The 55,880-nt window shown below is 53.7% G+C and carries 52 protein-coding genes, 1 tRNA gene and 2 pseudogenes; 16 read left to right on the top strand and 39 right to left on the bottom strand.

Going from position 1 to position 55,880, the window contains the following annotated elements; genetic code table 11:
- On the bottom strand, positions 1-184 hold a 184-nt coding region (locus ACLTX1_RS10745; protein ID WP_412330917.1), incomplete at its 3' end, for a hypothetical protein.
- Between the two features lie 245 nt (positions 185-429).
- Here ACLTX1_RS10745 and metA point away from each other — a divergent pair.
- The 3 genes from metA to ACLTX1_RS10730 are packed head-to-tail and all read left to right on the top strand — an operon-like array spanning position 430 to position 2,705.
- Entirely contained in the window at positions 430-1,350 is a 921-nt protein-coding gene (gene metA / locus ACLTX1_RS10740) for a homoserine O-acetyltransferase MetA (protein ID WP_176820968.1), read from the top strand.
- Between the two features lie 46 nt (positions 1,351-1,396).
- Positions 1,397-2,017 (top strand): HAD family hydrolase, encoded by a 621-nt coding sequence (locus tag ACLTX1_RS10735; protein ID WP_176820967.1) that lies wholly within the window; start codon positions 1,397-1,399, stop codon positions 2,015-2,017.
- Positions 2,018-2,063: 46 nt separating this feature from the next.
- Positions 2,064-2,705 carry a GNAT family N-acetyltransferase gene (locus tag ACLTX1_RS10730; RefSeq protein ID WP_412330916.1) on the top strand — a complete coding sequence of 214 codons (642 nt, stop codon included), beginning with the start codon at positions 2,064-2,066 and terminating at the stop codon, positions 2,703-2,705.
- Here ACLTX1_RS10730 and ACLTX1_RS10725 read toward each other — a convergent pair.
- From ACLTX1_RS10725 to ACLTX1_RS10705, 5 genes are all read right to left on the bottom strand, one after another.
- Entirely contained in the window at positions 2,673-3,317 is a 645-nt protein-coding gene (locus ACLTX1_RS10725; protein ID WP_308449305.1) for a sigma-70 family RNA polymerase sigma factor, read from the bottom strand. The two genes, ACLTX1_RS10730 and ACLTX1_RS10725, sit on opposite strands and share 33 nt — an antisense overlap.
- A complete protein-coding gene (gene spoIIAB / locus ACLTX1_RS10720; RefSeq protein ID WP_308449306.1) occupies positions 3,307-3,750 on the bottom strand; it encodes an anti-sigma F factor in 444 nt (147 codons plus the stop codon). Before spoIIAB ends, ACLTX1_RS10725 begins: the two co-directional genes overlap by 11 nt.
- Positions 3,747-4,076: an anti-sigma factor antagonist gene (locus ACLTX1_RS10715; RefSeq protein ID WP_412330915.1), complete on the bottom strand. Its 330-nt coding sequence runs from the start codon at positions 4,074-4,076 to the stop codon at positions 3,747-3,749. The genes spoIIAB and ACLTX1_RS10715 overlap by 4 nt, the downstream gene beginning before the upstream one ends.
- Positions 4,077-4,209: 133 nt before the next feature.
- Positions 4,210-5,490, bottom strand: a complete 1,281-nt coding sequence (locus ACLTX1_RS10710) for a folylpolyglutamate synthase/dihydrofolate synthase family protein (RefSeq protein ID WP_343285350.1) — start codon at positions 5,488-5,490, stop codon at positions 4,210-4,212.
- Positions 5,490-8,111 carry a valine--tRNA ligase gene (locus ACLTX1_RS10705; RefSeq protein ID WP_412330914.1) on the bottom strand — a complete coding sequence of 874 codons (2,622 nt, stop codon included), beginning with the start codon at positions 8,109-8,111 and terminating at the stop codon, positions 5,490-5,492. The genes ACLTX1_RS10710 and ACLTX1_RS10705 overlap by 1 nt, the downstream gene beginning before the upstream one ends.
- A 424-nt stretch (positions 8,112-8,535) precedes the next feature.
- Here ACLTX1_RS10705 and ACLTX1_RS10700 point away from each other — a divergent pair, with 424 nt between their 5' ends.
- The 5 genes and pseudogenes from ACLTX1_RS10700 to ACLTX1_RS10680 all read left to right on the top strand — a co-directional run bounded on the left by ACLTX1_RS10700 (position 8,536) and on the right by ACLTX1_RS10680 (position 14,733).
- Positions 8,536-10,128: an SH3 domain-containing protein gene (locus ACLTX1_RS10700; protein ID WP_412330913.1), complete on the top strand. Its 1,593-nt coding sequence runs from the start codon at positions 8,536-8,538 to the stop codon at positions 10,126-10,128.
- A 263-nt stretch (positions 10,129-10,391) separates the two neighbouring features.
- Positions 10,392-11,477, top strand: a complete 1,086-nt coding sequence (locus ACLTX1_RS10695; protein WP_176820960.1) for a PucR family transcriptional regulator — start codon at positions 10,392-10,394, stop codon at positions 11,475-11,477.
- Positions 11,478-11,772: 295 nt separating this feature from the next.
- Positions 11,773-12,426, top strand: a pseudogene (gene ftsE / locus ACLTX1_RS10690) (cell division ATP-binding protein FtsE); the annotation flags it as partial.
- 215 nt (positions 12,427-12,641) lie between these two features.
- Positions 12,642-13,553, top strand: coding sequence for a permease-like cell division protein FtsX (gene ftsX, locus ACLTX1_RS10685; RefSeq protein ID WP_176820958.1), 912 nt, complete (start codon positions 12,642-12,644; stop codon positions 13,551-13,553).
- Positions 13,546-14,733 carry a murein hydrolase activator EnvC family protein gene (locus ACLTX1_RS10680; protein ID WP_308449311.1) on the top strand — a complete coding sequence of 396 codons (1,188 nt, stop codon included), beginning with the start codon at positions 13,546-13,548 and terminating at the stop codon, positions 14,731-14,733. Before ftsX ends, ACLTX1_RS10680 begins: the two co-directional genes overlap by 8 nt.
- Positions 14,734-14,831: 98 nt before the next feature.
- Here the strand turns inward: ACLTX1_RS10680 and ACLTX1_RS10675 are convergent, their stop codons facing one another.
- The 4 genes from ACLTX1_RS10675 to ACLTX1_RS10660 form a co-directional block, all read right to left on the bottom strand.
- Positions 14,832-15,794, bottom strand: coding sequence for an RluA family pseudouridine synthase (locus ACLTX1_RS10675; RefSeq protein WP_176820956.1), 963 nt, complete (start codon positions 15,792-15,794; stop codon positions 14,832-14,834).
- A complete protein-coding gene (locus ACLTX1_RS10670; protein WP_308449313.1) occupies positions 15,791-16,255 on the bottom strand; it encodes a threonine/serine exporter family protein in 465 nt (154 codons plus the stop codon). Before ACLTX1_RS10670 ends, ACLTX1_RS10675 begins: the two co-directional genes overlap by 4 nt.
- The gene (locus ACLTX1_RS10665; RefSeq protein WP_308449314.1) at positions 16,252-17,037 is read right to left on the bottom strand and encodes a threonine/serine exporter family protein; all 786 of its coding nucleotides are present in this window, start codon (positions 17,035-17,037) and stop codon (positions 16,252-16,254) included. Before ACLTX1_RS10665 ends, ACLTX1_RS10670 begins: the two co-directional genes overlap by 4 nt.
- A gap of 115 nt (positions 17,038-17,152) precedes the next feature.
- Positions 17,153-19,315, bottom strand: coding sequence for a Tex family protein (locus tag ACLTX1_RS10660; protein WP_308449315.1), 2,163 nt, complete (start codon positions 19,313-19,315; stop codon positions 17,153-17,155).
- 236 nt (positions 19,316-19,551) lie between these two features.
- On the opposite strand from ACLTX1_RS10660, the gene ACLTX1_RS10655 reads away from it, so the two are divergent.
- Positions 19,552-20,154, top strand: a complete 603-nt coding sequence (locus ACLTX1_RS10655; protein WP_308449316.1) for an HAD family phosphatase — start codon at positions 19,552-19,554, stop codon at positions 20,152-20,154.
- Positions 20,155-20,213: 59 nt separating this feature from the next.
- Positions 20,214-21,116, top strand: a complete 903-nt coding sequence (locus ACLTX1_RS10650; protein ID WP_176820951.1) for a sugar phosphate isomerase/epimerase family protein — start codon at positions 20,214-20,216, stop codon at positions 21,114-21,116.
- A gap of 107 nt (positions 21,117-21,223) precedes the next feature.
- On the opposite strand, the gene ACLTX1_RS10645 is transcribed toward ACLTX1_RS10650, so the two are convergent.
- The 15 genes from ACLTX1_RS10645 to ACLTX1_RS10575 all read right to left on the bottom strand — a co-directional run bounded on the left by ACLTX1_RS10645 (position 21,224) and on the right by ACLTX1_RS10575 (position 35,563).
- Positions 21,224-21,541: a hypothetical protein gene (locus tag ACLTX1_RS10645; RefSeq protein WP_308449317.1), complete on the bottom strand. Its 318-nt coding sequence runs from the start codon at positions 21,539-21,541 to the stop codon at positions 21,224-21,226.
- Positions 21,542-21,675: 134 nt separating this feature from the next.
- Positions 21,676-22,257 carry a Fe-S-containing hydro-lyase gene (locus tag ACLTX1_RS10640; protein ID WP_176820950.1) on the bottom strand — a complete coding sequence of 194 codons (582 nt, stop codon included), beginning with the start codon at positions 22,255-22,257 and terminating at the stop codon, positions 21,676-21,678.
- Position 22,258: 1 nt separating this feature from the next.
- The gene (locus ACLTX1_RS10635; protein ID WP_176820949.1) at positions 22,259-23,101 is read right to left on the bottom strand and encodes a fumarate hydratase; all 843 of its coding nucleotides are present in this window, start codon (positions 23,099-23,101) and stop codon (positions 22,259-22,261) included.
- Between the two features lie 28 nt (positions 23,102-23,129).
- Positions 23,130-24,731, bottom strand: coding sequence for an FAD-dependent oxidoreductase (locus ACLTX1_RS10630; RefSeq protein WP_343285357.1), 1,602 nt, complete (start codon positions 24,729-24,731; stop codon positions 23,130-23,132).
- A 13-nt stretch (positions 24,732-24,744) separates the two neighbouring features.
- Positions 24,745-25,419, bottom strand: a complete 675-nt coding sequence (locus ACLTX1_RS10625; RefSeq protein WP_176820947.1) for a 4Fe-4S dicluster domain-containing protein — start codon at positions 25,417-25,419, stop codon at positions 24,745-24,747.
- A gap of 18 nt (positions 25,420-25,437) precedes the next feature.
- Positions 25,438-26,295, bottom strand: coding sequence for an FAD/NAD(P)-binding protein (locus ACLTX1_RS10620; RefSeq protein WP_176820946.1), 858 nt, complete (start codon positions 26,293-26,295; stop codon positions 25,438-25,440).
- Complete coding sequence (locus ACLTX1_RS10615; RefSeq protein WP_308449319.1) at positions 26,288-27,331, bottom strand: 4Fe-4S dicluster domain-containing protein; 1,044 nt, start codon at positions 27,329-27,331, stop codon at positions 26,288-26,290. Before ACLTX1_RS10615 ends, ACLTX1_RS10620 begins: the two co-directional genes overlap by 8 nt.
- 3 nt (positions 27,332-27,334) lie before the next feature.
- The gene (locus tag ACLTX1_RS10610; RefSeq protein ID WP_176820944.1) at positions 27,335-28,303 is read right to left on the bottom strand and encodes a 4Fe-4S dicluster domain-containing protein; all 969 of its coding nucleotides are present in this window, start codon (positions 28,301-28,303) and stop codon (positions 27,335-27,337) included.
- Positions 28,291-28,734, bottom strand: coding sequence for a hydrogenase iron-sulfur subunit (locus ACLTX1_RS10605; protein WP_308449320.1), 444 nt, complete (start codon positions 28,732-28,734; stop codon positions 28,291-28,293). The genes ACLTX1_RS10610 and ACLTX1_RS10605 overlap by 13 nt, the downstream gene beginning before the upstream one ends.
- Positions 28,725-30,713 (bottom strand): CoB--CoM heterodisulfide reductase iron-sulfur subunit A family protein, encoded by a 1,989-nt coding sequence (locus ACLTX1_RS10600; protein ID WP_308449321.1) that lies wholly within the window; start codon positions 30,711-30,713, stop codon positions 28,725-28,727. Before ACLTX1_RS10600 ends, ACLTX1_RS10605 begins: the two co-directional genes overlap by 10 nt.
- Before the next feature lie 4 nt (positions 30,714-30,717).
- Positions 30,718-31,104, bottom strand: coding sequence for a 4Fe-4S dicluster domain-containing protein (locus ACLTX1_RS10595; RefSeq protein WP_308449322.1), 387 nt, complete (start codon positions 31,102-31,104; stop codon positions 30,718-30,720).
- Positions 31,101-31,895, bottom strand: coding sequence for a CoB--CoM heterodisulfide reductase iron-sulfur subunit B family protein (locus tag ACLTX1_RS10590; RefSeq protein ID WP_412330918.1), 795 nt, complete (start codon positions 31,893-31,895; stop codon positions 31,101-31,103). The genes ACLTX1_RS10595 and ACLTX1_RS10590 overlap by 4 nt, the downstream gene beginning before the upstream one ends.
- A 38-nt stretch (positions 31,896-31,933) precedes the next feature.
- Positions 31,934-32,872: an L-lactate dehydrogenase gene (locus ACLTX1_RS10585; RefSeq protein ID WP_343285358.1), complete on the bottom strand. Its 939-nt coding sequence runs from the start codon at positions 32,870-32,872 to the stop codon at positions 31,934-31,936.
- A gap of 485 nt (positions 32,873-33,357) precedes the next feature.
- Positions 33,358-34,863, bottom strand: a complete 1,506-nt coding sequence (locus ACLTX1_RS10580; protein WP_412330912.1) for a sensor histidine kinase — start codon at positions 34,861-34,863, stop codon at positions 33,358-33,360.
- A 13-nt stretch (positions 34,864-34,876) separates the two neighbouring features.
- Positions 34,877-35,563 carry a response regulator transcription factor gene (locus ACLTX1_RS10575; protein WP_308449325.1) on the bottom strand — a complete coding sequence of 229 codons (687 nt, stop codon included), beginning with the start codon at positions 35,561-35,563 and terminating at the stop codon, positions 34,877-34,879.
- Between the two features lie 381 nt (positions 35,564-35,944).
- Between ACLTX1_RS10575 and ACLTX1_RS10570 the strand changes: the two genes are divergently transcribed.
- Positions 35,945-36,574, top strand: coding sequence for an AAA family ATPase (locus tag ACLTX1_RS10570; RefSeq protein WP_176820939.1), 630 nt, complete (start codon positions 35,945-35,947; stop codon positions 36,572-36,574).
- A gap of 113 nt (positions 36,575-36,687) precedes the next feature.
- On the opposite strand, the gene ACLTX1_RS10565 is transcribed toward ACLTX1_RS10570, so the two are convergent.
- A complete protein-coding gene (locus tag ACLTX1_RS10565) occupies positions 36,688-37,056 on the bottom strand; it encodes a NusG domain II-containing protein (RefSeq protein WP_308449326.1) in 369 nt (122 codons plus the stop codon).
- A 13-nt stretch (positions 37,057-37,069) separates the two neighbouring features.
- On the bottom strand, positions 37,070-38,158 hold the full coding sequence (locus ACLTX1_RS10560) for an FAD:protein FMN transferase (protein ID WP_412330911.1): 1,089 nt from the start codon (positions 38,156-38,158) through the stop codon (positions 37,070-37,072).
- A 132-nt stretch (positions 38,159-38,290) separates the two neighbouring features.
- Here ACLTX1_RS10560 and ACLTX1_RS10555 point away from each other — a divergent pair, with 132 nt between their 5' ends.
- The gene (locus ACLTX1_RS10555; protein WP_412330910.1) at positions 38,291-38,797 is read left to right on the top strand and encodes an SLOG family protein; all 507 of its coding nucleotides are present in this window, start codon (positions 38,291-38,293) and stop codon (positions 38,795-38,797) included.
- A 244-nt stretch (positions 38,798-39,041) separates the two neighbouring features.
- Complete coding sequence (locus ACLTX1_RS10550; RefSeq protein ID WP_412330909.1) at positions 39,042-39,548, top strand: Gx transporter family protein; 507 nt, start codon at positions 39,042-39,044, stop codon at positions 39,546-39,548.
- Positions 39,549-39,812: 264 nt separating this feature from the next.
- Here the strand turns inward: ACLTX1_RS10550 and ACLTX1_RS10545 are convergent, their stop codons facing one another.
- Positions 39,813-41,114 carry a 2-hydroxyglutaryl-CoA dehydratase gene (locus ACLTX1_RS10545; RefSeq protein WP_349201650.1) on the bottom strand — a complete coding sequence of 434 codons (1,302 nt, stop codon included), beginning with the start codon at positions 41,112-41,114 and terminating at the stop codon, positions 39,813-39,815.
- A gap of 15 nt (positions 41,115-41,129) precedes the next feature.
- Positions 41,130-44,075, bottom strand: coding sequence for an acyl-CoA dehydratase activase (locus tag ACLTX1_RS10540; protein WP_343285373.1), 2,946 nt, complete (start codon positions 44,073-44,075; stop codon positions 41,130-41,132).
- A 311-nt stretch (positions 44,076-44,386) separates the two neighbouring features.
- On the opposite strand from ACLTX1_RS10540, the gene ACLTX1_RS10535 reads away from it, so the two are divergent.
- Both ACLTX1_RS10535 and ACLTX1_RS10530 read left to right on the top strand, forming a co-directional pair.
- Positions 44,387-45,382: a hypothetical protein gene (locus ACLTX1_RS10535; RefSeq protein ID WP_176820933.1), complete on the top strand. Its 996-nt coding sequence runs from the start codon at positions 44,387-44,389 to the stop codon at positions 45,380-45,382.
- Positions 45,383-45,737: 355 nt separating this feature from the next.
- Positions 45,738-46,454: an MBL fold metallo-hydrolase gene (locus ACLTX1_RS10530; RefSeq protein WP_395507172.1), complete on the top strand. Its 717-nt coding sequence runs from the start codon at positions 45,738-45,740 to the stop codon at positions 46,452-46,454.
- Positions 46,455-46,504: 50 nt separating this feature from the next.
- Here the strand turns inward: ACLTX1_RS10530 and ACLTX1_RS10525 are convergent, their stop codons facing one another.
- From ACLTX1_RS10525 to ACLTX1_RS10500, 6 genes are all read right to left on the bottom strand, one after another.
- Positions 46,505-47,386: a PHP domain-containing protein gene (locus ACLTX1_RS10525; RefSeq protein ID WP_395507173.1), complete on the bottom strand. Its 882-nt coding sequence runs from the start codon at positions 47,384-47,386 to the stop codon at positions 46,505-46,507.
- A gap of 122 nt (positions 47,387-47,508) precedes the next feature.
- Positions 47,509-48,078 (bottom strand): ECF transporter S component, encoded by a 570-nt coding sequence (locus ACLTX1_RS10520; protein ID WP_308449332.1) that lies wholly within the window; start codon positions 48,076-48,078, stop codon positions 47,509-47,511.
- A 222-nt stretch (positions 48,079-48,300) separates the two neighbouring features.
- Positions 48,301-49,011 (bottom strand): glucosamine-6-phosphate deaminase, encoded by a 711-nt coding sequence (gene nagB / locus ACLTX1_RS10515; RefSeq protein ID WP_412330908.1) that lies wholly within the window; start codon positions 49,009-49,011, stop codon positions 48,301-48,303.
- A 159-nt stretch (positions 49,012-49,170) separates the two neighbouring features.
- Positions 49,171-50,091, bottom strand: a complete 921-nt coding sequence (locus tag ACLTX1_RS10510) for an EamA family transporter (protein ID WP_176820928.1) — start codon at positions 50,089-50,091, stop codon at positions 49,171-49,173.
- A gap of 24 nt (positions 50,092-50,115) precedes the next feature.
- On the bottom strand, positions 50,116-51,477 hold the full coding sequence (locus ACLTX1_RS10505) for an MATE family efflux transporter (protein WP_308449335.1): 1,362 nt from the start codon (positions 51,475-51,477) through the stop codon (positions 50,116-50,118).
- Positions 51,478-51,616: 139 nt separating this feature from the next.
- Positions 51,617-52,897, bottom strand: coding sequence for a peptidoglycan-binding protein (locus ACLTX1_RS10500; protein ID WP_308449336.1), 1,281 nt, complete (start codon positions 52,895-52,897; stop codon positions 51,617-51,619).
- Between the two features lie 612 nt (positions 52,898-53,509).
- On the opposite strand from ACLTX1_RS10500, the gene ACLTX1_RS10495 reads away from it, so the two are divergent.
- Positions 53,510-53,597: transfer RNA gene (locus ACLTX1_RS10495), tRNA-Ser, on the top strand.
- A 146-nt stretch (positions 53,598-53,743) separates the two neighbouring features.
- On the opposite strand, the gene ACLTX1_RS10490 is transcribed toward ACLTX1_RS10495, so the two are convergent.
- From ACLTX1_RS10490 to ACLTX1_RS10475, 4 genes and pseudogenes are all read right to left on the bottom strand, one after another.
- Positions 53,744-54,910 carry a tyrosine-type recombinase/integrase gene (locus ACLTX1_RS10490; RefSeq protein ID WP_412330907.1) on the bottom strand — a complete coding sequence of 389 codons (1,167 nt, stop codon included), beginning with the start codon at positions 54,908-54,910 and terminating at the stop codon, positions 53,744-53,746.
- Between the two features lie 91 nt (positions 54,911-55,001).
- Positions 55,002-55,220 (bottom strand): helix-turn-helix domain-containing protein, encoded by a 219-nt coding sequence (locus tag ACLTX1_RS10485; RefSeq protein ID WP_087375964.1) that lies wholly within the window; start codon positions 55,218-55,220, stop codon positions 55,002-55,004.
- The gene (locus ACLTX1_RS10480; protein ID WP_412330906.1) at positions 55,217-55,582 is read right to left on the bottom strand and encodes a type II toxin-antitoxin system PemK/MazF family toxin; all 366 of its coding nucleotides are present in this window, start codon (positions 55,580-55,582) and stop codon (positions 55,217-55,219) included. Before ACLTX1_RS10480 ends, ACLTX1_RS10485 begins: the two co-directional genes overlap by 4 nt.
- Before the next feature lie 49 nt (positions 55,583-55,631).
- A pseudogene (locus tag ACLTX1_RS10475) lies at positions 55,632-55,880 on the bottom strand (hypothetical protein); the annotation flags it as partial.

Here is a 55,880-nt window from a genome sequence, read left to right as displayed (position 1 = left end):
TCTCTCGTTGTTTAATTTTCAAGGTCCTGTGCTCTCTTTCAAGCGGCTTTCCTTTTAAGCTTTTCGCTTTCAGTTTTTTGCCGTCTCTCTCGAGCGCTTGTATATAATACCACGGGGAACCCTTTTTGTCAACACTTTTTTTCGTTTTTTTTAAGTTTTTTTCGATTTTCTTTTTTGTGTGCATATATTGTGTTTTGATTTCGCAAAATCAACAACATACAGTGTAAGCAAAACCGCCGCTTTCGCTTTTTCTTTTGCGTTTTTCGGTTTTTTCTGAAAAAAGTCCGAAAAACTTTTGAAAAAACTTTGAAAAAAATCGCTTCAAACCGCTTTTACTCTCTTTTACAGAGGGACAAAGTATGCTATACTGAAACGTATCGGGCCCCTGTGCCCTATATAATAGTATATATGACGGAGGTAAAAAAAGCAATGCCTATTCGTATACAGGCGGATTTGCCCGCCATTGAGGTTTTGGAGTCCGAAAACATCTTTGTGATGACGCACGAGCGCGCCGCTTTGCAGGACATTCGCCCTTTAAAGATTGCGATACTTAATTTGATGCCGACAAAGATCGAGACCGAGACGCAGCTTTTGCGTTTGCTGGGCAACACGCCGCTGCAGGTGGACGTTGAGTTGCTGCACATGGCATCGCATGTCAGCCGCAACACAAGCTCTTATCATCTGAATACATTTTATAAGACCTTTAACGACGTGAAGGACCAGCGCTTTGACGGCCTCATCATCACGGGCGCGCCGGTGGAAAAGATGCCGTTTGAGGAAGTGGACTACTGGGACGAAATGTGTGCCATTATGGAATGGAGCAAAACGCATGTGTATTCCGTTCTCTATATCTGCTGGGGCGCGCAGGCCGGTCTTTACTACCATTATGGCATTCAGAAGCATTTGATGAAAGAAAAGCTCTCCGGTATTTACAATCACCATGTGTTGAACCCGTATCATCCCTTGATGCGCGGCTTTGACGATAATTACTTTGCGCCGCACTCGCGCTACACGGAGGTTTACCTTGACGACATCAAAAAGCACGACGAGCTCATTGTACTTTCGCTCTCCGACCTCGCGGGCGTGCATATCGTCGCCGAAAAGAGCGGGCGCAAGTTCTTTGTGACGGGCCACGCGGAATATGACCGCGACACGCTGGCGAAGGAATACTTCCGCGACATCAATAAGGGTTTGAACCCCAAAGTGCCGTACAATTATTTCCCGGATGACGACGACCAGAAGACACCCCCGTTTACGTGGCGCAGCAACGCACATCTGCTTGTTGCGAACTGGCTGAACTACTACGTTTATCAGCAAACGCCGTATGATCTGAACCATTTGGAGGGCTGAGCGCCCTCTCCCCTATACTATTATATATAAAGGAGAAAGATTTCCGATGAAATACGATGGCATTATTTTTGACCTGGACGGCACCCTGTGGGACGCCGTGGAGGAAGGACATCTGGTGCTGCTCGAATATTTAAAGACACAGCCGGACGTGACGCACCTGCCCACAAAAGAGGAATACGCAGGCGTGATGGGCCTTGGTATGGACGATCTGGCGGAGAAGCTGTTCCCGTACCTTTCTTACGAGCGCCGAATGCAAGTCTTTAACGAGGATTTCAAGCTGGAATGTGAATATCTTGCGGAGCACGGCGCAAAGCTATACCCGCATATGCACGAGACACTGAAAAAGCTTTCCGAAACGCACACGCTGTGCATTGTGAGCAACTGCGACAACGGGTATATTCAGGCGTTTTTGAAGGCGCACAACATGGCGCAGTATTTTACGGACTATGAGTGCATGGGCAGCACAGGTAAGCCGAAGGCCGACAACATCGCGCTGGTCGTGGAGCACAATCACTTGAAAGCCCCGGTATACGTGGGCGACACGGTGTGGGATTATAACTCCGCGACACAGGCGGGCGTGCCGTTTATTTTCGCCGCTTACGGCTTTGGCAATGTGGAAAACGTGCCGAAGATTTACGATATTGCGGAGCTGCCGGCGCTGGTTTAAGACGCCGCTTCCGCTTACGATACTATGAGAGATGGGAGAAACCGAAATGAGAACCGAATTGCTTTTTGAGAGCTGCCCGTTTCTCACCAGTGCAAACATGACGCTGAGCCGCCTTGGTTTTGCGGACGGCGACGCACTGTGGGAGATTATGCAGGACGAAGAACTGTACCGCTACGAATATGAAGCGCCCGCCAAGGAGCGCGTGCAGGCGGAATATAAGATTCAGGATGCAAACGCGCAGTTTGCCGCAAAGCGCACCGTAACGCTCGGCGTATATGCAAACACCGACCTCGCACACCTCATCGGGTGGATCGAGATCGGCGGTGCGGACGAGGGCATGAACATGGTGCAGCTGCGCTTTTTGTTCGGCCGCCGCTGTGTGGGCACGGAATATCCGGCAGAAGCTATGGGCGCGCTGTGCCGCTACCTGTTTGAGATGGCACGCGTGAACCGCGTGCAGTCCGTTTGCTTAGATGCGGACATTGACAAGCAGCGCATTTTGGAGAAATCCGGCTTTCAGCGCGAGGGCGTTTTGCGCGAATGCCACCGTTGGGAGCGTCAGGGCGTTGTGAATTTGGCGTATTACGCCATGCTGCTGAGCGACTACAACTTCTTAAAGAACACGCGCACCGTTTTGGCGGGCGCGGAAACAACCTCACAGCAGCAGACCACGCAGACGGAGGAGTAATTTTTTCTCGCGACGGCTGATTTGCACCTGTGTGGTGCCGAGCCTTTTGGCCGTTTCCGTTTGGGTCTGATTTTTAAAATAGCGATAGTAGATAAGGCGCTGGTCCTCCTCGGGCAGCGCCTTTAGTATTTGCTGCAAGGCGAGGTGATCGGTGATTTTTTCTTCCGGTGCGTCGACGGGAATGTCCGTCTCGTTGTTTTCGTCGTCGCCGGTGAGAGAAACGGGCTGTGCCGCGGCATTCAGGGCTTCCGCGCACTTTTCTTCGGGAACACCGAGCTTTTCCGCAAGAACGGACACACTCGGCGCTTTTCCGGTCTCCGTTTCGATCTGTTCGGATAGGCGCACCGCTTTTATGGAAAGCTCTTTCAATCCGCGCGAAACCTTTACCGTGCCGCCCTCGCGGAACAGGCGGCGCATTTCGCCTAAAATGACAGGCACGGCGTATGTGGAAAACTTATAGCCGCGGTCGGGGTCAAAGTGTGCGGCGGCTTTGATGAGCCCCTCGCAGCCCGCCTGAAAGAGGTCGTCGTATTCGATGCCGCGCCCGAGAAAACGCGGCACAAGCGCGCGCACAAGCCCCACGTTGCGCTCGGCAAAGTCTTTATTCTCCATTCGGCTTGCGCTCAAACCGTTTTGTGAGCGTCACGGTGGTGCCTTTTTGAGGCTTTGAAATGACACGCACGCTGTCGCAGAAGCTTTGCATCACGGCAAAGCCGAGCCCCGCGCGCTCCTCTCCCCCGGTGGTAAACAGCGGCTCCATGGCTTTTTCGATATCCGGGATGCCGCAGCCGCGGTCGCGCACCTTGACCTGCACGGTGCCGTCCGCGTAGATTACAGCCGTTATGTACACGGTGCCGATGGTATCGCGGTAGCCGTGGACAATGGCGTTCGTCACGGCTTCGCTGACGGCGGTCTTTAAATCGTTTAAGTCTGTGACGAGGGGGTCAAGGCACAGGACGAACGCGGAGACCGCGCCACGCGCAAAGCTTTCGTTGACGGAGCCGGACGGGAAGCGCAGCTCCATGCGGTTGATGATCTGTTTCATCTTTTCGCTCCTTTCCCGGTGTCTTCCAGCACCGCGAGCGCGGAGACGCCGGAAAGCTCCGCCATTTTCTTTAACTGCGGTGACAATCCGCGTACGGTGACGTGCCCGCCCCACAGCGCCGCCGTGCGGACACGGCCGAGAATCAGCCCGATGCCGGAGGAATCCATAAACGGTACCTCTTTAAAATCTAAAATCAGCTTTTGCGGGCGCACTTTTTTCGCTGTACTATCGATCTGCTCCCGCATTTCACCGGCAGTGTGGTGGTCGAGCTCGCCGCGCATGGAGGCCGTCATCGCACCGCCTTTTAATTCAATTCGCAAATTCATCGTGTTCGCTCCTTTAAGGCCCGAAATGTCCGTTTGAAATTTAAATAATAACAAAAAGGACAGGCTCCTTAGAAAATTCTAAAGGAACCTGTCCGTATTTTTTGCCGCAGTGTGTCGGCCGATTAAATTTGTGTTACGCCTTGTATTTTTCGATGGCGAGGTCGCGAATTTCAGATGCTAAGAAGAATGAACCGCAGATGACGAGCACTTCGTCGCCTGAAACGGTTGCTTTCTCTATCGCGTCTTTCATGCTCTGCGCAGGCTGCACGTCTTTGCAGAAGTGCTTTGCTTCGTCCGCGAGGGCTTCCGCCGATAAAGAGCGCGGGTTTTGCGGCTGCACCGTGATAATTCTCTCAAAGTGCGGCGCGGTCAGCTCCAGATAACGCATGCTGTCCTTATCCGCCATCATGCCCATAATGGCTGTGATATGACGGCCGGAAAGATGTGTTTTGAGCACTTCATGCAACGCAGAGGCACAGCCGGGGTTGTGGCCGCCATCTAAAAGCACGAGCGGCTTTTGGGACAAAATCTCCATACGCGCCGGGATATACGCCGAGGCAAATCCCTTTTGCAGCGCCTCATCGGTGATGTTTGCGTGCTTTTCGCGCAGAACGTCGAGCACGGTAAGCGCCGTGGCGGCGTTGTGCACCTGATGCACGCCCGTAAACGGCAGCGTAAGCGGCAGGCCGCGCCACGTAAGCGCGGTGCCCGTAAGTGCAGTACCGTTTACCTGCATGTTCTTTTCATCCGGGATATGCAGGTGTGCGCCGCGCTCGTTGCACGCCGATTCGATAGTCTCGAACACGGACGGATCCTGCACGGGGTACAGCACGACGTCGCCGCCTTTTTTGATGATGCCCGCTTTCTCGAACGCGATCTTCGCGTAGGTATCGCCTAAAATCGCCGTGTGGTCGAGCGAAATGGACGCAATGGCCGCAGCTTCCGGCGTATCGATGACATTCGTCGCGTCAAATCGACCGCCGAGACCGACCTCGAGCACGACAAAATCGCAGTTGCGCTGCGCGAACCAATCGAACGCGAGCGCGGTGATGAACTCGAACTCCGTAACGGTATCGCCTGCGGCTTCAAGCTCGTCCGCAACGGGCGACACGCGCTTTACTTCTTCGATGAGCTCCGCCTCGGGGATCATTTCGCCGTCGATGCGGAAGCGCTCACGGAAATCGAGCACATACGGGGACGTGTAGAGGCCCGTGCGGTAGCCTGCCGCCGTAAGCACGCTCGCGATAAGCGTGCAGGTGGTGCCCTTGCCATTCGTGCCGGCTACGTGGACAAAACGCGGCTTCTTCTGCGGATCGCCGAGCTTTTTGCAGAGCGCTTCAATGCGCTCCAGCCCCGGCTTGATGCCGAAGCGCAGCCGGGAATTGATCTTTTGCAGTGCTTCTTCGTAGGTCATTATTGATAGCTCTCCAATGTTTCGAGGATCAGTTTGATCTTTGCTTCCAGCTTTTCGCCGTTTGCCTTTACGCCGTCGATGACATTCTGCGGCGCTTTGGAGGTGAATTTTTCATTTGCAAGCTTCGCCTTGACGGTATCGAGCTGCTTCTGTGCGTTTGCAAGCTCCTTGTTGAGACGTGCGGTCTCCGCTGCCTTATCGACAAGATCGTCCATCGGCAACAACGCCTTTGCGTCGTCGGTCACAGCCGTTACGGCCCCCTGTACGTCAAAGCCCGTGCCGATCTCAACCTTGGAGCCGTAAGCGAGGCGTGCGATGAATTCGCTCGCTTCCTCATACGGTGCCGGATGCGCGGTATCGATGTAGATGTGCGCTTTCTTCGACGGCGGCACATTCATCTCATTGCGGCGGGTGCGGATGGCACGGATGAGCGCCATAACGTTTTCGAGGTTCTTCGCTTCCTGCGGGAAGGAGAGGGCTTCGTCGTACTCCGGCCACTTTGCGACGATGAGGGCTTCACCGTCATGCGGCAGCGTCTGCCAGATTTCTTCCGTGATGTACGGCATAAACGGGTGCAGGAGCTTTAAGGTGTTGCTCATCGTCCAGACGAGGACACGGCGGGCGCTGTCTGCGCTCTCTTCGTCCGCGCCGTTCATGCGGATCTTTGCAAGCTCAATATACCAATCGCAGAAATCGTCCCAGATAAAGTCATAGAGCTTGCTGACCGCCATGCCGAGCTCGAACTTCTCGAGGTTTTCGGTGACGGCTGCCGTGACGTTATTGAAGCGGTTTAAAATCCACTTATCGCTTGTATAGAGCTTCTTCGGCAGGGCGCAGTCGATGTCCTTGCCTTCGATATTCATAAGGATAAAGCGTGCGGCGTTCCAGATCTTATTGGCAAAGTTTCTGGAAGCGCTGACCTTTTCCTCGGAGAAACGCAGGTCGTTTCCGGGGCTGTTGCCCGTAACGAGCGTAAAGCGCAGGGCATCTGCGCCGTAAACGCTGATGACATCGAGCGGATCGACACCGTTGCCGAGAGACTTACTCATCTTTCTGCCCTGTGCGTCGCGGATGAGGCCGTGGAAGAACACTGTGTTGAACGGCACTTCGCCCATGTGCTCAAGACCCGAGAAGATCATGCGTGCCACCCAGAAGAAGATGATGTCATAACCCGTGACGAGTGTGTTCGTCGGGTAGAAATATTTGAGTTCTTCGGTGTTATCCGGCCAGCCGAGCGTGGAGAACGGCCACAGCGCGGAGGAGAACCACGTATCAAGCGTATCGGGGTCGCGGGTCAGGTGTGTGCCGCCGCATTCCGGGCAGACGGTAGGCACGGTCTCGGAGACGATGGTCTCGCCGCACTCGCAGTACCACGCCGGAATCTGGTGACCCCACCACAGCTGACGGGAGATACACCAGTCCTTGATGTTCTCCATCCAATTATAATAGACCTTATCCATGCGCTCCGGAATGAAGCGAATGTCGCCGTCCTTGACGGCATCGATGGCCGGCTTTGCGAGGGGCTCCATTTTGACAAACCACTGCGTGGAAACGCGCGGCTCTACAACGGTGCCGCAGCGATAGCAGGTGCCGACGTTGTGCTTGATCGGCTCAATTTTAATGAGGAAGCCTGCTTCGTCGAGATCCTTGACAATCTGCTTTCTGGCCTCGAGCGCCGGCATACCGGCGTATTTGCCACCATTTTCGTTGATGACACCGCCGTCGTCCATGACGTTGATGACGGGCAGATTATGGCGCAGACCAACCTCGAAGTCGTTCGGGTCATGTGCCGGGGTGATCTTCACAACGCCGGTACCGAAGTCCTGCTCCACGTAGCTATCGGCAATGATCGGGATTTCTTTATTGACGAGCGGCAGAATGACCGTTTTGCCGACGAGTGCCTTGTAGCGCTCGTCATCCGGGTGCACCGCCACGGCGGTATCGCCCAGCATGGTTTCCGGACGGGTGGTCGCAAGCTCAATGTAGCCGGAGCCGTCGCTCAACGGGTAACGCAGATGCCAGAAGGAGCCTTCCTTTTCCTCGAACACGACCTCGGCGTCGGAAATGGAGGTCTTACAGTGCGGGCACCAGTTGATGATGCGCTCACCGCGGTAGATGAGCCCCTTATCGTACAGCTTCTTGAAAACGTGGTTGACGGCCTTGTTGCAGCCCTCGTCCATCGTGAAGCGCAGGCGATCCCAGTCACAGGAGGAGCCGAGCTTTTTGAGCTGCTCGACAATCCTGCCGCCGTACTGATCCTTCCACGCCCAGGCGCGCTCCAGGAACTTTTCGCGGCCGATTTCTTCCTTTGTGATGCCCTCTTTGCGCATGGCCTCTACAATCTTCGCCTCCGTTGCGATGGAAGCGTGGTCGGTGCCCGGCAGCCACAGAGCAGAATAGCCCTGCATTCTGCGCCAACGAATGAGCGTATCCTGCAGCGTTTCATCCATGGCATGGCCAAGGTGCAGCTGACCCGTGATGTTCGGGGGCGGAATGACGATGGTGTACGGCTTCTTTTTGGGATCTACCTCGGCATGAAAGTATTTGCCCTTCATCCAGAAGTCATAGATCCGGTCTTCAACTTCTTTCGGCTCGTAAGCCTTAGCAAGCTCTTTAGACACGTTTTCTCCCTCCAGTTTATTAAAACACAAGTGTGTTTATAAATAGTGTGTTTGATGACATTCTATTGACTTAATATTATTGCATTTTCACGGGATTTTGTCAAGGTTTCCGGGCGTTTCGGCGGGAGATTCCGCGGTTTTTACGGATACACTCAACTTTCCCCCACAGGGTGAGTGATTTGTGGAAAACCCGGCGGTCTTATAACATTTCACAGCGTGAAACATTCTGTGTTTTCGGTGTTGTATACAGATAGTATAAGTTCCTTTGCACGTGAAAACGAATAGGGGTTGCATTTTTGTAATCTTTGTGGTACAATGTTACCGATTTGTAATAACTATTGCCCACATCTTTGCGGCGGACCGTCCGCCGTGAACACACGCTTATACGTTTATATAATGTAATGACGAACGGAGGAACACAACAATGCAGAACGTGAAAAAGCTTTCCCGAACGGCTGCGGCCTTTTTGCTTGCCGCGCTTATTTTGATATGCAGCACTGTACTGCCGAACACCGGCACGACCGTCAGCGCGGCTTCCGCGGAGCTGACGTCCATCGGCCTTGCGGAGCACGCTTTAAAGGCCTATCGCGACGGTTGGCAGTATTCTTACGGCGCTTACGGCAACTTCAACTCGAACGGTGTGCGTGCCTCGGATTGCAGCGGCCTTATTTATTCTTACTTCTGCTGGGTGGATGATAACAGCAACATTCAGCCGAACTGGAACTATCCCCGCACCGTTACGGCGCAGGCGAACGACGCGGTGGAATCCGGCCCTATCGATACGATTCCGCGCACGCACGGCCTGATTGTGACCATTGCGAACTATGACCACGTGGGCGTGTACGTCGGCAACGGCATGGTGGTGGACAACAGCACATGGGGCGTTAATATGCGCTACGAATCCATTCCGGGCCATGGTTGGCTGCAATGGCACAAGCTCGGCAGCATTACATACCCCACGACAGGCTGGTATAAGTTTGACGGCGACTATTTCTATTATGAAAACGGCGAATATGTCATCAACACCACCCGCACCATCAACGGTGTGACGTATACCTTCGGCAGCGACGGTGTTTCCGACAAAACGCCGTCTTCCGCAAACGGCAGCTTCTCCGAAGCAGACTCCGCATTCAACGCGAAGACGACTGCCGGTGTGCGCCTGCGCAAGGGCCCTGGCCTTAGCTATGACACCATTACGGTGCTGGCAGAGGGTACAAAAGTGAACGTGACAAGCACGAAGAACAGCGAATGGTATGCCGTGACAACGGCTTCCGGTCAGAAGGGCTACGTTTTCTCCGAATATCTAAACGTGACCGGCACGGTGAACGAGGATGATTCTTCCGACTCCGGCAGCTCCGATAATTCCAACACGGGCACGAACGGCGAGGCCGCAAAGACGACCACCGGTGTGCACCTGCGCAGCGGCAAGGGCACGAATTACAGTTCACTCGGCGTGATTCCGGGCGGCACGGCCATTACCGTAACGGATAAAAGCGACGTGTGGTATGCAGTGACCGTAAACGGCAAAAGCGGCTACATGTACAGCGAATACATCAAGCTGACCAGCACGGGTAGCTCCGATAACAACACGTCTTCCGGCAGCACAGACGGCTCCGCTTCCGCACAGACGAACGAAGACGTACACCTGCGCGAAGGCCGCGGCACAAACTACCGCTCCCTCGGCGTTATCGCAAACGGTACAACCATCACCGTGACGGACACAAGCGTGAGCGACTGGTACGGCGTGACCGTGAACGGCAAGAGCGGCTATATGTTCAGCGAATATATCACAATGAACGGTAGCAATTCCGGCAGCACGGACAGCTCCGCTTCTTCCGATACGATGCGCACCACGGCGTATCTTAATTTGCGTTCCGGCACCGGCACGGACACAAATGTGCTGACGGTCATCCCGGAGGGTGCAAGCGTGACGGTTTTGGAAAAGACCACAAGCGAGTGGTACAAGGTGAGCTACGGCAGCCGCACAGGCTATGTTTTCACCGAATACTTAAAGTAAAGAGCATCGAAATTTCGGGCGGCACGGGCGTTTTCCTGTGCCGCTCCTGTTTTTAGCCGCTATATGGGGTCTAAATTGCTTACAGAGCAAACGGAGTCTTTCAGTTTGTGCAGATTTACGAACTCTCAAAAAAAATACTCAAAAAGACTTGAAAAATCGGTTTTAATTCTGTAATATAGATAACATAGAGAATGGATAACTGTGCGGGAGCCGTCGAAAACCGCGCAGGACTGAATTTGAAGCGACGGAGAAAAGAGGAAATCATGTCCAATAGACTGTTTCAGGGCGTCATTCATCAGATGCGTGATTCCATTGACCGCACGATCGGCGTCATCGACGAGTCCTCCGTGATTATCGCGTGCAGCGAGCTCGGCAAGATCGGCGAAGTAACGGAATCCGTAACGGCGGAAGACATTGCATCTCAGGCTGCATTTGTTTCCGGCAACTACACATATAAATCCTTTGGCAGCCGCCCACGCCCGGAATACGCAGTGTTCGTCTCCGGCAACGACCCGGAAGCCGCAAAATATGTCGGCCTGCTGGCTGTTTCTCTGAACAGCATCAAGCAGTATTACGATGAAAAGTATGACCGCAGCAACTTCATCAAGAACGTTATCCTCGATAACATCCTGCCCGGCGACATTTATCTGAAGAGCCGCGAGCTGCGCTTCAACTCTGATGTCAGCCGCGTCTGCATGCTCATCAAAGTGACGAACCAGACCGATGTTTCCGCGTACGACGTGGTGCAGAATCTGTTCCCGGATAAGAACAAGGATTTCGTCATCAACATCAATGAGACGGACATCGCGCTCGTGAAGGAGATTCGCTCCAACATCGACCCGCGCGACATCGATAAGCTTGCCGGCTCCATTGTAGACACGCTTTCGAGCGAATTCTACACCCACTGCGTTGTGGGCATCGGCACCGTTGTAGACAGCATCAAGGATCTTGCGCGCTCCTTTAAGGAAGCCCAGATTGCGCTTGAGGTCGGCAAGGTATTCGACACCGAAAAGACCATTGTCAGCTATAACAACCTCGGCATTGCCCGTCTGATTTATCAGCTGCCGACCACGCTTTGCGAAATGTTCCTGAAGGAAGTTTTCAAGCGCGGCTCCATTGAGTCCCTCGACCACGAGACGCTGTTCACCATTCAGCGTTTCTTTGAAAATAACCTGAACGTTTCCGAGACCTCCAGAAAGCTGTTCGTCCACAGAAACACGCTTGTTTACCGCCTTGAGAAGATCAAGAAGATTACCGGCCTTGACCTGCGTGAGTTTGAGGACGCCATCGTCTTTAAGGTAGCGCTGATGGTCAAAAAGTACCTTTCCAGCAGCCCCTCTAAATTCTGATTGATTTCTCGTTTTATTTATTCCTAATGCAGCGCCGCACAGAGCCTTTACACGGTTTTGTGCGGCGCTGCTGCTTTCTGCGCAAATTTTTCATTACAAGAAGTTACAAAAGTTACAAAAGTATAACGAATAATTCTTTTTTAGAATTAAAAATGCAAACCATGTTGGTATAATAGCAAGGTGGTATCGTAGGCTTTCTGCGGTATTTCACCCAAATGAGATTTTCATTTGCAAATGACCGGGCGGGCATTCTGCCGCGCCGAGTTTATTTATATCTCCAAAGGAGGAGTACACTTTGATCGAATTCCGCAATGTTTCTAAAGTTTACAATAACGGTACGGAAGCGCTGCACAACATCAACCTGAAGGTCGAAAAAGGCGAGTTCGTCTTTATCGTCGGTTCCAGCGGCGCGGGCAAAAGTACCTTTTTGAAGCTCATTACCTGTGAGGAGCGCCCGAACGAAGGTCAGGTGCTCATTGACGGCCAGGACATCAGCCACATCCGCAAGGGCAAGATCCCGTATGTGCGCAGAAAAATGGGCCTTGTGTTCCAGGATTTCCGCCTCATCGACCACATGACCGTGTACGACAACGTGGCGTTTGCCATGCGCGTTGTGGGCGCCTCCCCGAAAGCCATTAAAAAGCGCGTGCCGTATATTCTGGGCCTTGTGGGCTTACAGCACAAAGCAAAGCATTACCCCACCGAAATGTCCGGCGGCGAACGCCAGCGTGTGGGCCTTGCGCGCGCCCTTGTCAATAACCCCTCCATGATCATCGCGGACGAGCCGACCGGCAACATCGACCCGGCACTTTCCTACGAGATCGTAGATCTGCTCAGCGCCATCAACGAGCGCGGCACCACCGTGCTGATGGTCACGCACGAGCACTCCCTTGTCAAGCACTTCCACAAGCGCATCATTCAGATTCACAGCGGCGAGATTGTGGCCGATACCGCTGCCATCTCCAAGGAGCAGCAGGCTGCGGCACAGGCCGTTGCCACACAGGAGACCGTAGCCGTAGACCGCGAGGCCATTCGCCGTGCAAAGGAAGCACGCGCCAAGGCGGATGCCGACGCACAGCCGTATGCAACGAAAGAATTCACGGCTCCGCAAAACAACGACCAGGCAAACGGCTGACCTGTGTGAAAGGATGGTAACAGATTCCCATGAAGTTTCATAATTTCGGATATTTGCTCAAAGAAGGCGTAAAAAACCTTTGGAAAAACAGAACGATGAGTATCGCCTCCATCGGCGTGCTGATCTCTTGCCTGCTTTTGACCGGCTGCGCAAGCCTTGTTTCCATCAACCTTACCTCCATGATGTCCTCCATTGAAGACAACAACAGCATCACGGTGTATCTGACGAACGGTTTGCCGTCTCTTTCCGCCGTGCAGGTTGGCGACCAGATTCGCAGCATCGAAAACGTGAGCGAATGCACCTTTGTGCCGAAAGACGACGGTCTTGCCGACATGATGGACTTGCTCGGCGAAAACGCCGTTGTGCTGGAGGGTTTGGACGGCGACGAAAACCCGCTGCCGGACGCTTATCAAATTTCCATGCATGATCTCTCCAAATATGACGAAACTATACAGCAGATACAGGCCATTGAGGGCGTGGATCACTACACCGATTACAGCGACATTGCCACAAAGCTTTCGAACATCGATATGATCGTGCGCGTGGCAAGCCTCGCAATCATCGTCATCCTCGCCATCGTTTCCCTGTTCATCATTTCCAACACCGTTAAGGTCACGATGTTCTCCCGCCGCACGGAAATCAGCATTATGAAGTCCGTCGGTGCAACGAACGGCTTCGTGCGCATCCCGTTCATCGTAGAGGGCATGCTCATCGGCCTCATTTCCGGCGGCATTTCCGTTGCGATTCTGCTCGTTGCCTATAAGTACGCGGTACAGGCGCTTTATAACATCGTGCCGTTCCTTAACGCTGTGGATATCGACCCGTATGTGATGTACATCATTGCGGGCTACGCCATTGTCGGTGCGCTGTTCGGCCTTTTCGGCGGCAGCATTTCCATCGGCAAATATCTCAATAACGAAGGAGAGAACGCAGTTGCGTAAGCACAGCTTTCTGCGCGGTCTGACCGCGTTTACGCTTGCAGGTCTTTTAGCCTTTTATTCCGGCGTGGTGCAGCTGCCGAACGTTTCGGCAGAATCCATCACGGACTTAAAATCTCAGCTTGCCGAACTCGAAAAGCAAGAGGAAGAAAACAACAAACGCCTTGAAGAACTGCGTGATGACGTAAGCCAAAAGCGCGCCTACCGCGACGAGCTGCAGGGCAAGATCGATATTATCCAGCAGCAGCTTGACATTCTGGTGCAGCGCATCAACGAGCTGGATGCGCAGATCGAACAGGGCGAGCAGGATATTGCTGACACACGCATCAGCATCAACGCAAATTATACGAAACTGAAAAAGCGCCTGCGCGCCTTATACATGGCGGGCGAAGCTTCTAACCTTTCCATTTTGCTGAGCAGCACAAGCCTTGTGGATTACACGCAGAAAAGTGAAGTCATACAGTCCGTTACAAAGCACGATACCGAGCTTTTGGACACGCTTGAAGAGCAACTGACCTCCATTCAGGAGCAGGTGGAAAAAATCAACGCGGACAAAGAAGAACTGAGCACCGACAAAAAGGATCTCGATTCCAAAAGCGATGAGCTCTCCGCACTGTACCTCGAAAACCAGAAGCTCTTAGACGAGGCCGAGCAGAACGAAGCCGAAGCACAGGCGGAAGCCGAGCGCCTCGAAAAGGAAAAAGAAGAGGCCGATGCGGCCATTGATAAATGGTACGAAGATTACTACGCCGCTTTGAAAGCCGCAAGCACGAACTCCGGCGGCTCTTACGACAGCGGTGTCGGATATATCGGCACGGGCAGCTTTGTGTGGCCGATGCCGGGTTACACCTACATCACCTGCTATTACGGCGACGGCGGCCACCGCGGCATCGACATTGCGGGCGGCGGCATCTACGGTAAGCCCATCGTTGCGGCAGACGGCGGCAAAGTCATTTACAGCGATTGGATGGACAGCTACGGCTACTGCGTGTTCATTGACCACGGCAACGGCTATTCCACGCGCTACGCGCATGCCAGCGCCCTTGCGTGCTCTGTGGGTGATACCGTCTCCCCCGGCCAAACGATCGCCTACGTGGGCTCTACGGGCAATTCTACGGGCCCGCACCTTCACTTTGAAGTTATTTACTACGGCAGCACCACGAACCCGTTCAATTACTTTTAATATCACACTCCTCTGATCCTTATAACACACAAGAAACGCTCCCGTTCCTCTGCACTGCGCAGGGAAACGGGAGCGTTTCTGTTCTATTGGGATTTGAATTACTTTGGAAACGCGCGGAATTCATCGAGGAACCAGACGTCCTGTGCCGTGAACTCGCGGCCGTCGAGGTAGCTTAACATGCCGGCCTCGGTCGTAAAGCGGAAGATAAGCTTATAGGAATAAAGCGCCTGATACGGGAAGCCCGTCTTTTTGTTCTGCACGTTTTTGCCGTATTTGCCGTCGCCCGCAAGCGGGTGGCCGATGGACGCCATGTGCGCGCGGATCTGGTGCGTGCGGCCGGTGAGCAGCTCCACCTCGAGCAAGCTGAAATCGCGGCGGGTCTCAAGCACCGTGTATTTTGTCCTGATGCTGCGGCTTTCGGGCGTTTTTTTATTCGAGATATACACGCGGTTCTGGCTCTCGTTTTTCTCAAGATAGCCCGTTAAAATATCCGTTTTCTTCTTCGGCACGCCGCACACAACGCAGAGATAGAGCTTATCCATCTCACGGTCCTTAACCTTTTGGTTCATGATACGCAGTGTCTCAGCATTTTTGGCCGCCATAACGATGCCGCCTGTGTTGCGGTCTATGCGGTTGATGAGCGCCGGGGCGAAAGAATTTTCCGCTTCCGGGTCATACTCCCCGTTTTCGTAAAGATAGTGCTGCACGCGCGCGATGAGCGAATCAAAATGATAGTGCTCGTCCGGGTGCACGATGAGCCCCGGCTTTTTATCGAGGATCATGATGTTCTCGTCTTCATAGATGATGTTGAGCTTCAGCGGGGCTTTCAGAAAATCGTATTCCTTCGGCGCCTGCGCGAAGAACTCGTCTTTCAAGTACATCGTCAGCACGTCGCCCTCCTGCAATCGCGTGGAAATCTCGCAGCGCTTGCCGTTTACCTTGATGTCCTTTTTGCGGATAGCCTTATACAGCATAGACTGCGGCAGGTTAGGGTATGTTTTTGTGAGGAATTTATCGACGCGCTGGTTGGCGTCGTTTTGAGCGATGGTGACCTGTTTCAAGTGGTGCTTCCTTTCCGGCGCAGTGTGAAGAAAAAGCGCGGCAGTGAGACGACGATGCCGATGCCGAGCGCAATGGCAATGGCGATTTTAATGGTCTCTACGCCCTTGGACATCGCCTCTACGTTGTTGTTCATGAAAATGTGATAGCCCGTATAATAAATACCGGCGCCGGGCACAACGGGAAAAATTCCGGCGATGAGGAACACGGGCAGCGGCGCTTTGCGCGCAAACGAGAATACACGCGCCAAATAGGTGAGGCCGAGCGCCGCAAAAAACGACGCGAACACAACATCGCCCGTAAAATATACATAGACGATATAAATAAGCCAGCTAAATGCGCCGACAAGCCCGGCGCAGACGTATTGCTCGCGCGGGGTATGGAAAATGATGGAGAACGCGATGGTTGCCACAAACGCCACCGCGGTCTGGATTGCCCAATCGAAAACAGCTTCCGGTGTCATAAGAGCGGCGCACCTCCTGTCAGGCTGATGTAGGTCATCACCACGGCACCGACGCCGATGGCGATGCACCCGCCGACCAGAAATGCGTCGATTATGCGGATGGTTCCACTCAGATAATCGCCGTTTAAAAAGTCGCGGATGGAGGTCGTCAGCGCCACGCCGGGCACAAGACGAATGATGGAGCCGATGATAATCTTATCTAAGCTGTCGCCGAGCCCCACGGTAAACAGCAGCACGGCGCAAACCGCCACAACAGCGCTTGACGCCAGATTGATGATGAATTTAGAGGCCGTGCGGCTATCGATGGCGTTTAGGAACACCTGCAAAACAAAGCCGCAGATGAACGCCGCAGCGGCGTCGAACACGGTGCCGCCAAACAGGTAGCTGAAGCACGCGCTGCCTACGGCACACGCAAGGTCGAGCCGAATGGGGTGCGTATACGGAATGGAAACGATCTCGTGCAAGCGCGCATAGGCTTCCTCTACCGAGACTTTGCCCGCGACAATCTCGCGTGAAAGCTGGTTGATGCCCACAATGCGCCCGAAATGAATGGTGGATCCGGGCACGAATTTCAGTTTTGTGTCGATCTTCTCTCCGTTTTCCACCGCGTTTGCAAAGATTGCGTTGGAAAGCACGTACACGTCGTATTCTTCTATGTCGTAGGCGCGCGCCACGCGCTCCATGGTCTCCTGCACGCGAAAAATCTCCGCGCCGTTTCTGAGCAGCGCCTCCCCCATTTTAAAGGAAAGCCCCGCTGCACTTTCACTGCGTTCTTCTGTCATCTTATTTCCTCTTTCGCCCCCATGTTTTCTGTGTTTTGCCGAAAACAAGTTTACCGCGTCCGGGCCTTCGTGTCAACCGTTCACGGACAAAAAGCGCAAAGCTGTCCGCGATTTTTTAATTTTGCTGCTCTTTCGGCTTTTTCATCGTGAGGGAAATACGACCGCGCGCAACGTCTACGGCAAGCACCCACACGGTCACAATGTCGCCAACCTTCAAAACATCGGACGGGTGACGCACGAATTTATCAGAGATCTGCGTGATGTGCACAAGGCCGTCCTGATGCACACCGATATCGACGAATGCACCGAAATCGATGACGTTGCGCACCGTGCCGCGCATTTCCATGCCGGGCTTCAAGTCCTTCATGTCCTTGATGTCGCTGCGCAGGATGGGACTGGGCAACTCGTCACGCGGGTCGCGGCCGGGCTTTTCCAGCTCCGCGATGATGTCTTTTAACGTCGGCTCGCCTACACCGCACTGCACGGCGAGCTTTGCGATGCCCAGCTTTTCCGCTTCCTCCTTGAGTCCCTTAAAACCGCCCTCCGGCGCTTTTTTGAGGTCATAGCCGCAGGCGGTGAGTAAAGTGCCTGCCGCATCATACGATTCCGGATGCACACCGGTGTGGTCTAAGATATTCTTGCTTTCCGGCACACGCAGAAAACCTGCGCACTGCTCGAACGCTTTCGGCCCGAGCTTCGGCACTTTTTTGATCTGCGTGCGCGTTGTGAACGCGCCGTTTTCCTGCCGATACGCGACGATGTTCTTCGCCACGGCGGAGGAAATGCCCGCGATGTTTTCGAGCAGCGACGGTGATGCCGTGTTGAGGTCAACACCGACCGCATTCACGCAGGCTTCGACTACGCCGCCGAGCGCTTCATCCAGACGCTTTGCGGGCATATCGTGCTGATACTGCCCCACACCGATGGCCTTCGGGTCAATCTTCACGAGCTCTGCAAGCGGATCCTGCAAGCGGTGCGCGATGGAAACGGCGCTGCGCAGCGTCAGGTCGTACTCCGGGTACTCTGCCGCCGCAAGCTTCGACGCGGAATAGACCGACGCGCCCGCCTCGCTGACAACCATGTAATCGATATCAAGATGATTTTCGCGCAGCGTTTCGTCGGTGAAGATCTCCGTTTCCTTCGACGCCGTGCCGTTGCCGATAGCGATGAGTGTGACGCCATACTTTTTGATAAGCCTTACGAGCGTCTGTTTGGCTTCGCGCACGCGTGCCTCACTGTGCGTGGGATAAATGACGCCGGTGTCGAGTACCTTGCCCGTGGCATCGACAACGGCGACCTTGCAGCCCGTGCGGTAGCCGGGGTCAAGGCCGATGGTCACGCGGCCTTTGACGGGCGGCTGCATCAAAAGCTGACGGAGGTTTACGGAGAACACCTTAATGGCGTTGTCGCACGCTTTTTCGGTCAGCTCCGCACGAATTTCCCGCTCGATAGACGGGAAAATGAGACGGCCGTATGCGTCAACTGCGGCTTCGCGTACGACTTCGCTGCACGCGGAATTGCCCTTTACGTAAGCGGAGGTCAAGATTGCCTGCCCGCGCACGTCATCCATTTCAAGCGAAACTTTTAAAAGGCCCTCGCGCTCGCCGCGGTCCAGCGCCAGAACGCGGTGGCCTGCGATTTTTGCCGCCGGCTGAGAGAATTCATAATACATGCGATACACGGAATCCTCGTCCTTTGCGGCGCGGCTCGTGATGACGCCCTGCGCCATGGCAGCCATGCGCAGGCGGCGGCGCATAACGGCGTCGTCGGAAATTGTCTCCGCGATGATGTCCTTCGCGCCGTTCAGTGCGTCTTCCGACGTATTAACACCATTTTCTGCGTTGACGTAACCCTCGGCGAGCTTCATCGGGTCAACACCCTTTTCCTGCGCCAGAATTTTCTTTGCAAGCGGCTCTAAGCCGCGCTCCTTTGCCATGCCGGCACGCGTTTTGCGCTTTGGGCGGAACGGGCGGTAAATATCGTCGATCTCTGCCAGCGTTGCCGCATTTATAAGGCTTTTTTCAATTTCGGGTGTCAAATTTCCCGTGCCCTCGATAAGCTCGCGCACTTCCGCCTTGCGCGTATCAAGATTGCGCAGGTACTGCAGGCGCTCGTACACCGTGCGGATGGTCTGGTCATCGAGCGATCCGTGCTCCTCTTTTCTGTACCGCGCGATAAACGGGATGGTGTTGCCTGCGTCGATGAGCTCAATGAGCTTTGCCGTTTGCTGTTCTTTTAAGTGAAACTGCGCCGCCAGCGCGGCTGCGTAATTTGTCATGCTGTTTTCCCCGGCTTTCAAATTTGTGAAAGCTATCCTTTCCGTATAGACGCCCGACTTTACACACGGCAACTTTCCTTAAATGCGTATGTGTATTCCGTCAAAAAGGCATTGCAATTTTGAGTTTTTCATGGTATAATAAACAAAAGAATGTGAATTTTACCTGAAATTCCGTCTCTATTATAACACAAATCATCACAAAGGAAAAGCCGTGTTTGAGGCGAAGAAGATTTTTTATGATTGATACCGTTATTTTTGATATTGGAAATGTGCTGACCGAATGGCACTGGCACAACAGCTTTGTGGAGTGGTTCGGCGAAGATCTTGTCGATACACTTGCAAACGCAACCGTGATGAGTCCCGAATGGGCAGAGATCGACCGCGGCGTGCTGACAGAGGAAGAAGTTGTCGCGCTGTTGACGAAAAACGCGCCGGACTACCCGGAGCAAATCAGGCGCATTGTTCACGACAGCCACGAGCTTGTCACCGTGTACCCTTACGCGGCGGACTGGGTGCGCAATTTGAAAAAGAAAGGCTACAAGGTCTACATACTTTCAAACTTCAGCGAATTCGGCTTTAACCGTGTGAAAGACACGTTTGATTTCCTGCCGTATGCGGACGGCGCACTCATTTCGTATGAGGTAAAGCTTGTAAAGCCGGACAGGAAAATTTACGAAACACTGTGCGAGCGCTTCGACATCACGCCGGAAAACGCCGTTTTCCTCGATGATAACGCGAAAAACACCGAAGCTGCGCGGGAATTTGGTCTGCACGCCATCACGGTAGAAAACAAGGAACAGACTGACCGCGACTTGCACGTGCTCGGCGTAACATGGTAAAAATCGGCAGTGTTTGCCGATCAAGTTATTTTTTAATTCTTATTGGAGGATGAATCACTATGAAACTCGGTATTATCGGTGCACCGGAAGCCAAAACACTGGTACACGCAAAAGAACTCGGACTCGACTTCGTTGAGTTTGACCTGAACCCGACTGAATTTTTCGGTCGTCCGCTGGACGAGGTCGTCAAGAACCAGGACGAGATCAAAAAGGCCATTGAAGAGACCGGCGTTGAAGTCGGCGCGGTAGGCCGCTGGGCAAGCCATATTCTGGACGAGAACGGCGACGTGATCGAAGCGGAGTGGAGCGAAGTGAAGAAAGCCATCGATTTCGGCGCAGCACTCGGCGCAAAGCACTATCTGTGCAGCGTTGCGTATGTTCCGCAGCTTTCCTACTACAAGAACATCACCGCGGCTATTAAGGTTCTGAACCAGATCGTTTCCTACGCAAAGGAAAACGGCATGAAGTGCGGCATTGTCAACTGCATGATGGGCGGCAACTACATTCGCACGCCGGAGCAGTGGAAGCTTGTTCTGGACGAAGTTCCTGGCCTTGGCATCAAGTATGATCCGTCCCACAGCTTCGTACATGGCGGCGACAAGGGCGCATACCTCAAGGAAGGCATGGAATGGGGCGACAAGTTCGTATATTGCCACGTAAAGGGCGTTATCCAGTACGGCGACTCTCACGAGCCGTCAGAGTGGAAAAACCGCGAGTTGATGGTTCGTCACCCGGAGCTCAAGGACGAGCTGATGGGCGACTTTGCGGCAGACAGACGTTACTACGACAACCCGCCGGCAGGCATCGATTCCATCAACTGGCGCGCATTCTTCGCGGTACTGTATCAGCACGATTATGACGGCTACCTCGCGATCGAACCGCACTCCATGACTTGGCAGGGCGAAAAAGGCGAGAAGGGCGTTAAGTACACCATTAAGTACATTCGCGACCTTATGCTGTAATTTTAGCTTAATAAACGCAGACGGACACCGGGCATTCGGTGTCCGTCTTTTTTTGATGCAACGCAAAAACGGCAGCCCGCAGGCTGCCGTTTCGGACACATGTGAAATTACTTACCCTCGTTCTCTTTATCGAGCTTCACGTTGCGGAAGTAGAGAAGCATATCGATGGTGATCTCGATGAAGTTCAGGCAATAGAAGACCCAGCTCAAAACGAAGATCGGACCGCTCTTGCCGATGACAAAGAACTGGATGCACTTCATCACAATTCCGGCGATGTAGCCGAGCCAGATGAAGATCTCAAACTGCAGGCTCTTGCCCTTAGCGGTTCTGGACTTTACAGATTTGTAAATGGAAAGCGGCCAGGAAAGACCGAATGCAAGGATCATTACGGTTTCCAGTATTTCAGCAATCATTTCAGGTGTCATGCGTTTATTCCCCTTAAACTAAATTTTCGGAATGCACTGTGCAAAAAATTCTGAAAGCTGTGCGCGGCACATCCTGTTTAATATAAGCAAGAGCGGAACCTAACCCATAGTTCCGCTCCTGTTATTTTTACAACTTAAGCGTTCTTTTCCGCTTCGTGTGCCTTGTGCTCTGCAAGGTACTCTGCGCGGCCTTCTTCGTAAAGGTTGTTGCCTTCGCTGTCGATGATGACGACGAGCGGCATATCCTCTACATACAGCTTGCGCAGTGCCTCGGCGCCGAGATCCTCATACGCGATGAGCTCTGCCTTCTTGATGCACTTTGCGAGCAGCGCGCCTGCGCCGCCGATGGCACCGAAGTAAACGCCGTTATACTTCTTCATGGCTTCTACGACTTCCGGCAGACGAGCGCCCTTGCCGATCATGCCGCGTGCGCCCACGGACATCATGGTCGGGGCATACGCGTCCATACGGCCGCTGGTGGTAGGACCTGCGGAACCGATGACATGACCCGGCTTTGCCGGGGTCGGGCCTACGTAGTAGATCGTAGCGTCCGTAGGATCGAACGGGATCTTCTCGCCGCGTGCAAGTGCCTCGCACATTCTCTTGTGGCCGGCATCGCGGGAAGTATAGATGGTACCGGTCAGCAGAACTCTGTCACCGGCATGGAGCGTCTTTGCGAGCTCCGCAGTCAAAGGCAGTGTAATACGCTTTTCCATTTTACAGCACCTCCGTCTTATGACGCGTTACATGGCAGTTGATGTTGACAGCGCACGGCATGCCGGCAATATGAGTCGGCATGGTCTCGATGTTGAGGCCGATGGCCGTCGTCTTGCCGCCGAAGCCCTGCGGGCCGATGCCGAGCTGGTTGACCTTTTCGAGCATCTCTTTTTCAAGGTCTGCATAGAACGGGTCCGGGTTCTCGGAATCAAGCGGGCGCATGAGCGCCTTCTTTGCAAGCAACGCTGCTTTATCAAACGTACCGCCGATGCCTACGCCGACGACCATCGGCGGGCACGGGTTCGGGCCTGCGGTCTCTACGACCTCAAGGATAAAGTCCTTGATGCCCTGCAAGCCGGCGGACGGCTTGAACATACGGATCTGGCTCATGTTTTCGCTGCCGAAGCCCTTCGGGCCGACGGTGATCTTCACCTTGTCGCCCGGGACGATCTCGGTGTACAGCATAGCCGGGGTGTTGTCGCCGGTGTTGCCACGGCGAACCGGGTCCTTAACAACGGACTTTCTCAGGTAGCCCTTGTCGTAACCGCGGCGCACGCCCTCGTTTACGGCTTCCGTAAGGTCGCCGCCGACGAAGTGCACGTCCTGGCCGATCTCAAGGAATACGCAGGCCATGCCGGTATCCTGGCAGATCGGAACGCACTCGTTATCTGCAATTTCAAAATTTTCGATGATGTTGTCCAGAATGCCCTGTGCAATCTGGCCGTCTTCGCAGGCGCGGCAGGAGCGGATGGCGCACTTTACGTCCTCCGGCAGGTGCTCGTTTGCCGCGATGCACAGCTTCTCAACAATGTCTGTGATCTGGCTGACTTCAATTTCACGCATGGATTTATCCATTCCTTTCCGGAAAAAATTATCTCTCGTGACGAGCGTAATGCGGCAGCAGCAGCGGGGAAACATCCTCGGATTCGATGCCTGCGCTCTTCAGCTCTTCTGCATAGTCCTCAATATGCTTGAGGGTAAGGGTGCCGAGCTCGGTCTCCTTCGCCTTTGCGGCAGCAGCCTTACCGGCATTGCGGCCAAATACGATGATGTCGAGCAGGGAGTTGCCCATCAGACGGTTGCGGCCGTGAATGCCGCCGACAGCCTCGCCTGCAACGAGCAGGTTACTGATAGCCTTTGTGAATCCGTCGCCGCCGATCTCGAGGCCGCCGTTCTGGTAGTGGAGCGTCGGGTAAACGAGAATCGGGCTCTTGCGCATATCGATGTCATAGTTCAGGTACATGCGCAGCATAGCCGGGATACGCTTCTCAATGGTGCCCTCGCCGCCGATCTGCTCGATCATCGGGGTATCGAGCCAAACGCCGGAGCCCAGCGGGGTGGTAACGCCCTTGTGGCGGTCTGTGCACTCACGGATGATGGAAGCCGCAGCAACGTCGCGGGTCTCCAGCGGATGCATGAACGCTTCGCCGTCTACGTTGACGAGCATTGCGCCGAGGGAGCGAACCTTCTCCGTTACGAGTGCGCCGTAGATCTGTGCCGGGAACGCAACGCCGGTCGGGTGATACTGAATGGTATCCTGATACAGCAGCGGAGCGCCTGCACGGTAGCCGAGCACAAGGCCGTCGGCCGTTGCGCCGTAATGGTTGGAGGTCGGGAAGTTCTGGTAGTGCAGACGTCCCGCACCGCCGGTGGCGATGATGACGGTCTTTGCACGTGCGACCATGTAGTCGCCGGTCTCCATGTTGAGGAGAACAGCGCCCGCTACCTGACCCTTTTCGTCCTTGATGAGCTCAACAGCAGAGGTAAACTCAACGACCGGGATGCCGCGGTTAATAACTTCGTCGCGCAGGGTACGCATGATCTCCGCACCAGAGTAGTCCTTGCAGGCGTGCATTCTCTTTCTGGAGGTGCCGCCGCCGTGGGTGGTGACCATAGTGCCGTCTTCGGTCTTATCGAACATAACGCCGAGCTCATTCAGCCACTTGATGGCGTCCGGAGCTTCCATAACAAGGCGGCGCAACAGTTCCGGGCGGGCAGCGAAGTGGCCGCCGCCGAATGCGTCGAGGTAATGCTGAACCGGGGAATCGTTCTCTTTATCGGCAGCCTGAATGCCGCCTTCTGCCATCATCGTGTTCGCATCACCGATGCGCAGCTTTGTCACGATCATGACCTTCGCACCTGCGTTGTCCGCCTCAATAGCTGCGGAAGCACCTGCGCCGCCGCCGCCGATGATGAGCACGTCGGTGTCGTAATCGATCTTCGTCAGATCGATCGGGTGGTGGAGCAAACGGCTGTTGGAGTGCAGCAGATGACCAAGCTCCTTCGGTACCTTCTCACCCTTGTTCGGGCCGATCTTAATGGTATCGAAGCCGTCTTCTCTGTAATCAGGATGGTACGCCTTCAGAAGGGCATCCTTTTCTTCTGCGGTCATACGTCTGGGTTCCATGCCCAGGCGTTCCTGTCTGGTTGCCTCTACTTTTTTGACAGAGGCAAGCATTTCCGGTGTAAACATGGCTATACCCTCCTTATTTCTCGATCTCTCTGTTGTTATAGAGCTCCTGCATCTCGGTGATCGGCTTCTGCATGATCTGCTCAATCAGCTCGTCGTATGCACCCTCGTGGATCTCTTCAACACGCTTTGTCAGGTGCTTGCTCTCCGGCTCGATGTACTTGCCGGTGAGACGTCTTGCCAGCAGGCCGACCATCGGGTGAGAGATGCCCGCGGGACATCTGACGGTGCAGCAGCCGCAGCTTACGCAGTCGAAGGACTCTTCTGCGCACTTTTCAAGCTCGCCGCGCTGTGCGTATGCAATGTACTGCATAACGTTCAGGTTCTGCGTGCAGGCCTTTGTGCAGGCGTTGCAGCCGATGCAGCTGTAAATTTCCGGATAAAGCTCCATCATGATCTGCTGGTTCGGCTTGATCTCGTTGATGTCATAAGTACGCTTGTCTGTGGGGAAGAACGGAATGCTTGCAACATACATGCCCTCCTGCACCTGTGTCTGGCAGGCAAGGCAGGTCTTCAGCTCGTTCACACCCTTAATGCGGTAGATAGTTGCGCAGGCGCCGCAGAAACCGTGACGGCAGCCGCAGCCTCTTTTCAGCGTATAACCGGCATACTCCATAGCGGTCATAATCGTGAGGTCTGCGGGGACGCTGTACTTCTTACCGAAAAAATATACATTTACCATATTTTCCATGTTACGCCAACCCCTTTCTTAATACTCGTTCGGCAGCTCGTCGATCTCGTCGCAGCGGAACACCGGGCCGTCCTTGCAGACATACTTGGAACCGATGTTGCAGCGGCCGCACTTGCCGATGCCGCACTTCATGCGCAGCTCCAGCGTGGTGTAGACCTGTTCTTTCGAGAAGCCCATTTCAATCAGCGATGCTAAGCAGAATTTGATCATGATCGGAGGTCCGCAAAGCAGCGCCGTTTTGTTTGTATCGAAGCCGAGCTCCTTGAGGTATGCCGGAACAAAGCCGACGTGGCCGTCCCAGCCCTCCTGCTCGCGGTCGATCGTGAGATATACGTTCACGCCTTCCGTCTTCATCCATACGTCCTGAATTTCCTTCAGCTGTACAAGGTCGTCCTTGGAACGGGAACCGTACAGAATATCTACGGTGCCGTAATCACTGCGGTTGTCGAGCACGTAGTTGATGACAGAACGCAACGGTGCAAGACCGATGCCGCCGGCGATAAAGAGCAGGTTCTTGCCCTTTAATTTGTCTTCTACCGGGAAATGGTTGCCGTACGGGCCGCGCACGGTAATCTCATCGCCCACCTCAAGGCTGTGCAGGTAGTCTGTAAGCTGACCGCACTTCTTGATGCTGAATTCCTGGTATTCTTTGTTCGTCGGCGAAGAGGTGATGGAGAACATACCCTCGCTGACGCCCGGTGCGCACAGCATAGCGCACTGGCCGGGCATATGCTCGAAGAGCTTGCCGCCCTCCGGCGCATTGACGCGGAACGTCTTGACGTCCGGGGTCTCCTCACGGATGTCCGTGATGACGCCGACCTGCGGGATCAGAACGTCTTTTACATAGTTATCATGGCAATGACAGGTATCACTCATGGTTTGCAGCCTCCTTTTCAAACGCCTTGATGACCTTCACGATATTGAGCGAGGACGGGCACTTTTCCACGCAGCGGCCGCAGCCTACGCAGGAATACATGCCGTCGTTATTCGCCGGGAAGTACACGAGCTTATGCATGAAACGCTGACGGAAGCGCTGCATCTGGCTCGTTCTGTTGTTGCCGTGCGCCATCATCGTAAAGTCGGAGTACATGCAGGAGTCCCAGCAGCGATAACGCTGAATGCCGTGGCCCGTGTCGTAGTCCTTGATATCATAGCACTGGCAGGTGGGGCACACAAAGGTGCAGGTGCCGCACGCAAGGCACGGCTTATAAAGCTTCTCCCAAACGGGGGAGTTGAATTTTTCTTCGGTGACGTTGCCGTTCCAACCCTCGAGAGAGAGGTTCGTGTACGGCAGCTTCTCTACGATTGCGCGGATGTTCTCCTGTTCGGTCTCCACGGCCTTTTCGTCTGCTGCGTCGGCATTTTCGAGCACGCCGGAGAGCGCTTCGGTGAGGGCAGTGCCCTTGTCCGTTACAGCTTTCCAGTAGAGCGTGTCGTTTGCGTTCCACATGACGACATCGGCGTCCGGCTCAGCGCAGTCAACGCCGAAAACCTTACAGAAGCAGGACTCCTCCGGCTCGTGGCAGGCAAGCGCCACGATGGTGCCGTGCTCGCGTCTTGCGCGGTAGAACGTATCGACCGGCTCAGCGAGGAAGACCTTATCGAGGACCTTAATGCCCTGAATGTCGCAGGCCTTCATGCCGAACGCGACGAAGTTCTGATCTGCAAGCGTCTGCGGCTCAACAGAGAGCTTGTGCTGTTCTTTTTTGACCGTGTAAAGTGTCTCGCTCTGCGGGAAAAACATATCTTTCGGAGATTTCACCGTCTTAAGTGTTTCAATGTCTGCATTGCAGCCTTCAAACCACGCGGCGAAGTTGACCTGACCGTTGTTGTTCACCGGCAGGAACAGCTCCTGCTGTGCCGCGATCGCTTTCAGCAGCTCGGGCAGCTTACTTTTTGCAATCTTGAACATGGCTTATCTCCTTCCCCCGGTAACGCCCGGCTCTACGTCGTTGAAGGTAAAGCTCGTCAGCGGGCTCTTTGCCTCCGGATCGACACCGGCCTGGAACTCACCGTAAAATTCGTCGATATCCTTGATGAACTTGCGGTTGAAGAGATGCAGCGGAATGCCCTGCGGACATACGCGGCTGCACTCGCCGCAGTCTGTGCAGCGGCCGGCAACGTGGAATGCACGGATGATGTGGAACATTCTCTCCTCAAAGGAGTCCACGTTCGCCTTCTGTGCGCTGTCAAACTTCGTGCTGTCGAAGACGCACTTGCGGCAGCTGCACGCCGGACACACATTGCGGCAGGCGTTGCAGCGGATGCAGCGGCTGAGCTCATTCTGGAAGAAAGCGAACTTTTCTTCCGGGCTCATGGCTTCGATCTTCTCGACCTCTGCAAAGCGGTCTGCGTCCTTTGTGTCGCGGCTCTCGCCGATGGTCTCGTCGAAAATCTGGTGCTCCTTGCCCTTGCAGACATGGCAGCGCTCCAGCATGCAATCCTTATAGGCGAGCGTCTTTTCGCCGTAGAGCGTCTCCACGGTGATGTTCTCGTTTGCATCATCGATCGTGATGTTCGTGATGCCCTTAACGCCCTGCTCCTTGATCTTCTCGAAGCTGAGCTTGCCCATGCAGCCGACACCGATAATGTAAGCCTTATCACGGTCTACGCGGTGCTCTGCTATGAGCTGGTTGAAGCTGTAAGAATCGCAGGGCTTCAGGAAGACAAGCGTCTTGCCCTCAAGCTTCGAGCCCTCGATCATATATTTACTGAGGTTCGCGCCGCAGAAGCCGTTGTAGACGAAGTTTGCGTCCAGATCCTCCGCCGTCTCAAAGTAAGACGGCTCCGGGTTATAGGACATATCGCCACGACGCCAGCCGAGCACACGGTTTACGGTGCCATCGCTGAGCAGCTCTTTTGCGCGGTTGATCATTTCCTGCATCTCAAATCCTCCAGTCTGACGTTCTTGCCGAGCGAAGTAATCTTCGCCACGAACTCATTCATGGTCTGGGAGAACTTTACGCCCTCTGCTGCGGAGACCCATTCCACACGGGTGCGTCCGTGCTCCACGCCGATGTAATCGAGCATAGAGAACAGAAGCGCCATTCTTCTTCTGGCATAGTAGTTGCCGGTGCTGTAATGGCAGTCGCCCGGGTGGCAGCCGCACAGGATAACGCCGTCTGCGCCCTTTTCAAAAGCATGCAGGATGAACATGGGGTTCACACGGCAGGAGCACGGCACGCGGATGATCTTAACGTCTGCCGGATAAACCAAGCGGCTGCTGCCTGCAAGGTCTGCGCCGGCGTAGCTGCACCAGTTGCAGCAGAACGCAACGATCTTCGGCTTGAACTCTTCGTTTGCTGTTATCGACATATTGCATCCACCTCCGCAAGAATCTGTCTGTTTGCAAAGCCCTGCAGATCCATTGCGCCGGACGGGCAGGTAACGGTGCAGGCACCGCAGCCCTGGCACAGCGCACTGTTGACAACGGCTACGCGGCGATCTTCACGGATGCCGTGGTCGTTGATGAGCTTTGTCTCATAGCTGATTGCGCCGTAGGGGCAGACGTTTGCGCACTGCGAGCAGCCGTTGCAGAGCAGCTCGTCGCTCTTAGCGGTGCACGGGTTCGTCATCAGCTTATCCTTCGCGAGCAGACCGATGGCCTTAACAGCCGCCGCGCCTGCCTGCGCGACCGTTTCCGGAATATCCTTCGGGCCCTGGCATACGCCGGAGAGGAATACGCCCGCCGTCGGGGACTCGACCGGGCGCAGCTTTGCGTGAGCCTCGGTGAGGAAGTTATTGGTATCGATGCTGGCGGTCAGCATGGTCGCAATGCGGCGCACGTCCGCGTTCGGCTCAATCGCCGTTGCGAGGACGACCATATCCGCTTCCATCAGGATCTGCTTGTTGTCGAGCAGATCAACGCCCTGCACAAGCAGCTGGCCGTTCGGCTGCGGCATGACCTTGCCGACCTGACCCTTGATGTAGTTTACGCCGTAATCTTCCACGGCGCGGCGGTAGAACTCATCGAAGTTCTTACCGGGGGTACGCACGTCGATGTAGAACACCGTTACGTTGACGTCCGGGTATTTATCACGGATCAGCATGGCGTGCTTTGCCGTGTACATGCAGCAAATCTTGGAGCAGTAGCTCTTACCGCGCTTATCGGAGCAACGGCTGCCTACACACTGGATGAACACCATATTCTTCGGGTGCTTGCCGTCGGAAAGGCGCTCCAGATGACCCTTCGTGGGACCTGCCGCGTTCATGATGCGCTCGAGCTCGAGGGACGTGATGACATCCTTGCTCTGGTTGTATGCGTACTCGTCGTACTTATCGAGCTTGATGGTATCGAAGCCGGTAGCGACAACGATAGCGCCGTACTTCTCGGTAACGATTTCATCCTTCTGCTCGTAATCGATGGCGCCCGCCTGACAAACCTTCTGGCACAGACCGCACTTGCCGGTCTTGAACTTGATGCAAGCTTCACGGTCGATGACCGGGACGTTCGGGATTGCCTGTGCGAACGGGGTATAAATAGCGCTTCTCGTGTTCAAGCCGCGGTTGAATTCGCTCGGGGTCTTTCTGGAAGGGCATTTCTCCTGGCAGACGCCGCAGCCGGTGCACTTAGACATATCGACGCTGCGCGCCTTCTTGCGGATGTCCACGGTGAAATCACCCACGAAGCCGGAGACCTTCTCCACTTCGCTGTATGTATACAGATGAATCTTCTCGTTTGCGGAAGCCTCCACCATTTTCGGGGTCAAAATACATGCGGAGCAGTCGAGCGTCGGGAACGTCTTATCGAGCTGGCTCATACGACCGCCGATGCTGGGGGTCTTCTCAACGATATCGACTTCATAGCCTGCGTCTGCAATGTCGAGCGCAGTCTGAATGCCTGCGATACCGCCGCCGATGACGAGCGCGCGCTTTGTTACGCGGCTTTCGCCCGGGAACAGCGGCGCGTCAAGATTGACCTTTGCGATAGCCGCTCTGGCAAGGATGACGGCCTTTTCGGTCGCTTCTTCCATGTTCTTGTGGATCCAGGAGCAGTGCTCACGGATGTTTGCAATCTCGACCATGTACGGGTTGAGGCCGGCTCTTTCCGCCGTTTTGCGGAAAGTCGTCTCGTGCATACGCGGGGAGCAGGAACAAACCACAAGACCGGTCAGGTGTTTTTCGCGGATGGCTTCGATGATCTTCGCTTGGCCGACCTCGGAGCACATGTACTGATAATCTTCCGCGTGCACGACACCCGGTTCATGACTGACCATTTCTACGACTTTCTTTACATCTACCGTAGCTGCGATGTTGCTGCCGCAATGGCACACAAATACACCAATTCTCTGCACGCTATCACCTCCTGTATCTTCTGAACGCGCTCACAAGGAGCTGCTGGGGCAGATCCGGATCCAAAAGCTCCGGGATCTCGTCCGGCGTAAGATATGCTTCACCGCGCTGGCGCACGACAAGCTGTCTTGCCGCATCGATGAGCTTGCCGGGCTTAACGTCTCTCGGGCAGCGCTCAATGCAGGCAAAGCAGGAAAGGCACTTCCAAAGGGACTTGGAATTCACAAGGGACTCAATGTCGTCATTCAGCACATAGGAAACGAACTGGTGAGGCTTAATGTCCATTTCGTTGAACGACGGGCAGGATGCGGAACATTTGCCGCACTTCATGCACTTGTAGGGGTTGACGCCGCTGATCTCGCGGATCTGCTCCGCCTGTTTGCTGATGCTCACTTTAACGCCTCCTCTTTCACGCCAAGGGCCTCTGCGAGAAGCTCGGTGAAGTAATACACCGGGATCTTGCCGCTGCCGCTCTTGTTGAGATTATACATGCAGAGTGGACATGCCGTGATGAGCATTTCCGCGCCTGCACCGGCTGCGCTGTCTACGATATTGCAGCTCATACGGCCGCTCATTTCTTTTTCTTTAAGGGAGATATAGCCGCCGCAGCACTCGTTGCGGTACGGATATACGACCGGCTCTGCGCCGATGGCACGAATGAAGTCTTCAATGATCTTCGGGTTCTCCGGATCGTCAAAGGCCAGCACGGTGCTCGGTCTGAGCAGCAGGCAGCCGTAATATGCGCCGATCTTTCTGCCCTTTAACGGGTTGACGACCTTTTTCTTCAGTTCGTCAAAGCCCACGCGGTCGCGCAGAACTTCAAGGTAATGCAGCACATTCGTCTCGCCGGCATAGGGCTCGTCAAGCTGCATGTAGTTGTTGGCTCTCGTGCGGATGTCCTCCACGTTTCTCATGTCGTCGTTGACTCTTTTGATGACATGATGACATGCGGAGCAAAGCGTCACGAGGTCCTGGCCCTTTTCCTTCGCTTCGTTCAAAGCGCGGACGGAGGAAAGTTTTGTTGCGATCTCGTCGGACCCGAGCGGGTAGACACCGCCGCAGCACTGCCAGTTTTCGATTTCTTCCAATTCAAATCCGAGCGCCTTTGCGGAAGCTCTGGCATAGGCGTCAAGATCCTTTGCCTTCGTTCTCAAGGTACATCCCGGATAATAGCTGTACTTCATAGCTACTCCTGTCATCCTTTCTATAAATTGATTTTGGGTTATGCTTCAAAATAAATTTGACCGATGGTTTCTTTCAGCTTGTCTGCGGAAGCGTGGAGTTTTTGCATTTCGTCCTCCGTCAGCCTCACAGGCAGCTTGCCCTGCACGCCGTTCGGGCCCACAATGGCGAGTGTGCTGATGCACACGTCCTCTAACCCGTATTCGCCGTGCATCATGGTGGAAACGGTCACGATGGAATTGTATGCGGAAAGCAGCATGCTGCACAGTCTGCACACGGAAACCGTGACCGCGTAGAACGTGGCGCCCTTGTTCTTGATGATCTCGCCGCCGGATTTATGTACATACTCCGCCATGGCGTCCTTGTCCACGGGCAGGGCATGCATCAGCTCCACATAGTCGTCCAGTTTCGCACCGGAAACCTCTGCGCACGACCACGGGATAAAGGAAGAATCACCGTGCTCACCGAAAACATAGGCATGAATGTTCTTCTGCGCAATGTTAAAGTGGCTGGCAAGTCCGAAACGCAAACGCGCGGTATCCAGCGCGGTACCGGAGCCGATGATCTGGTTTTCCGGGATGCCGGAGATTTTCATGAACACGTAGGTGATGATGTCCACCGGATTGCTGACGATGATGTACAGCGCGTTCGGTGCGGCCTTTGCGATGTTCGGTGCAATGCTTTTGATGATGTCGACATTCGTCTGCGTCAATTCAAGGCGCGACTGACCGGGTTTTCTGGCCACGCCGGACGTAATGATGACGATGTTGGAGTCCTTTGCATCCTCGTAATCTCCCGATTTAATGGAAATCGGGTCGCGGAAGCAGGTGCCCTGAATGATATCCATCACTTCGCCCTCTGCCTTTTGCTTGTTGATGTCGATCAGGACAATCTCCGTTGCGATGTCTTCGTTGGAAAGCGTATATGCAATGGTTGCGCCTACGCTACCGGCACCAATTACGGTGATTTTGCTTTTCATTGTCCCGGATCACTTCCCTTCCTGTGCTGTGCCCGATGGGAAGCACAATGTTCCTCCACGGGCGGGATCTTCTGAGTTACATGAAAACAAAGGGGGTAAAACACAGTTTTCCCCTTTCCCCACTCACGGGGTACATACTCAGCCTAATAAATTCTATCATATCGATATCTTTTTATCAAGCATTTTCGCGATTTTTCTATATGAAAATATCGGAATTTACGGCTTTTTCAGAAAGTAAAACAAAAGCCGCGCGGGCCTCTTTTGAGTTTGATACATCTTTCACAAATACGAATTCCGTGTTTCGTTCTCTGTGCGAAAAAAGCGCGCCCAAATCACCTTCGGGTACGCTTTTAGTTCGTTTACGCTTGCTGTTTTCAGTTTAATTCAGCCGACTGTGAACATCTTTCTGACAATGTTTCGTAACGCCGTTTGGGAAACCCATTGACCGGGTTTCCGCAGCCTTTTGAAAAAGGCTGGCGAAAACTTTATTCGCCCCGTTCCACGTCAGCTTTTTGTTCCGGTAACGTCGGCGGTTCCGGCAGAATCAAAGACTCCGTACGTAGCACCGGCAGTTCAAACCAGAATGTGCTGCCTTTACCCTCCACGCTCGCGACGCCGTACCGCCCGCCGTGCAGGTCCAGAATTTTCTTCACGATGGAAAGCCCCAATCCCGTGCCGACCTGTGCGCGTTTGTGCTCCTTATCGACCTTATAGTAGCGATCCCAGATGTACTGCAATTTATCCGCCGGTATACCCTCGCCCGTATCGCGAATAGATACGCGCACGGTGCTTTCCGTCACGGTCTGGTCGATATACACGGTCTTGTTCCCGCCCGAATAGTTGATGGCGTTGTTCACAAGGTTATACAGCACCTGTGAAATTTTCAGCTGATCGGCGCAGACATACACCGTGCGGTCATACGTGAACGGGAAGCTGAAATCCGCCAACTTGTCGTAGCGGTGCAGCGTATTGCGGATATCCTCCGTCAAATTGAATTCGGAAACCGTCAGCGTCAATGCGCCCGCCTGTAATTTAGAGAGATCTAAAAGGTCGTTGACGATGCCTGTCAGGCGGTTTGCTTCGTCGATGACGATCTGCACGTTTTCCGGCGTGTTTTCGCCCGGAATGTCGCGCATCACCTCGGCATAGCCGGAGATCATCGTCAGCGGCGTGCGCAGATCGTGCGAAACATTGGCGATCAGCTCGCGGCGCAGATCTTCAACCTTGCTCAGCTCCGCCGCGGCATAGTTCAGTGTCGCGGCAAGCTCCGCCACCTCTCTTGCGCCCTGTTCCGGGAAACGGATGTCATATTTTCCCTCGCCCAGCTGCTTTGCAGATTCGTTCATCTGTTCCAAGGGCTTTGAAAGACGCGAAGAGATAAACAGTGCCAGCCCGAACGAAAGCAGGATCATTACGCCCGTCAGACACCACAATTGTATTTTCAGCGTTTCCACCGTGGAATCAACCGGGATCACGTCGCAGGACAGCAGCACAAGATACTCGTTCCCGCTCGAAAGCGTGACGGTCTGCGCGTAAATGATCGTGCGATCCTGCCGTTCTATAGTGCTCGTCGGGTCTGTGATGTTGTCGTCCATCACGCTGCCGCCCGCCGCTTTCACCTCGGTGAAAAGCTGCTTGCAATCGAGGTAATCAAAGCGCTCCAGCACGCCGCCGCGCGCCGCCGGGGAAAACGACACATTTGAGCCGTCGCTGTTGGAAATGAGGATAGAAATATTCGTCGAACGCGTCACTTCAAAATAATCGTTCGCAGAAGCACTTTCGTCCAGCATCGCCACCACACGGTTCGCCACGCTGCGCACCTCATTGACCTTGATGGCTTTATAAAATGTGTTGAGCAGTGTGATTTGAAATGTCCACAACAGCGTCACAATAATCGCCGTAAACAGCACGAACCCCAGCATGACCTGCATGCGTATGCCCGGCTTGCGCCATTTTTTGAATTTATGCTTCTTTACTGTCTGTTCGCCCATAGTCCCGCCGTCCTTATGCGCCGTGCGTTTCAAAGCGATAACCCACACCGCGCAGCGTCACAATGAATTTACTGTACGGGCCGAGGCTGCGGCGCAGCAGCTTGATGTGCGTATCCAGCGTGCGGTCGTCACCGTAGAAATCATACCCCCAAACATTTGTGATAAGCATTTCGCGTGTGAGGGCGATGTTGCGGTTGTTGACCATGTAAAACAGCAGGTCATATTCCTTCGGGGACAAATCGGCACGCACGCCGTCCACCGTGACGATCCGTCCGGTAAAATCGATTGTCAGGCCCTCCGCCCGGAACAACTCGTGCTTCGGTATTGCGGTGCGCTGCACACGGCTCATCACAGCGGCAACGCGCATCATCAGCTCTTTCGGAGAGAACGGCTTCACGACATAATCGTCCACGCCGAGTTCAAAGCCATGGATTTTATCATACTCCTCGCCGCGTGCGGAAAGCATGATGACGGCCGGCGATGCAATCTTCTTAATCTCCGCCACGGCCGAAAAACCGTCAAGCTCCGGCATCATCACATCCATGATGACAATATCGAACGCATCGGGCGTTCTGCGGAACAGGCGCACCGCCTCCATGCCGTTTTCCGCTTCCGTCACCTCGTGCCCCTCAAACTCCGCGTATTTGCGGATGAGCAGGCGAATTTTCGCTTCATCGTCCACGACTAAAATTCTGTACATGACAAGGCCTCCTTTTAACTGTTCCGCTCCGTTTACCTGTATCATAACGCACTTTTGTGAAAAAGCGGTGAATGCCGAATGAAAACTGCCATGCCGTATGCGCCTTCCCGCTTTTATTCCATGTGGAAATTATATAAATATCCGGCCCTGTTTTCAAGTATTTCCACGATTTATTTCTTTCACGAAGAAATTTTTCTATTGCCTGTTGACATTTCGGGAAAAGTGGAGTAAGATATTTTATAGAAAATACATACAAATCATTCAAGTATTTTCCATCATTTTAGAGTGTTTTTACAATCCCCTTTCCGGTTTTATCGCATAGAGATGGGCGGAACGGGTGTTTTGTACACTTTATGTTGAGAAACCCGAGGAGGCGAGTCTATGTTACCGATTATTACCATTGCGCGTCAGTACGGAAGCGGCGGCCACGAGGTCGGCGAGCGCCTGGCGGAAAAATTGAATGTCCCCCTTCTCGACAAGCAGCTGATCGCCATGGCGGCAAAAAAGAGCGGGCTGAGCGAGGAAGTCTTTGAAAAGGCGGACGAAAAAGCGGGCAACAGCCTTTTGTATTCCATGGTGATGGGAAACTACACCTTCGGAAGCCGTATCACCGGCATCAACGATATGCCCATCAACGATAAGCTGTTCATTCTTCAAAGCGACATCATCAAGTCGGCTGCGGATAAAGGCCCGTGCGTCATCATCGGACGCTGCGGCGACTACATCCTGCGCGAGTACGACAACGTGTTCCGCGTCTTCATCCACGCCAACAAGGAAGCGCGCATCAAGCGCATTTTGAGCAAAGGTCTGTGCGATGAGAAGAAGGTCTCCGATTTTATCACAAAACGCGATAAGCAAAGAGCAAATTACTACAACTTCTACTCGAATAAGCGCTGGGACGATCTCTCGAATTATCACCTCACCATCGATTCTTCCGAATTCGATATTGACGAGGTTGCGGAGATCATCATTACGGCCATCGGCAAGATCAAGCCGCCCGCAAAGAAGTAAGCCTTTGCACATTCAATTTGAGTTTACCTTACCTTTTATATTTTTCATTTTTTATCCCTTCAGAAAAAGAGGCGTACCTTTTGGTGCGTCTCTTTTTCTATGGTCATATTCTTTTATCCCGTTACGGAGTCTATCTCGCTGTCGCCGCCCTCTATGCGCACACTCACGCGCTGCGGCAGGCACACGGCAGATTCTCCCGCACGCTTGATAATCCCCTTGTTCACACAAATTTTGTCCGGGCACGGGCTCGAAACGAAATGTGCGCCGTCTTTGTCAAGCTCAATCACCGCGCCGTTCACTTCCAGCGTTAATGGCTCCTTTAAATCGGCCAGCACAACGCGGCGGTACACTTCGCCATCCTGCTCAATGACGGCCTCTGCCCCCTTCGGGCGCGTTTTGGCATAGAGATACACGCCTGCCGCCACAGCGAGCACCAAAACGAGCAGGAGCGCTTCTTTCCATGAAAATTTTCGCTTTTCCATCGCAGCCCCTCTTTCAGGAAACAAGCGTGTAATCGCGGCTTGTAAGTGTAAAGCGGTCTTTCAGTCCGTCCGTCACCGTGATGTTGTTGTCTGAATTGATGAAAATACCTTCGGCATCGAATTCTTCCAGCAGCTTCATGCCGTCTTCTCTGCCGAGCACAAAGCACGCTGTGGAAAGCGCATCGGAAAGCACGCCGCTTTTCGCGACGACCGTCACGGAAACAAGGCCGCTTTCTGCCGGGTAGCCCGTTTTCGGATCGAGCAGATGGTGGTATAAAACGTCGTCCTGCTCAAAGTATTTTTCGTAGCTGCCGGAGGTGGAGACAAAGCCCTCCGCCAGCGTTACCGAACCGAGAGAGCCGTCACCGTTCGGGTCGCGCACCGCCACGCTCCACGGCTTGCCGGAGCTTTTTTCGCCGTATACGCCCACGCTGCCGCCGACCGCGATGATAGCCGCTTTTGCGCCCGCTTCTTCGTAGGCTCTGACTGCCGCGTCACACGCCGCACCTTTGCCGACCGAACCGAGGTCCACCGCCATGCCGAGATTTTTCAAAGACGCCGCCTGCTCCGTTTCGTCTATGCGCAGCAAGGAGTAATTCACATACGACAGTAAGGATGTGATGAGGTCACTGTCCGGCACTTCGTTCAATTCGTCATCAAAGTCCCATAAGCGCGAGATCGGCGCAATGGTCACATCGAATGCGCCGCCGCTTTTTTCCGAAACCGACTGCGCCTGCGTTAAAACGTTCAGCGTTTCATCACTCAGCGTCACCCAGTCCTTGCCCGCGTTGTTATTCAGCTTCTGAATATCGCTGTTCGCCACACGCCAGGAGATTTTCTGCTCCAGCGCTTCCACCGCGTCCGCCGCTTTCACGGCCGCGTCCTCGCGGTTTTCGCCGTAAACGGTTTGCTGCACGTAGCTGCCCATGGCGTAGGTCGTCACCTCGTACCGTTCTTCTTCGCGGTCCAAAAGCGGAAACAGCGCCAAGACAACGATCACCAAAAACAAAACTGCAACAAAAATCAGCGTCAGATGTTTCGCTTTCTTTTCCGTAATCGTTTTAAAAGAAAAACGCGCCGGGCGCTTTACGTTTGCTTTCATAAAGACGAAATTCCTTCCGTTTGAGTTTCGGAACAATTTTAGCACAGATTGGTTTTAAAGTCCACCGTACATCTTTACAGCGGTATGAAAAAGCTGTAAACTATGAGTATTAAACGAAAAGGAGGCTGTGCCATGCGGAAAAATGCCTGCTGCTTTACAGGACACCGAGAAATTCCGCCCGAAGACCGGGAACCGCTCCGCGCGGCGCTGCTCTCCGAAATTCAAAGATTATATGCAGAAAAAGGCGTGACGGAGTTTTACACCGGCGGCGCAAGAGGATTTGACACCATGGCGGCGGAAGCCGTCTTGAAAATTCGCGAAGCTCTGCCCGTGCGGCTGCACCTCATTTTGCCGTGCAAAGGGCAAAGCGACCGCTGGCATTTTGCGGAAAAGCGCCGCTACCGTGAAATTTTAAAGCAGGCCGATACTGCGGAATTCCTTTTTGAACGGTATACGCCGGACTGTATGCTGCGGCGTGACGACGCCATGGTAGCGCACAGCGGTTACTGCGTCTGCTATCTGCGCGACCCTGCCGCCAAACGCGGCGGCACCGCTTATACCGTAAGAAGAGCGAAAAAAGAGGGACTTGAGGTTATCCACTTGATCCCCGTAGAAGTTGAACAGCTCACGCTGTTGTAGCGTGGAACGGGACGAATAAAGTCTTTAGTCAAGTTTTCTTCAGAAAACTTGCGGGTTTTTAGGGCAGCGCCCTAAAGCGCTTTCCGCAGAAAGCGAAATCTTTTTACCTACCTCAAAATCAGGAGGATAGGCTAAACTGTCCAGTGGACAGTTTAGCCGCAAGGGACCCAATTAGGGGGTCCCTTGAAAGGGCGAGCCAACGCGAGCCTTTAGAAAAAAACACCTCAAAATCGAAAGGACATCCATGAAGAAAAAAACGGAGCGCATCGCGCTCATCGGACTATTGGGCGCACTGGCACTGGTGCTGGGAATCCTCGAAAATCTCCTGCCCCCGCTGCCGGGCATGCCGCCGGGCGCAAAAGCCGGGCTTTCAAACCTTGTCACCATGTTCGCCGCCGGCGCTATCGGCCTGCCCGCGGCGCTGTTCATTGCGGCGATCAAGGGTCTGTTTGCGTTTTTGGCGCGTGGTGTTTCCGCCGGGCTGATGAGCCTGTGCGGCGGGCTTTTGAGCACGCTCATCATGGGCATACTGTGGAAAAAAACAAAATTCACGCCGGTCTTCATCGGTGTCTGCGGTGCGTTCGGGCACAACCTCGCACAGCTGCTCGTCGCGTTATGGATGACTGGCTTCGGCGCGCTGGGGTATATTCCCGCACTCGCGCTGTATTCGGTCGTCTGCGGCATCTGTACCGGGCTTTTGCTGCAGGTTTTACTCCCGCTGTTGGAGAAGCTGCCGGTTTTGAGGAAATAGTTTTATGATAAACTTATTTTCTAAGGGTTCGCGTACGAACCCTTTAGGGAACCCATGCAACCGGGTTCCCCTACGTCAGAACAGTCCTAGTTTTTCGTTAGGCAAAAAGATTTCGCGCTCTGCGGAGCGCGCCTCTGGGCTTTGCCCCGAGACCCCATAAACTTTCTGAAGAAAGTTTAATCAAAGACTTTTAACCGCCGTTTCACGTTGTCTGTCAAAAAAACGCCTATCCTCGCAAAAAGGACAGGCGTTTTTCAGCTTATCTTATTCTTCCGCTTTCGGAGCGTTCTCTTTTTCGGCCTGCTCCATGTTTTCCTTTGCAACCGCCAGCATCAGCTTGATACGGTTCTCCTGGTTGACCTTCGTCGCGCCCGGATCGTAATCAATCGGCACAATATTCGACTTCGGGTACAGGTTTTTCAGGCTGCGGATCATGCCCTTGCCGACGATGTGGTTCGGCAGGCAGCCGAACGGCTGTGCACAGATGATATTCGGGTAGCCGCTTTCAATAAGCTCCATCATTTCCGCGGTTAAGAGCCAGCCCTCGCCCATCTTGCAGCCGTAGCCGATGACGCCTGTAATGAGCTTTTTGAGGTGCGCATACGAGGACGGCACAGTGAAGCGGTTAGAAACGGTGTTCGCATGCTCCACGGCGCGGATAACGTGGCTTTCGATGCCGACGAGGTAGTCAAAGAGGATCTTCACAACCCCAAACTTCGCCTTGCTGCCGCCGAAAAGCTTAATATCTTCCATGCGGTTATCGACTTTAAACAGCATGAAGCCAAGCAGACCCGGCACCATCGTTTCGCAGTTCTGGCTGAACAGGAACTCTTCCAGATCGTTGTTGCCGATGGGCGAATACTTGACGTAAATTTCGCCGACAACGCCGACGCGCACTTTCTTTTCGCCGGTCACGGGCACGTTCGCAAAATCCTCCGCAATCTGCGGCAGGATCGTCTCCATCTCCTTTGCGGAGTAGCCCTTTTCCTTTGCGAACATATCAGTCAGCTTTTTCGTCCAATCGTCCACAAGCTTCCGGCTCGCGCCCGCCTCTTTCTCATACGGTCTCGTCTGGTTGTGCAGCAGCATCAAAAGGTCGCCGTACGCAAGCACGCCCAGCGCCTTACGGATCATCGGCAGCGTCAGCTTGAAGCCGCTGTTTTTCTCGAGTCCGGACATGTTGAGCGAAATGACCGGAATATACGAAAGGCCGTCTTTTTCCAGCGCCTTTCTCAAAAGGTGAATGTAGTTCGAAGCACGGCAGCCGCCGCCTGTCTGGGTGATGATGAGCGCCGTTTTATGCAGATCATATTTGCCGCTGTGCAGCGCGTCCATCATCTGGCCGATGGTGAGCAGCGCCGGGTAGCAGGTATCGTTGTGGACATATTTCAGACCCTCGTCCACAATCTGACGGCCGCGCGTCTGGAGAATCTCCACGTTGTAGCCGTAAGAAGCGAACAGGTTTTCAAATAAACGGAAATGGATGGGCGCCATGTTCGGCGCAAGGATCGTATAACCCTCTTTTTTCATTTCCTTTGTAAATTCAACGCGATCGGTAAAAGCCATATTCGTGCGCCTCCCTTACTGTAAATCCAGCGCCGCAAACAGGCTGCGGAGACGAATACGCACCGCGCCGAGGTTTGTGATCTCGTCGATCTTGAGCTGGGTGTAGATTTTGCCGCCGTCGTGCAGAATGCCGCGCACCTCGTCGGTCGTGATGGCGTCCACGCCGCAGCCGAACGAGACAAGCTGAATGAGGTTCACGCGCTTATCCGCACGGTCTACAACGTACTTTGCAGCCGCGTACAGACGGGAGTGATACGTCCACTGGTTGAGGACCTTCGTCGGGAATTTCTTCTCCTTGCACGCAACGGCGTCTTCCGTCACAACGACCGCGCCGCAGTCGCAGATGAGGCCGTCAATACCGTGGTTGATCTCCGGGTCCACATGATACGGACGACCGGCCAGCACGATAACGGGCTTATGCTGTTCTTCGGCGAGCGCGAGGAATTTGTCGCCGATGGCACGCACGGCGCGCATGTAGAGGTCATACTCCGCATACGCCGCGTCGGATGCTTTCTTCACGTCTTTTTTCGTGAACGTACCGTTCGGGAAGTGGCGGCGTAAAATCTCGTACATCTTGCCGGGGAAGTCGTGTCTGCGGTGCAGGCCAACGTAATCGCCGATGAAGACGGTGTCCTTTAATTTCTGGATATTGGAGGAGATGACCTCCGGGTAATAGGCGACGACCGGGCAATTATAGTGGTTGTCACCGAGGTTTTCGTCAAAGTTATACGTCATGCAGGGGTAGAACACCGCGTCCACGCCCTCGTCAAGCAGCGCTTCCACGTGGCCGTGCATCAGCTTTGCCGGGAAGCACGCCGTATCGGACGGAATGGTGTGCTGACCCTTTAAATAAAGCTGGCGGTTCGACGCCGGTGACGTTTTCACATCGTAGCCGAGCGTTGTGAAGAACTTATACCAGAACGGCAAAAGCTCGTACATGTTGAGGCCCATCGGAATGCCGATGACCGGCTTGCCCGTGTCTTTGTATGTATAGCGCGCGAGCAGCTTGCGCTTTTCTTCAAACATGTTGTACTGCGCTTCGGTGGATTTCACGCCCGTCACCGGCTTTTCACAGCGGTTGCCGCTGATGAACTTGCGTCCGCCGGAAAAGGTGTTCACCGTCAACTTGCAGCTGTTGGAGCAGCCGCGGCAGGTGATGGCCTTTACGCTGTGGGTGAATTCTTCGAGCGCTTCCTTGCTCAAAAGCGTCGAAAGCTCCGTCGCCTTACCCGCAGCCTGTGCTTTTTCGTGCGCATACAGTGCAGCACCGTATGCGCCCATCAGGCCCGCAATGGTCGGACGGATGACATCGTGGCCGATCTCCTGCTCAAACGCGCGCAGCACGGCGTCATTCAGGAACGTACCGCCCTGCACGACGATCTCCCGGCCGATTGCTTTGGAATCGACCGCACGGATAACTTTATACAGCGCGTTCTTGACAACGCTGATGGAAAGACCCGCGGAGATGTTCTCCACCGTTGCGCCGTCCTTCTGCGCCTGCTTCACGGAGGAGTTCATGAACACCGTACAGCGGGAGCCGAGGTCGACCGGGCGATCCGCAAACAGACCGAGTTTTGCAAAATCTTCAATGGAGTAACCCAGCGCACCCGCAAACGTCTGGAGGAACGAGCCGCAGCCGGAGGAACAAGCCTCGTTGAGGAAAATATCGTCGATGACGCCGTTTTCGACCTTGAAGCACTTGATGTCCTGACCGCCGATGTCGATGATGAAATCGACCTTCGGGTTGAACGCGCGCGCCGCGTAGAAGTGCGCCATCGTCTCTACGATGCCGTAATCGACGGAAAACGCGTTTTTGATGATGTCTTCGCCGTAGCCGGTCGCCGCGCAGGCGCAGATCTTCGCCTGCGGGAAACGCGTGTAAACTTCAAGCAGGAATTCGCGCATCAGCGGGACAGGGTTGCCGCTGTTCGACATATAGCGCGAACAAACAATATTGCCGTCCTTATCCGTCACAACGGCTTTAACGGTCGTGGAGCCCGCATCGATGCCGATATAAACCGGCTCGCCGTCCTCCAGTGTGTCGCGCACCTTAACGCCGGCGTTAAGGTGGCGCTTTGTGAATGCTTCGTAATCCGCCTTGTCCTTAAAAAGCGGCGGGCAGGCGCGGTATTCTTCCTTTGCCGTGTAATGCGCAATGCGGTTGATGATCTCCGCAAGCGTCGTCTCATTGCCGTCCGCCGCAAACGCCGCACCCAACGCGACGAAATACAGCGAATTTTCCGGGCAGATGCCCGTAATGCCGAGCGTCTTATCAAACGCCACGCGCAGCTCGCTTAAAAACGTCATCGGGCCGCCGAGGTATACGACCTTGCCCGCGATTTCTCTGCCCTGCGCAAGACCCGCAACGGTCTGGTTCACAACGGCGTAGAGAATGCTTGCCGCCACGTCTTTTTTCTGCGCGCCCTGATTTAAAAGCGGCTGAATATCGCTCTTTGCGAACACGCCGCAGCGGGAAGCAATGGTATAGATCTTCTCATGCTCTTTCGAAAGTGTGTTGAGCGCATCCGGGGTGATGTTCAAAAGCGTCGCCATCTGGTCGATGAACGCGCCGGTGCCGCCCGCGCAGGAGCCGTTCATACGCACCTCAAGGCCGGAGGCGTTATTGCCGTCCGTAAGGAACAAAATCTTCGCGTCCTCGCCGCCAAGCTCGATGACCGCATCCGTACCCGGCACAAGGCGGTTCACCGCAATGCGCGTCGCGTATACCTCCTGCACGAACTGAATGTCACTGCGCTCTGCAAGGCCCATACCGGCCGAGCCGGAAATGCTCAAAAGCACCTTTTCTTTCGGAAACTGCTCTGCCACTTCACGCAGCATCTCAACGGATTTCTCCACGATGCGCGAAAGATGACGCTCATATTTTTTGAAAAGCACCTCGTTCTGCTCGTTCAGAACAACGCACTTTAAGGTCGTGGAACCAACGTCCAAACCGATTCTCATCATGTTGATTCATCCTTTCTGCGGTACCCTTTCCGCATCGTATACCGGTACCGCATAAATGCCGCCTGTTTCGGCAGCTCTTACATATCCGCAAAATTACCCAAATATACTTTTAATGATACCACAGGCGCGCGCGCAATTCAATACGCAGCACCGCGGCGAGATTGTAAAAAATTCGTGACATAGCGCGGTTTTTCTTGTGTGGGAAAGCCATTTTCCGCACGGGTTTTCCACTTTTTGTTTTGTCCGCGGCGACTATTTTAACGGCTTTTCGCATATAACTCACCGATGAGAAATGAGGAGGGTTTCCTATGTCAAACGGCAAAAGAAGGTATTTTCCGGGCGCCAACACCGGGCGCGGATTCATCGGGCATTTTGAGGGCATCGTGCCGCCGTGGAGCGAGCCGCACTACACCTACGTTTTAAAGGGCGGCCCCGGGGTAGGAAAAAGCACATTGATGAAAAAATGCGCCGCCATCGCACGGGCAAACGGGTTTACCGTCGAAGAATTTCGCTGCGCAAGCGACCCCGAAAGCTTTGACGCCGTGCGTATCCCGCAGCGGCGGCTCGTCTTACTGGACGGCACCGCGCCGCACACCATAGACCCCGCCATGCCGGGGATCGACGGCGAAACGCTGGATCTCGGACGGTTTTTGCACAAAGAGGTCTTCAAACGCCGCCGCGAAGAGCTTTTTGTCCTTGCAGAAGAAAACCGCGCGCACTACAAAAACGCGTTCGCGTGCCTTTCCGCCGCAGGCAGCCTGCGCCGTGCCGCCGTAAGTGAAGCCGCAAGGTCTGCCGACCTTACCATGATCCGCACATTTTTAAAAGAGGGTTTCACACTGCCGAAGGAGGGCACACCGCGCACACTATTTTTAACGAGCCCCACGCCCGCCGGCGTTGCGGATTTCCGGGAAGCACAGGATGCCGAAAACACCGTGTACCTGCCCGGCGTTTTGGGCGCGGTGTTCTTAAACGAAGCCATGAAGCTCGTGCAGAATACGCAGACTGAAATTTTCCTGCATCCGCTCACGCCGGAAGCACCGCAGTGCGTGCGCATCGGCGACACCATGCTGTGTGCCGCGGACGATACCCGCAGCACATTAAACGAGTTCCTTTTGAGCCCGCTTTCGGACTTCATCCCGTTCGCCATGCAGGAGGCCGAGACCTTGACTGCGCAGGCCGTGGAGGAGCTCAGGCTCTGCAAGCGCACACATGACGCGATTGAAACCATCTACCGCCCGTTCGTCGACTACGACCATGTAGAGCGAGAAACGAACCGTCTGCTGGAAACCCTAAAGCTGTGATAGACAAAAACGAAAGCGAAAATCTGTGAATTCGGCGCATTGCAGTCGATACATAAACGTGTTAAACTGAACACAGCGAAGCGACGCAAAAGTTTTTGATCGACCATTTTTCAAATGAAGGTCAAACCGAACCCATGGTTCGGTCGTGAAATCCAAAGGCAACGCCTTTGGTCGAACTCCGCAGAGTTCGAAACTCTTTTGCCTACCTAAAAATCAGGATGGGAGCTTTAACAGTCCAGCGGACTGTTAAAGTGTGGGAGACCAAATTAGGGGGTCTTCCAAAGAATTTGCAGTGCAAATTCTTGAAAATCTCAGAAAGCACTAAAAGTATTGAAAAGAAAGGAATTTAAACTCTATGCAGATCACTTTTCTCGGCGCAAGCCACGGCGTGCCGGAGGCGAATCGCCGCTGCTCCTGCACCTTGATCGAAACGAACGGCCGATATTATTTCATCGATATGGGCGTCAACGCCATCGATGCCCTGCGCACACGCGGCATCGAGGTGGAGGACGTCAAGGGCATCTTCATCACGCATATGCACGGCGACCATACAAACGGGCTCATCTCATTCGTCGACCTTATCAGCTGGTATTTTAAAACCGCCGACCCCGAAATCTGCCTGCCGAACTTGGAGGGCGTTGAGGCCATCCGTGCATGGCTCAAAGCGAATCACTGCGAAATGCGCGACCTGCGCTTTAAAAAGATCACGGACGGCACAATCTTCGACGACGGATATTTAAAAGTCACCGCCATTCCCACGCAGCATTGCCCGGATTCCCATGCTTTTTTCGTGGAAGCCGAGGGCAAAGCCGTGCTGTTCACGGGCGACTTAAAGCATCCCAACGTCGATTTTCCAAAAATCGCCAAGGAAAAGCCGACCGAATTTATCATCTGCGAAGCCGCACACTTCCCGGCGACCGATTACGCGCCCGTTTTGGCCGCCTGTCCCACAAAGCAGGTGCTCGTCAACCACTACGCGCCGTGGAATATCCCGAACGTCATGCAGCTTGCGGAAACGCTCGCTCCGCTGCCCGTCAAATTTGTGAACGACGGCATGCAAATCACGCTTTAAATTCATACGCAAAAAGGTCTGCTCCGCTTTGGTGAGCAGACCTTTTCCTTTTACTTTTTGTTGACGGGATAAATACCCGACCAGCCGCAGTTGCCGTCTTTGTCTTTCAGCTCCACGCGCACGAACGTGTCCGTAGGCTGCACTTTATACGTCGCTTCGGTCACATTTTCGCCTACCGTCGCGCGGTCGCCCGCCCAAACGGTATCGGTGAAGAACACGACCTCCTGCACCGGCGAGGTATGCACCGTGACCGTGCCATTTTCAATTTCAACGCGGAAATTCGGCCCCTGCGTTGCGTAGAAGCGGTTTGCACGGATAGCCGCCAAAACACCCTCGCGCGTCAATTCATCCGCCTGCACCATGATGTACGAACGCGTCTCGTCGCCCGTGTAGTGATGCGCATCGTCCGCCGCCATGCACGGCAAATAGTGCCCCAAAAGCGCCATTTCGTCGAAAAACACACCGGAATACGGACGGCAGTTCCACGGCAGGCCCGAAGTGGTGTTGTAAATCTCGCACCCGTCAATGCCGTACAGCTTCACGACCTCCGAAGCGCGATCCAGCGACCATGCGGGGTGCGCCAAGATTGCAATGCCGTTCACGTTATGGATTTCATCGATGATCTTCTGCGCGGAAAGCCCCGGCGCGCGTTTTGTAAGCGCAGGCGCTTTCTCCATGCCGATACCAACGATGTGGTAAATGCCCTCCTGCACGGTACTGCCCACGTCGAACTCCGTGCCGTTTAAGAGGAGAAAATTTTCCTCTTGCCGCCCCTCACCGTGGAACCAGTGGTCGGTCAGCGCAAGGAAATCATAGCCTTTTGATTTGTATAATGCAATCGTTTCTTCCGGCGCATACGCGCCGTCCGAGTTCGTTGTATGGGTGTGCAGATTGCCCTTATACCAAATTTTGCCGAACGCATCCGTAAACATAGTCTTTCCCCCATCCTGCTTTTCGTCTCTTTGGGATTATCATAGCACGATGGCGAGGTGAGTGCAAGCTTTGTGCATGAAAAAAAGGCGGCAATGCCGCCCTTTCAGGGAACCTATAGTGCTTATGCTTTTTCCGCGCTCGGTGCTTCTATCAGCTTTGCTTTCTGCAAGGCGACGACGACAGCCGGGACCAGAATAAGCTGCACCACGATGCCCGGGATTGCGTTTAAGAGTGCGCCGGAAATGAATGCCGCAAATGTGAACGCGCCCGCATCTGCCGCAATGCCGCTGAGGATCACCTTCACGATACCCCAGACGATTCTGCCCGCGACCATAGCGATCAAAAGGCTGCCGTACAGCGTGCCGACAGTCTGCTTTTTGAACACCTTGCGGTACATGATGCCGCTTACAAGGCCGTATGTCAGCAGCTCAAACGCCATAGCGATGGCGACGTAGAACGGCGGCATGCCGAACATCACCATGCGCAGCAGCGGGGCGATAAAGCCCACAACCGCGCCCACCGGGCCGCCGCATACGAAGCCTGCAAGCAAAATCGGCAGGTGCATCGGACACAGCATTGCGCCGATCTGCGGGATATGCCCGGTGAAGAACGGCAGTACTAACGCAAGCGCCAGAAAAAGTGCACCGAGCACAAGATTTTTAACGGAAAATTTGCTGTTTGTACGGTTCATTGAAATACCCTCCCAGATACAAAAAGACCACGAAGCATTCCGCCCATACCGAGCGAAAAGACCTTCGTGGTCTATTTTTTTAAGTGGCTTTAAAATACTTTCAAACGGCGTTTCGCCGCGCGGTCTTTTGACCGTTACCGCTTCCTGCGGCTTTGCTGTCTACATCATAGCATAAGTTAACCTTAAAGTCAACTACCAAATTTCAATTTTACCGAAACGGAATTACTTTTCCGCGCTAAGGATAACCGTAACGTCCGGGTGCAGCTGCAAAACGGAAGCCGGCACCTTCGGCGTAACCTTGCCGAAGCAAGCCTTTTCGACGATCTCCGCCTTATCCGGGCCTGCGATGAGAAGAATCTTCTTCGCCTTCATAATGGTGCCGATGCCCATGGTGATGGCCTGCGTCGGCACATCCTCGCGGCGCTCGAACAAACGGGAGTTCGCGTTGATGGTGCTCTCCGTCAGCTGTACGGTGTGCACTGTCGCCGGGAAGTTGTCCGTCGGCTCGTTAAAGCCGATATGCCCATTGTGGCCGATGCCGAGCAACTGCAGATCGATGCCGCCGAGAGACTGAATAAAGCTCTCATAGCGCACAGCCTCCTCTTCAAGGTCACCTGCGTGGCCGTTCGGCACATGTGTGTTCGCCTTGTCGATATTCACGTGGTCAAAGAGGTGGTCGTTCATGAAATAGCGGTAGCTGTTCGGGTTCGTATCGTCCAGACCGCAGTATTCGTCGAGGTTTACGGTGCGCACTTCGGAAAAGTCCAGTATGCCGTCCTCATAGCTCTTTACAAGATCTTTGTAGGCGCCAATCGGCGAAGAGCCTGTTGCAAGGCCCAGCACGCAGTTCGGCTTCAAAAGCACCTGGCCGCCGATGATGCCGGCTGCAATGGCGCTCATTTCTTCATAGGTTTTCGTTTTGATAATGCGCATTTGAATATTCATCCTTTCAATACAATAAAGCGCCGGCCTTATGCCGTGCGCGTTTTTACCCAAAGAGGTTCTACCTACAACTATACCATAAAATTTACAAAAGTAAAGGCATTCCCGCAGAAAACCGCGAAACGGTTCCCGGAAATGCCCCAATTTACTTTATGCCGTCTTATTCACCGCTTTTTCCTTTTTCAGCGCCTCAAGCGGAATCTGCGCCAAAATGACCGCCGCAAACACCAAAACGCAGCCCAAAAGCTCGCGTCCGTTCATGCTTTGGCCGAGGACCAGCCAGCCGGAAAGCGCCGCAAACACAGATTCAAGGCTCATGATAAGGGACGCCACCGCAGGCGGGGTATCCTTCTGCCCCAAGATTTGCAGCGTGTACCCCACGCCGCTCGACATCAGGCCCGTGAAAAGCAGCGGCCCTGCACTTTTTAAAATATCCGCAAGCGTGAATGTCTCCGTAAACAGCGCCGCTGCCGTGCAAAGAATGCCGCAGACAAGAAACTGCACGCACGAAAGCGCCACGCCGTTCACCATCGGTGAGAAATGGTCGATGATGAGGATATGTACGGAAAAGCCCAGCGCACACAAAATGACAAGCAGGTCGCCCGGCGCGATGGTGAAGCCCTCCTGCACGCTCAACAAATACGTGCCCGCCGCTGCAATAACAACACTCACCCAAACCGTTGCGGGCACGCGTTTTTTGAGGAACAAACCGAGTATCGGCACAATCACGATGTAAAGCGCCGTCAGAAACCCGGCCTTGCCCACTGTCGTAAAGCTGATGCCGAACTGCTGCAAATTAGAGGCCACGGCAAGTGCCGAGCCGCACAGCACGCCGCCCACCCACAGGGTCTTGCGGCTCTGCTTTCTCTCTTCGTCCGTCTGCGTTTTTTTCGGCGCTTTGCGCTGCATAAACAGCAGCACGGGCAAAAGCGCCAGCGCGGCAATGAAATTGCGTACGCCGTTAAACGCAAACGGACCCAAATGGTCCATGCCGAGACTCTGCGCTACAAACGCCGTACCCCAAATAAGGGCGGTGATCGTCAGGAGCAAGGCTCCGCGAAATTGCTTCATGAAAATTCCCTTCAAGTCGTAGTTTTACACTTCGTTCGTCTCGCGCGTCAGGTTCTTCATCCAGTTATACCGGTTGATCTTCACCACGGCAACGAAGCATTTTAAGATCTGGTCGCATTTGAGGCACGCAAAAACCACCCAAGGCGGCGCACCGAGGTAAGACGCGATAATGGCAGACGGCAGCACCACAAGGAACACGAAGATCGTGTCGTTGCGGAAGACAAACGAAATGTCGCCGCCGGATTTAACAAGGCCGAACAGGCACGCCGCCTGATAGCACGTGCCGATAATCGTAACGGAAATGACATTGATGAACTCACGCGCATACGCCACGGCCGCGTCGCTCGCGCCGTACAGCCCGATGAACGGGTCGCGCAGGAAGTGCACCGCAATGCCGGAAAGAATGCCGAGGCCGAGGAAAATGACCTGCGTCGTGCGGGCATACTCGCGAATTTTTTCCATACGTCCGGAGCCGACCGTCTTGCCGGTGATAATGCCCACCGCGCTCGAAAGGCCGTTCATTGCAATGTACATCATGTTGTGCAACATATTCGCGATGCTCACCGCCGCAATGACGCCCGCGTCATAACGGCCGAGAATCATCGTCTGCCCCAGCATGTTCACCGACCATACGACCTGCCCTCCCATGATAGGCAGACCGTAGCGCAGGAAATCGCGCGTCAATTCGCCGCCGCGCTTTAAGAGGTCGGCAAAGCGAAGCTTCAGTTTTTTATCGACGCAGCGCACGTAAACGACCATCACAGCCGCTTCAATGATGCGCGAAAACAGCGTAGCCACCGCCGCACCGGTCACACCGAGCGCCGGGAAGCCAAGCTTACCGAAAATCAAAATATAGTTGCAGATGACGTTCACAATGAGCGTCACAAATGACACGTAAAGACCGATCTTCGCCGTCTCCACCGCGCGCATCGTCGCCACCATCACCTGCGAAATGCAGAAGAAAATGTACGAAAGGCTCACCACGCGCACGTAAACCGTGCCCGATTCAATGACCGAAGCATCACTCGTGAACAGGGATACGATCTGCGACGGCAATAAAAACGCCGTCACCGTAATGACCAAACCGATGAGCAAAGCAAACCGCACACCGATAGCCGCAATGCGGCGGATGCTTTTTGTATCGCGTTTACCCCAATACTGCGCAGCCAAAATAAGGATAGCACCCTCAATGCCGCCGATGAACATTTGCAGCAGCGTCTGCAGCTGGCTGCCCACATACACACCGGAAATCGCACTGTCGCCGAGCGTGCCGATCATCACGTTATCTGCAAGGCCGACCGCAAAGGTTACGGCGTTCTGCAGCGCAATCGGTATCGCGAGCGTGACGAGCGTTTTGTAAAAGCTCTTGTCTCTTGTGAAAAACATGTTTCCTCCCCCGGAGCTTGCGCCCCAAACTCAATACAATAGCGCGCAAAAGCGCATCTTGCTTCTGATTATAACAAAAAGCGGAGAAAAAGTCAATACAAAAAAGGGCGGCAAAGCCGCCCTTTCAAGCTCTCAAATTTTACGCATCTTCGTGTGTTGTCACGGTGCCCTCCGCCGTGCTCGTTTTCGATTCCGGCTCCGGCGTCGCCGTGGCTTCCGCACCGTCTGCGGCTTTTGCCTCCGCGGAATAGAGCACCGTCAGCGTCTCGGCATCTGCTTCGCCGGTCGCCGTAAGCCCGTTCGCTTTCTGGAACGCCTTTACGGCCTCCATCGTCACTTCGCCATACATGCCGGTGTATTCCACCGTCAGATAGCCAAGCTCCGCTAAGCGCTGCTGCATCGCGAACACATCGTCGCCCTCCGTGCCGGATTTGATCGCCGTGTATTCCGGCGCGGGTGAGGGGCTCGCCGTCGCTTCCGTTTCCGAAAGCTCGGAATCCAGCTCCAGCGCAGCGGAGTTTTCCTCCGTCAATTCGGGGTATGCAAGGCCCATCATGTCGATGCACGCGTTACACACCGTCTTGCCCTGCCAATTCATATAATTTGGGTCGACGGCGTAAACACGGCCGTTTTTTACCGCCGAAAGATTCGCATACTGCGCGTCCTGCATGATCTGCCCGCGCACATCTTCTGAGCAGAAAATCATCGTCGGGTCGCTCAATCGCAAATCGTCAAACGTAAACGTGCCGCCCGTAAGGCCCTTAAAAATGTTCGTCAGACCGATATACGACATCATCACGCTGCCAAGCTCATCGCCCGTCACCGCAGATCCGTTTACATCCGAAATATAGCACGCCGTCACCACGGTGTTGCTCTCCGGTGCCAAGCGCGAAAGGTCGTCGAGCGAGGAGAAGATCTTCTGCGCTGCCTTCACGCCCACATTATAGCCCGTAGAGCCGCCGTTCAAAGCCGTGCCCACCTGCGCGTACAGGCGTTCAAAATCCTCGCGGTTTTTCGCACGCGTCAAAAGGAGCACCGTAATGCCCGCGTTTTCAAGCGTCTGCTTTTCGCTGTCGTCCATCGTCTCCGCCAAAACGAGATCCACACCTGCAGAGATCACACTCTGCGCATCCGTTGCGGAAACCTTCGGCAGAACTTGTAAATCGGGCTGTGTGCAGTCGTCGCTTGCAAGCGATAAGCTCGTCTCGTACCCCATCGCCAGCACCACATCCGCTAAACTGCCGGAGAGTACCGCCACCTTCTGGGGTTTTGCGTTTAACGTCACTTCGTTCACGGTCACCGGGTATTCCTGCGAAACGGCACCTGATTCAATATTCGCCGGCTGCGAGCACGCCGTCGCGCTGAACGCCACCAAAACGCTCAAAACGACCGCCGCAGCGCAGCGCATCCATTTTTTCATATCCATAAGCATTCGCCGCAAAAGCGGCATCCTCACTTTCCGAGTCATATCCGCACAGCTTTAGCCGTGCGAAAACAAAAGGTCTAAACATCATAATACACAGTTATTGTAACCGCATTGCCCCGTATATGTCAACCTTTTTGCCAAAAAACGCTTGACTTTTTCTCTCAAAACCGATAAAATAGTATGCGCAAAGCGTGTTTTTCCATGCTTTAGCCGAATATGGAAACGTATCGAAGCGGTCATAGCGGGACTGACTCGAAATTTCGGCAGAAGCTGGGAATTTCGTCCCCCTGATTCTCCTTGATATTCCTCAACACAGAAAATCTCAAAATCGAATATTTTTTGCCGTCTCTCCTGTTTTCTCTCCAACGAATTTTTGAGCAAATTTCTGGAAAGAAAACCGGACGAAAATAGATACGGAGAGTTGTCCGAGTGGTCGAAGGTGCAGCACTCGAAAACGAATGCCCTTTTTGGAAGCTCACCTCTGAAAAACCTTGATTTTACGGGGTTTTTCGGCTATCATTGAAAAGTAAATATCCCTTAGTTCTCTCCATCAGTTCTCTCCTTTTTCCGAGATGTTTTTGAGGGCTGATGTGAAGATAAATACACGGAGAGATGTCCGAGTGGTCGAAGGTGCGACTCTCGAAAAGTCGTGTTCCTAACGGAACCGTGGGTTCGAATCCCACTCTCTCCGCCAGAATGTTCAGTCTGCAAGCGGTTTTTACCGTTTGCAGGCTTTTTCTTTTTCTCCACTCTGGAAAGATTTTTCCGTAAGTTCTCTCCGTGATTTGAACTTAGGATATGTAGTTGGCGTATCCTTAGTGAAGCGATACGCCGCAGAAGCTATGAAATAGCCTCTAATGCGCCACTCAGACCGTTTACCATTGCGTCAGCCGATGACAGCTTGGAATTGTAATCCAAATGGGCATATACATTTGCCGTAGTTGAAAAATCGCTGTGTCCGAGCCATTCCTGTATCTGCTTCATAGGAACACCGTTCGCAAGAAGCAGCGAAGCACAACTATGGCGCAGGTCGTGGAAACGAATGTGGCGCAAATTGTTCTTTTCAAGCAGCTTTGGAAATGATGATGTGAGATAGTGCGGAGAAATCAATGTCCCCATCTCATCTACACAGATATACTCCAAATACTTTTTGTTGTAACATCGTCCGCATACTCGCTTGTATTCTTCCTGCTGTTCCTTGAGCTTTAGCAGCTTTTCTTTGAACGCAGGAACAAGGGGCAGCGTTCTCATACTCGACTTGGTTTTGGTTGTATCCTGTGCTATCTGGATATGCTTGCCGTCAAGATTGCAGGAAGTAACGGTATGTCTAATGGTAATCGTATTGTTTTGAAAATCAATAGCGTCCCACTTTAAGCCGAGAGCTTCACTTCGCCTTAGTCCATAAAACGCACCGAGAAAAATCGGTATTTCAATCAGCGTTCCTTTGGCGGCTTCAAATAGTGCCTGTACTTCGTTGCTGTCATAGAAGCTGCCGATGAACTTATCAGCTTTAGGGCGTTCCACTTTATCCGCAGGATTGACAGAAATAAGGTCAATCTTTACAGCATATTTCAAAGCCCTGTGAATAACAGCGTGATAGTGAATAACCGAATTAGCTTTTACTCGTTTCAACTGCTTCATATAGAAAGCCTGAATGTCTGTTGCCTTCAGTTCGGAAAGTGTGATTTCTCTTTCCTTGAAATACGGAATGATAACGCTCTTTGCCATACCTGAGTATGATGCGTATGTGGTAAGTGCGATAGTCGGCTTTGCGATTTCCAACCATTGAAGCAGAAAATCCGAAAACAGCATATCGTCCTGTATGGGTGTGCACTCAGGCACAAAAGTCTGCCTTGTTTCCATCAACATCTTTTCCGCTTTCTTTTTATTGCCCTTGACAGGCAATCCTGTCGGAAACCATTTCGTTTTTCTTTTTCCCGCAGCATCGGGATAGCTCAAAACCATATAAAAATAGCCTTTTTTCTCTTGCAGATGTCCTGCTACCATAAATATAACCTCCTTTGCGTAGCACCGACTTCTGCTGTTGACCATATACATTGTAGCAATTTAAGTCAAAGAAGTCGAATGTGCAAATTCTTTAATTTTCCGCATTTCGCAGACCTAACCTTAGATAAGAAAGAAGATGGGCTTTCGGTACTTTGTACGCTCTGCCCACCTTCAAGTGTTCTATTTTGTTTTCACGAAGTAATTGATAACCTGTTTTTGTGCTGACACCAAGAGCCTTGCTCATTTCATCAACGGTTAAAATGTCTGGGTATTCTTTTAAGACTAACGCATATATATCTCCAAAGTTCATAAGCTCCTCCTTTTTTCAACTCCGATACTGATGAGGAGAGAAAATTCAAGCGATTTCAAATACTGCTCATCAAGGTGTGTGAGATGTTCTTTCAAGCGGCTTTTATCAATCGTGCGTAACTGCTCAAAGAGAATGATTGAATTTGCAGGAAGCCCCTCAATTTGCCCCAAATATAAGTGTGTAGGTAATTTCTTCTTTTTGCGTACACGGCTTGTTATGGCGGCAATAATGACCGTAGGACTGTGCTTGTTTCCTATATCATTGGAGATAACAAGTACAGGTCGTGTTCCTCCTTGCTCCGAGCCGACAACAGGGTTTAAGTCTGCGTAGTATATGTCACCACGCTTAATTATTTTATCCATTAGTTTGACCTCCTATCTGGATATAAGCAGGTAAGCTCTGCCTATGTAATCAGCCAAACACAAGGAAGTTTTTAAGGTCGGGAAAATATAAACAATTCTCTGTTTCAATAGACCGCCTTGTATTTGGCTTTATGATAGAAGCATCTCTATTTGTCCTCGACACCCCAAGATGCAAATGCGTTTCACGCAGGGAAGTCGCCAAACGGTCAGCAGCGAACTGACGCCACGGGAGTTCCACCCCAACTGACGGTCTGCCAGAGCCGCCCTCATTGCCTGCGACGGTTTTATCACGCTCGGA

This window comes from Hominenteromicrobium sp. (genome assembly GCF_046974225.1).
Lineage (GTDB): Bacteria > Bacillota > Clostridia > Oscillospirales > Acutalibacteraceae > Hominenteromicrobium > Hominenteromicrobium mulieris.
Note: the sequence above shows the minus strand (reverse complement) of the source record. Positions and strands in the feature narration are given on the sequence as shown.

What these genes read in the sequence shown, in the direction of transcription:
- ACLTX1_RS10535 (WP_176820933.1), top strand. Translation starts at nt 44,387, where the DNA reads ATGTCAAACGGCAAAAGAAGGTATTTTCCGGGCGCCAACACCGGGCGC.
- ACLTX1_RS10555 (WP_412330910.1), top strand. Translation starts at nt 38,291, where the DNA reads ATGCGGAAAAATGCCTGCTGCTTTACAGGACACCGAGAAATTCCGCCC.
- ACLTX1_RS10505 (WP_308449335.1), bottom strand. Translation starts at nt 51,477, where the DNA reads ATGTTTTTCACAAGAGACAAGAGCTTTTACAAAACGCTCGTCACGCTC.
- ACLTX1_RS10480 (WP_412330906.1), bottom strand. Translation starts at nt 55,582, where the DNA reads ATGGATAAAATAATTAAGCGTGGTGACATATACTACGCAGACTTAAAC.
- ACLTX1_RS10550 (WP_412330909.1), top strand. Translation starts at nt 39,042, where the DNA reads ATGAAGAAAAAAACGGAGCGCATCGCGCTCATCGGACTATTGGGCGCA.
- ACLTX1_RS10610 (WP_176820944.1), bottom strand. Translation starts at nt 28,303, where the DNA reads ATGCAGGAAATGATCAACCGCGCAAAAGAGCTGCTCAGCGATGGCACC.
- ACLTX1_RS10590 (WP_412330918.1), bottom strand. Translation starts at nt 31,895, where the DNA reads ATGAAGTACAGCTATTATCCGGGATGTACCTTGAGAACGAAGGCAAAG.
- ACLTX1_RS10670 (WP_308449313.1), bottom strand. Translation starts at nt 16,255, where the DNA reads ATGACACCGGAAGCTGTTTTCGATTGGGCAATCCAGACCGCGGTGGCG.
- ACLTX1_RS10485 (WP_087375964.1), bottom strand. Translation starts at nt 55,220, where the DNA reads ATGAACTTTGGAGATATATATGCGTTAGTCTTAAAAGAATACCCAGAC.
- ACLTX1_RS10635 (WP_176820949.1), bottom strand. Translation starts at nt 23,101, where the DNA reads ATGCGTGAAATTGAAGTCAGCCAGATCACAGACATTGTTGAGAAGCTG.
- ACLTX1_RS10640 (WP_176820950.1), bottom strand. Translation starts at nt 22,257, where the DNA reads ATGGAAAAGCGTATTACACTGCCTTTGACTGCGGAGCTCGCAAAGACG.
- ACLTX1_RS10715 (WP_412330915.1), bottom strand. Translation starts at nt 4,076, where the DNA reads ATGAATTTGCGAATTGAATTAAAAGGCGGTGCGATGACGGCCTCCATG.
- metA (WP_176820968.1), top strand. Translation starts at nt 430, where the DNA reads ATGCCTATTCGTATACAGGCGGATTTGCCCGCCATTGAGGTTTTGGAG.
- ACLTX1_RS10735 (WP_176820967.1), top strand. Translation starts at nt 1,397, where the DNA reads ATGAAATACGATGGCATTATTTTTGACCTGGACGGCACCCTGTGGGAC.
- ACLTX1_RS10525 (WP_395507173.1), bottom strand. Translation starts at nt 47,386, where the DNA reads ATGTTTACGGATGCGTTCGGCAAAATTTGGTATAAGGGCAATCTGCAC.
- ACLTX1_RS10660 (WP_308449315.1), bottom strand. Translation starts at nt 19,315, where the DNA reads ATGACAAATTACGCAGCCGCGCTGGCGGCGCAGTTTCACTTAAAAGAA.
- ACLTX1_RS10565 (WP_308449326.1), bottom strand. Translation starts at nt 37,056, where the DNA reads ATGGAAAAGCGAAAATTTTCATGGAAAGAAGCGCTCCTGCTCGTTTTG.
- ACLTX1_RS10575 (WP_308449325.1), bottom strand. Translation starts at nt 35,563, where the DNA reads ATGTACAGAATTTTAGTCGTGGACGATGAAGCGAAAATTCGCCTGCTC.
- spoIIAB (WP_308449306.1), bottom strand. Translation starts at nt 3,750, where the DNA reads ATGAAACAGATCATCAACCGCATGGAGCTGCGCTTCCCGTCCGGCTCC.
- ACLTX1_RS10615 (WP_308449319.1), bottom strand. Translation starts at nt 27,331, where the DNA reads ATGTTCAAGATTGCAAAAAGTAAGCTGCCCGAGCTGCTGAAAGCGATC.
- ACLTX1_RS10510 (WP_176820928.1), bottom strand. Translation starts at nt 50,091, where the DNA reads ATGAAGCAATTTCGCGGAGCCTTGCTCCTGACGATCACCGCCCTTATT.
- ACLTX1_RS10650 (WP_176820951.1), top strand. Translation starts at nt 20,214, where the DNA reads ATGAAACTCGGTATTATCGGTGCACCGGAAGCCAAAACACTGGTACAC.
- ACLTX1_RS10490 (WP_412330907.1), bottom strand. Translation starts at nt 54,910, where the DNA reads ATGGTAGCAGGACATCTGCAAGAGAAAAAAGGCTATTTTTATATGGTT.
- ACLTX1_RS10545 (WP_349201650.1), bottom strand. Translation starts at nt 41,114, where the DNA reads ATGGCTTTTACCGATCGCGTTGAATTTACAAAGGAAATGAAAAAAGAG.
- ACLTX1_RS10700 (WP_412330913.1), top strand. Translation starts at nt 8,536, where the DNA reads ATGCAGAACGTGAAAAAGCTTTCCCGAACGGCTGCGGCCTTTTTGCTT.
- ACLTX1_RS10605 (WP_308449320.1), bottom strand. Translation starts at nt 28,734, where the DNA reads ATGTCGATAACAGCAAACGAAGAGTTCAAGCCGAAGATCGTTGCGTTC.
- ACLTX1_RS10655 (WP_308449316.1), top strand. Translation starts at nt 19,552, where the DNA reads ATGATTGATACCGTTATTTTTGATATTGGAAATGTGCTGACCGAATGG.
- ACLTX1_RS10500 (WP_308449336.1), bottom strand. Translation starts at nt 52,897, where the DNA reads ATGAAAAAATGGATGCGCTGCGCTGCGGCGGTCGTTTTGAGCGTTTTG.
- ACLTX1_RS10570 (WP_176820939.1), top strand. Translation starts at nt 35,945, where the DNA reads ATGTTACCGATTATTACCATTGCGCGTCAGTACGGAAGCGGCGGCCAC.
- ACLTX1_RS10520 (WP_308449332.1), bottom strand. Translation starts at nt 48,078, where the DNA reads ATGAACCGTACAAACAGCAAATTTTCCGTTAAAAATCTTGTGCTCGGT.
- ACLTX1_RS10625 (WP_176820947.1), bottom strand. Translation starts at nt 25,419, where the DNA reads ATGGAAAATATGGTAAATGTATATTTTTTCGGTAAGAAGTACAGCGTC.
- ACLTX1_RS10630 (WP_343285357.1), bottom strand. Translation starts at nt 24,731, where the DNA reads ATGTTTACACCGGAAATGCTTGCCTCTGTCAAAAAAGTAGAGGCAACC.
- ACLTX1_RS10585 (WP_343285358.1), bottom strand. Translation starts at nt 32,872, where the DNA reads ATGAAAAGCAAAATCACCGTAATTGGTGCCGGTAGCGTAGGCGCAACC.
- ACLTX1_RS10645 (WP_308449317.1), bottom strand. Translation starts at nt 21,541, where the DNA reads ATGACACCTGAAATGATTGCTGAAATACTGGAAACCGTAATGATCCTT.
- ACLTX1_RS10560 (WP_412330911.1), bottom strand. Translation starts at nt 38,158, where the DNA reads ATGAAAGCAAACGTAAAGCGCCCGGCGCGTTTTTCTTTTAAAACGATT.
- ACLTX1_RS10695 (WP_176820960.1), top strand. Translation starts at nt 10,392, where the DNA reads ATGTCCAATAGACTGTTTCAGGGCGTCATTCATCAGATGCGTGATTCC.
- ftsX (WP_176820958.1), top strand. Translation starts at nt 12,642, where the DNA reads ATGAAGTTTCATAATTTCGGATATTTGCTCAAAGAAGGCGTAAAAAAC.
- ACLTX1_RS10530 (WP_395507172.1), top strand. Translation starts at nt 45,738, where the DNA reads ATGCAGATCACTTTTCTCGGCGCAAGCCACGGCGTGCCGGAGGCGAAT.
- ACLTX1_RS10620 (WP_176820946.1), bottom strand. Translation starts at nt 26,295, where the DNA reads ATGAGTGATACCTGTCATTGCCATGATAACTATGTAAAAGACGTTCTG.
- ACLTX1_RS10665 (WP_308449314.1), bottom strand. Translation starts at nt 17,037, where the DNA reads ATGACAGAAGAACGCAGTGAAAGTGCAGCGGGGCTTTCCTTTAAAATG.
- ACLTX1_RS10725 (WP_308449305.1), bottom strand. Translation starts at nt 3,317, where the DNA reads ATGGAGAATAAAGACTTTGCCGAGCGCAACGTGGGGCTTGTGCGCGCG.
- ACLTX1_RS10580 (WP_412330912.1), bottom strand. Translation starts at nt 34,863, where the DNA reads ATGGGCGAACAGACAGTAAAGAAGCATAAATTCAAAAAATGGCGCAAG.
- ACLTX1_RS10710 (WP_343285350.1), bottom strand. Translation starts at nt 5,490, where the DNA reads ATGACCTACGAAGAAGCACTGCAAAAGATCAATTCCCGGCTGCGCTTC.
- ACLTX1_RS10540 (WP_343285373.1), bottom strand. Translation starts at nt 44,075, where the DNA reads ATGAGAATCGGTTTGGACGTTGGTTCCACGACCTTAAAGTGCGTTGTT.
- ACLTX1_RS10730 (WP_412330916.1), top strand. Translation starts at nt 2,064, where the DNA reads ATGAGAACCGAATTGCTTTTTGAGAGCTGCCCGTTTCTCACCAGTGCA.
- nagB (WP_412330908.1), bottom strand. Translation starts at nt 49,011, where the DNA reads ATGCGCATTATCAAAACGAAAACCTATGAAGAAATGAGCGCCATTGCA.